74 protein-coding genes and 2 pseudogenes are annotated in these 53,884 nt (G+C 34.8%); 58 read left to right on the top strand and 18 right to left on the bottom strand.

The window, feature by feature from the left end; all coding sequences use genetic code 11:
* Positions 1–92: 92 nt before the first annotated feature.
* On the bottom strand, positions 93–593 hold the full coding sequence (locus tag DM800_RS21100) for a hypothetical protein (RefSeq protein WP_147787543.1): 501 nt from the start codon (positions 591–593) through the stop codon (positions 93–95).
* Positions 594–794: 201 nt separating this feature from the next.
* Positions 795–1,685 (bottom strand): helix-turn-helix domain-containing protein, encoded by an 891-nt coding sequence (locus DM800_RS21095; RefSeq protein WP_147787542.1) that lies wholly within the window; start codon positions 1,683–1,685, stop codon positions 795–797.
* Positions 1,686–2,004: 319 nt separating this feature from the next.
* On the opposite strand from DM800_RS21095, the gene DM800_RS21090 reads away from it, so the two are divergent.
* The 3 genes from DM800_RS21090 (at position 2,005) to DM800_RS21080 (ending at position 2,750) form a co-directional block, all read left to right on the top strand.
* Positions 2,005–2,205: a hypothetical protein gene (locus DM800_RS21090; RefSeq protein ID WP_147787541.1), complete on the top strand. Its 201-nt coding sequence runs from the start codon at positions 2,005–2,007 to the stop codon at positions 2,203–2,205.
* Between the two features lie 85 nt (positions 2,206–2,290).
* Positions 2,291–2,479 carry a hypothetical protein gene (locus DM800_RS21085; RefSeq protein WP_147787540.1) on the top strand — a complete coding sequence of 63 codons (189 nt, stop codon included), beginning with the start codon at positions 2,291–2,293 and terminating at the stop codon, positions 2,477–2,479.
* Positions 2,480–2,549: 70 nt separating this feature from the next.
* On the top strand, positions 2,550–2,750 hold the full coding sequence (locus DM800_RS21080; protein WP_000565399.1) for a hypothetical protein: 201 nt from the start codon (positions 2,550–2,552) through the stop codon (positions 2,748–2,750).
* 379 nt (positions 2,751–3,129) lie between these two features.
* On the opposite strand, the gene DM800_RS21075 is transcribed toward DM800_RS21080, so the two are convergent.
* Positions 3,130–3,699 carry a hypothetical protein gene (locus tag DM800_RS21075; RefSeq protein WP_147787539.1) on the bottom strand — a complete coding sequence of 190 codons (570 nt, stop codon included), beginning with the start codon at positions 3,697–3,699 and terminating at the stop codon, positions 3,130–3,132.
* 444 nt (positions 3,700–4,143) lie between these two features.
* Here DM800_RS21075 and DM800_RS29360 point away from each other — a divergent pair, with 444 nt between their 5' ends.
* Positions 4,144–4,281 carry a hypothetical protein gene (locus DM800_RS29360; RefSeq protein ID WP_179955705.1) on the top strand — a complete coding sequence of 46 codons (138 nt, stop codon included), beginning with the start codon at positions 4,144–4,146 and terminating at the stop codon, positions 4,279–4,281.
* 5 nt (positions 4,282–4,286) lie between these two features.
* Here DM800_RS29360 and DM800_RS21070 read toward each other — a convergent pair whose 3' ends face one another.
* The gene (locus DM800_RS21070) at positions 4,287–4,637 is read right to left on the bottom strand and encodes a helix-turn-helix domain-containing protein (RefSeq protein WP_147787538.1); all 351 of its coding nucleotides are present in this window, start codon (positions 4,635–4,637) and stop codon (positions 4,287–4,289) included.
* Positions 4,638–4,846: 209 nt separating this feature from the next.
* On the opposite strand from DM800_RS21070, the gene DM800_RS21065 reads away from it, so the two are divergent.
* The 18 genes and pseudogenes from DM800_RS21065 to dut all read left to right on the top strand — a co-directional run bounded on the left by DM800_RS21065 (position 4,847) and on the right by dut (position 11,948).
* The gene (locus DM800_RS21065) at positions 4,847–5,047 is read left to right on the top strand and encodes a helix-turn-helix domain-containing protein (protein ID WP_147787537.1); all 201 of its coding nucleotides are present in this window, start codon (positions 4,847–4,849) and stop codon (positions 5,045–5,047) included.
* A gap of 64 nt (positions 5,048–5,111) precedes the next feature.
* A pseudogene (locus DM800_RS21060) lies at positions 5,112–5,882 on the top strand (BRO family protein).
* Positions 5,798–5,983: a hypothetical protein gene (locus DM800_RS29355; RefSeq protein WP_179955701.1), complete on the top strand. Its 186-nt coding sequence runs from the start codon at positions 5,798–5,800 to the stop codon at positions 5,981–5,983. Before DM800_RS21060 ends, DM800_RS29355 begins: the two are co-directional and overlap by 85 nt.
* Positions 5,984–5,988: 5 nt before the next feature.
* A complete protein-coding gene (locus DM800_RS29715; RefSeq protein ID WP_255447026.1) occupies positions 5,989–6,123 on the top strand; it encodes a hypothetical protein in 135 nt (44 codons plus the stop codon).
* A 426-nt stretch (positions 6,124–6,549) separates the two neighbouring features.
* The gene (locus DM800_RS21055) at positions 6,550–6,750 is read left to right on the top strand and encodes a hypothetical protein (RefSeq protein ID WP_098210949.1); all 201 of its coding nucleotides are present in this window, start codon (positions 6,550–6,552) and stop codon (positions 6,748–6,750) included.
* A gap of 1 nt (position 6,751) precedes the next feature.
* The gene (locus DM800_RS29350; protein WP_179955704.1) at positions 6,752–6,928 is read left to right on the top strand and encodes a hypothetical protein; all 177 of its coding nucleotides are present in this window, start codon (positions 6,752–6,754) and stop codon (positions 6,926–6,928) included.
* Between the two features lie 17 nt (positions 6,929–6,945).
* Positions 6,946–7,578 (top strand): Sak single strand annealing protein, encoded by a 633-nt coding sequence (locus DM800_RS21050; protein ID WP_147787536.1) that lies wholly within the window; start codon positions 6,946–6,948, stop codon positions 7,576–7,578.
* Between the two features lie 15 nt (positions 7,579–7,593).
* Positions 7,594–7,770 (top strand): hypothetical protein, encoded by a 177-nt coding sequence (locus DM800_RS29345; protein WP_179955703.1) that lies wholly within the window; start codon positions 7,594–7,596, stop codon positions 7,768–7,770.
* The gene (locus tag DM800_RS21045; RefSeq protein ID WP_147787535.1) at positions 7,770–7,991 is read left to right on the top strand and encodes a hypothetical protein; all 222 of its coding nucleotides are present in this window, start codon (positions 7,770–7,772) and stop codon (positions 7,989–7,991) included. Before DM800_RS29345 ends, DM800_RS21045 begins: the two co-directional genes overlap by 1 nt.
* Entirely contained in the window at positions 7,992–8,813 is an 822-nt protein-coding gene (locus DM800_RS21040; RefSeq protein ID WP_147787534.1) for a phage replisome organizer N-terminal domain-containing protein, read from the top strand.
* On the top strand, positions 8,764–9,645 hold the full coding sequence (locus DM800_RS21035) for an AAA family ATPase (RefSeq protein ID WP_147787546.1): 882 nt from the start codon (positions 8,764–8,766) through the stop codon (positions 9,643–9,645). The genes DM800_RS21040 and DM800_RS21035 overlap by 50 nt, the downstream gene beginning before the upstream one ends.
* Before the next feature lie 13 nt (positions 9,646–9,658).
* Positions 9,659–10,204, top strand: coding sequence for a hypothetical protein (locus DM800_RS21030; protein WP_147787533.1), 546 nt, complete (start codon positions 9,659–9,661; stop codon positions 10,202–10,204).
* A gap of 89 nt (positions 10,205–10,293) precedes the next feature.
* On the top strand, positions 10,294–10,491 hold the full coding sequence (locus DM800_RS21025; RefSeq protein ID WP_255447025.1) for a hypothetical protein: 198 nt from the start codon (positions 10,294–10,296) through the stop codon (positions 10,489–10,491).
* Positions 10,448–10,693, top strand: coding sequence for a helix-turn-helix domain containing protein (locus tag DM800_RS21020; protein WP_147787545.1), 246 nt, complete (start codon positions 10,448–10,450; stop codon positions 10,691–10,693). The genes DM800_RS21025 and DM800_RS21020 overlap by 44 nt, the downstream gene beginning before the upstream one ends.
* On the top strand, positions 10,690–10,953 hold the full coding sequence (locus DM800_RS21015; protein WP_147787532.1) for a hypothetical protein: 264 nt from the start codon (positions 10,690–10,692) through the stop codon (positions 10,951–10,953). The genes DM800_RS21020 and DM800_RS21015 overlap by 4 nt, the downstream gene beginning before the upstream one ends.
* Positions 10,954–10,963: 10 nt before the next feature.
* Positions 10,964–11,362: a hypothetical protein gene (locus DM800_RS21010; protein ID WP_147787531.1), complete on the top strand. Its 399-nt coding sequence runs from the start codon at positions 10,964–10,966 to the stop codon at positions 11,360–11,362.
* Between the two features lie 8 nt (positions 11,363–11,370).
* Entirely contained in the window at positions 11,371–11,505 is a 135-nt protein-coding gene (gene fbpA, locus DM800_RS21005) for a Fur-regulated basic protein FbpA (RefSeq protein WP_147787530.1), read from the top strand.
* The gene (gene dut, locus DM800_RS21000) at positions 11,502–11,948 is read left to right on the top strand and encodes a dUTP diphosphatase (protein ID WP_147787529.1); all 447 of its coding nucleotides are present in this window, start codon (positions 11,502–11,504) and stop codon (positions 11,946–11,948) included. The genes fbpA and dut overlap by 4 nt, the downstream gene beginning before the upstream one ends.
* Before the next feature lie 2,572 nt (positions 11,949–14,520).
* On the opposite strand, the gene DM800_RS20995 is transcribed toward dut, so the two are convergent.
* Positions 14,521–14,910, bottom strand: coding sequence for a hypothetical protein (locus DM800_RS20995; protein ID WP_147787528.1), 390 nt, complete (start codon positions 14,908–14,910; stop codon positions 14,521–14,523).
* A 204-nt stretch (positions 14,911–15,114) separates the two neighbouring features.
* Here DM800_RS20995 and DM800_RS29340 point away from each other — a divergent pair, with 204 nt between their 5' ends.
* The 4 genes from DM800_RS29340 (at position 15,115) to DM800_RS20980 (ending at position 17,609) form a co-directional block, all read left to right on the top strand.
* Positions 15,115–15,291, top strand: a complete 177-nt coding sequence (locus tag DM800_RS29340; protein WP_175545679.1) for a hypothetical protein — start codon at positions 15,115–15,117, stop codon at positions 15,289–15,291.
* A gap of 2 nt (positions 15,292–15,293) precedes the next feature.
* The gene (gene recU, locus DM800_RS20990; RefSeq protein ID WP_147787527.1) at positions 15,294–15,923 is read left to right on the top strand and encodes a Holliday junction resolvase RecU; all 630 of its coding nucleotides are present in this window, start codon (positions 15,294–15,296) and stop codon (positions 15,921–15,923) included.
* A 137-nt stretch (positions 15,924–16,060) separates the two neighbouring features.
* Positions 16,061–16,432: an ArpU family phage packaging/lysis transcriptional regulator gene (locus DM800_RS20985; protein ID WP_000441079.1), complete on the top strand. Its 372-nt coding sequence runs from the start codon at positions 16,061–16,063 to the stop codon at positions 16,430–16,432.
* Positions 16,433–17,276: 844 nt separating this feature from the next.
* Entirely contained in the window at positions 17,277–17,609 is a 333-nt protein-coding gene (locus DM800_RS20980) for a hypothetical protein (RefSeq protein ID WP_147787526.1), read from the top strand.
* Between the two features lie 155 nt (positions 17,610–17,764).
* Here DM800_RS20980 and DM800_RS20975 read toward each other — a convergent pair whose 3' ends face one another.
* Complete coding sequence (locus tag DM800_RS20975) at positions 17,765–17,902, bottom strand: DUF3956 domain-containing protein (RefSeq protein WP_000376554.1); 138 nt, start codon at positions 17,900–17,902, stop codon at positions 17,765–17,767.
* Between the two features lie 304 nt (positions 17,903–18,206).
* Here DM800_RS20975 and DM800_RS20970 point away from each other — a divergent pair, with 304 nt between their 5' ends.
* A complete protein-coding gene (locus DM800_RS20970; RefSeq protein ID WP_147787525.1) occupies positions 18,207–18,770 on the top strand; it encodes a recombinase family protein in 564 nt (187 codons plus the stop codon).
* 52 nt (positions 18,771–18,822) lie between these two features.
* Here DM800_RS20970 and DM800_RS20965 read toward each other — a convergent pair whose 3' ends face one another.
* A complete protein-coding gene (locus DM800_RS20965) occupies positions 18,823–19,029 on the bottom strand; it encodes a hypothetical protein (protein WP_147787524.1) in 207 nt (68 codons plus the stop codon).
* Between the two features lie 244 nt (positions 19,030–19,273).
* On the opposite strand from DM800_RS20965, the gene DM800_RS20960 reads away from it, so the two are divergent.
* Positions 19,274–19,531, top strand: coding sequence for a hypothetical protein (locus tag DM800_RS20960; RefSeq protein ID WP_098299283.1), 258 nt, complete (start codon positions 19,274–19,276; stop codon positions 19,529–19,531).
* 80 nt (positions 19,532–19,611) lie between these two features.
* Here DM800_RS20960 and DM800_RS20955 read toward each other — a convergent pair whose 3' ends face one another.
* A complete protein-coding gene (locus DM800_RS20955; protein WP_088081221.1) occupies positions 19,612–19,833 on the bottom strand; it encodes a hypothetical protein in 222 nt (73 codons plus the stop codon).
* An 18-nt stretch (positions 19,834–19,851) separates the two neighbouring features.
* Positions 19,852–20,049 (bottom strand): hypothetical protein, encoded by a 198-nt coding sequence (locus DM800_RS29710; RefSeq protein WP_025967175.1) that lies wholly within the window; start codon positions 20,047–20,049, stop codon positions 19,852–19,854.
* A gap of 267 nt (positions 20,050–20,316) precedes the next feature.
* On the opposite strand from DM800_RS29710, the gene terS reads away from it, so the two are divergent.
* The 20 genes from terS (at position 20,317) to DM800_RS20850 (ending at position 39,255) form a co-directional block, all read left to right on the top strand.
* Positions 20,317–21,111, top strand: a complete 795-nt coding sequence (gene terS, locus DM800_RS20945; RefSeq protein ID WP_147787523.1) for a phage terminase small subunit — start codon at positions 20,317–20,319, stop codon at positions 21,109–21,111.
* Positions 21,083–22,399, top strand: a complete 1,317-nt coding sequence (locus tag DM800_RS20940; RefSeq protein ID WP_147787522.1) for a PBSX family phage terminase large subunit — start codon at positions 21,083–21,085, stop codon at positions 22,397–22,399. The genes terS and DM800_RS20940 overlap by 29 nt, the downstream gene beginning before the upstream one ends.
* Positions 22,399–23,937 carry a phage portal protein gene (locus DM800_RS20935; protein WP_147787521.1) on the top strand — a complete coding sequence of 513 codons (1,539 nt, stop codon included), beginning with the start codon at positions 22,399–22,401 and terminating at the stop codon, positions 23,935–23,937. Before DM800_RS20940 ends, DM800_RS20935 begins: the two co-directional genes overlap by 1 nt.
* Positions 23,924–24,850: a phage minor head protein gene (locus tag DM800_RS20930; protein ID WP_147787520.1), complete on the top strand. Its 927-nt coding sequence runs from the start codon at positions 23,924–23,926 to the stop codon at positions 24,848–24,850. The genes DM800_RS20935 and DM800_RS20930 overlap by 14 nt, the downstream gene beginning before the upstream one ends.
* Positions 24,851–24,896: 46 nt before the next feature.
* Positions 24,897–26,123 (top strand): XkdF-like putative serine protease domain-containing protein, encoded by a 1,227-nt coding sequence (locus DM800_RS20925; RefSeq protein ID WP_147787519.1) that lies wholly within the window; start codon positions 24,897–24,899, stop codon positions 26,121–26,123.
* 21 nt (positions 26,124–26,144) lie between these two features.
* Positions 26,145–27,074, top strand: a complete 930-nt coding sequence (locus DM800_RS20920) for a phage major capsid protein (protein ID WP_147787518.1) — start codon at positions 26,145–26,147, stop codon at positions 27,072–27,074.
* Positions 27,075–27,080: 6 nt separating this feature from the next.
* Entirely contained in the window at positions 27,081–27,401 is a 321-nt protein-coding gene (locus DM800_RS20915) for a YqbF domain-containing protein (RefSeq protein WP_147787517.1), read from the top strand.
* Positions 27,402–27,406: 5 nt separating this feature from the next.
* Complete coding sequence (locus tag DM800_RS20910; protein ID WP_147787516.1) at positions 27,407–27,637, top strand: hypothetical protein; 231 nt, start codon at positions 27,407–27,409, stop codon at positions 27,635–27,637.
* Positions 27,638–27,650: 13 nt separating this feature from the next.
* Positions 27,651–28,040 carry a protein YqbG gene (yqbG, locus tag DM800_RS20905; RefSeq protein ID WP_147787515.1) on the top strand — a complete coding sequence of 130 codons (390 nt, stop codon included), beginning with the start codon at positions 27,651–27,653 and terminating at the stop codon, positions 28,038–28,040.
* Positions 28,040–28,432 (top strand): DUF3599 family protein, encoded by a 393-nt coding sequence (locus DM800_RS20900; RefSeq protein ID WP_147787514.1) that lies wholly within the window; start codon positions 28,040–28,042, stop codon positions 28,430–28,432. The genes yqbG and DM800_RS20900 overlap by 1 nt, the downstream gene beginning before the upstream one ends.
* Complete coding sequence (locus tag DM800_RS20895; protein WP_147787513.1) at positions 28,417–28,902, top strand: HK97 gp10 family phage protein; 486 nt, start codon at positions 28,417–28,419, stop codon at positions 28,900–28,902. Before DM800_RS20900 ends, DM800_RS20895 begins: the two co-directional genes overlap by 16 nt.
* Before the next feature lie 3 nt (positions 28,903–28,905).
* The gene (locus DM800_RS20890; RefSeq protein ID WP_147787512.1) at positions 28,906–29,307 is read left to right on the top strand and encodes a hypothetical protein; all 402 of its coding nucleotides are present in this window, start codon (positions 28,906–28,908) and stop codon (positions 29,305–29,307) included.
* A 15-nt stretch (positions 29,308–29,322) separates the two neighbouring features.
* Positions 29,323–29,799, top strand: a complete 477-nt coding sequence (locus tag DM800_RS20885; RefSeq protein ID WP_098597716.1) for a phage major tail protein, TP901-1 family — start codon at positions 29,323–29,325, stop codon at positions 29,797–29,799.
* Positions 29,800–29,864: 65 nt separating this feature from the next.
* Entirely contained in the window at positions 29,865–30,287 is a 423-nt protein-coding gene (locus tag DM800_RS20880) for a tail assembly chaperone (RefSeq protein ID WP_147787511.1), read from the top strand.
* 53 nt (positions 30,288–30,340) lie between these two features.
* Positions 30,341–30,601, top strand: a complete 261-nt coding sequence (locus DM800_RS20875; RefSeq protein ID WP_042333042.1) for a hypothetical protein — start codon at positions 30,341–30,343, stop codon at positions 30,599–30,601.
* A 19-nt stretch (positions 30,602–30,620) separates the two neighbouring features.
* Positions 30,621–34,328 carry a phage tail protein gene (locus DM800_RS20870; protein ID WP_147787510.1) on the top strand — a complete coding sequence of 1,236 codons (3,708 nt, stop codon included), beginning with the start codon at positions 30,621–30,623 and terminating at the stop codon, positions 34,326–34,328.
* Between the two features lie 4 nt (positions 34,329–34,332).
* Positions 34,333–35,172 carry a phage tail family protein gene (locus tag DM800_RS20865; protein ID WP_147787509.1) on the top strand — a complete coding sequence of 280 codons (840 nt, stop codon included), beginning with the start codon at positions 34,333–34,335 and terminating at the stop codon, positions 35,170–35,172.
* Positions 35,173–35,180: 8 nt separating this feature from the next.
* Positions 35,181–36,803: a phage tail protein gene (locus tag DM800_RS20860; RefSeq protein WP_147787508.1), complete on the top strand. Its 1,623-nt coding sequence runs from the start codon at positions 35,181–35,183 to the stop codon at positions 36,801–36,803.
* Positions 36,804–36,849: 46 nt separating this feature from the next.
* Complete coding sequence (locus DM800_RS20855) at positions 36,850–37,155, top strand: hypothetical protein (protein WP_098733348.1); 306 nt, start codon at positions 36,850–36,852, stop codon at positions 37,153–37,155.
* 81 nt (positions 37,156–37,236) lie between these two features.
* Positions 37,237–39,255, top strand: a complete 2,019-nt coding sequence (locus DM800_RS20850; RefSeq protein WP_147787507.1) for a polysaccharide deacetylase family protein — start codon at positions 37,237–37,239, stop codon at positions 39,253–39,255.
* 224 nt (positions 39,256–39,479) lie between these two features.
* On the opposite strand, the gene DM800_RS20845 is transcribed toward DM800_RS20850, so the two are convergent.
* A complete protein-coding gene (locus DM800_RS20845; protein ID WP_147787506.1) occupies positions 39,480–39,797 on the bottom strand; it encodes a DUF4834 family protein in 318 nt (105 codons plus the stop codon).
* A gap of 168 nt (positions 39,798–39,965) precedes the next feature.
* Between DM800_RS20845 and DM800_RS20840 the strand changes: the two genes are divergently transcribed.
* A complete protein-coding gene (locus tag DM800_RS20840) occupies positions 39,966–40,391 on the top strand; it encodes a phage holin family protein (protein ID WP_147787505.1) in 426 nt (141 codons plus the stop codon).
* Positions 40,391–41,158, top strand: coding sequence for an N-acetylmuramoyl-L-alanine amidase (locus tag DM800_RS20835; protein ID WP_147787504.1), 768 nt, complete (start codon positions 40,391–40,393; stop codon positions 41,156–41,158). The genes DM800_RS20840 and DM800_RS20835 overlap by 1 nt, the downstream gene beginning before the upstream one ends.
* Positions 41,159–41,370: 212 nt before the next feature.
* Here the strand turns inward: DM800_RS20835 and DM800_RS20830 are convergent, their stop codons facing one another.
* The 3 genes from DM800_RS20830 to DM800_RS29465 are packed head-to-tail and all read right to left on the bottom strand — an operon-like array spanning position 41,371 to position 43,222.
* Positions 41,371–41,703 (bottom strand): DUF2185 domain-containing protein, encoded by a 333-nt coding sequence (locus tag DM800_RS20830; RefSeq protein ID WP_147787503.1) that lies wholly within the window; start codon positions 41,701–41,703, stop codon positions 41,371–41,373.
* Positions 41,681–42,214, bottom strand: coding sequence for an ankyrin repeat domain-containing protein (locus tag DM800_RS20825; RefSeq protein ID WP_147787502.1), 534 nt, complete (start codon positions 42,212–42,214; stop codon positions 41,681–41,683). Before DM800_RS20825 ends, DM800_RS20830 begins: the two co-directional genes overlap by 23 nt.
* Positions 42,215–42,223: 9 nt before the next feature.
* Entirely contained in the window at positions 42,224–43,222 is a 999-nt protein-coding gene (locus DM800_RS29465; RefSeq protein WP_147787544.1) for a WXG100 family type VII secretion target, read from the bottom strand.
* Positions 43,223–43,683: 461 nt separating this feature from the next.
* Here DM800_RS29465 and DM800_RS20815 point away from each other — a divergent pair, with 461 nt between their 5' ends.
* The 5 genes and pseudogenes from DM800_RS20815 (at position 43,684) to DM800_RS20800 (ending at position 46,864) form a co-directional block, all read left to right on the top strand.
* On the top strand, positions 43,684–44,364 hold the full coding sequence (locus tag DM800_RS20815; protein ID WP_147787501.1) for an S-layer homology domain-containing protein: 681 nt from the start codon (positions 43,684–43,686) through the stop codon (positions 44,362–44,364).
* Positions 44,365–44,461: 97 nt separating this feature from the next.
* Positions 44,462–45,052, top strand: coding sequence for a DUF3967 domain-containing protein (locus tag DM800_RS20810; RefSeq protein ID WP_147787500.1), 591 nt, complete (start codon positions 44,462–44,464; stop codon positions 45,050–45,052).
* Between the two features lie 259 nt (positions 45,053–45,311).
* The gene (locus DM800_RS20805; RefSeq protein WP_147787499.1) at positions 45,312–45,677 is read left to right on the top strand and encodes a hypothetical protein; all 366 of its coding nucleotides are present in this window, start codon (positions 45,312–45,314) and stop codon (positions 45,675–45,677) included.
* Positions 45,678–45,948: 271 nt separating this feature from the next.
* Positions 45,949–46,029 (top strand): annotated as a pseudogene (locus tag DM800_RS30075) (DUF3967 domain-containing protein); the annotation flags it as partial.
* Positions 46,030–46,297: 268 nt separating this feature from the next.
* Positions 46,298–46,864 (top strand): hypothetical protein, encoded by a 567-nt coding sequence (locus DM800_RS20800; RefSeq protein ID WP_147787498.1) that lies wholly within the window; start codon positions 46,298–46,300, stop codon positions 46,862–46,864.
* Positions 46,865–47,201: 337 nt separating this feature from the next.
* Here DM800_RS20800 and DM800_RS20795 read toward each other — a convergent pair whose 3' ends face one another.
* Positions 47,202–47,672, bottom strand: a complete 471-nt coding sequence (locus DM800_RS20795) for a DUF3278 domain-containing protein (RefSeq protein ID WP_012260149.1) — start codon at positions 47,670–47,672, stop codon at positions 47,202–47,204.
* A gap of 1 nt (position 47,673) precedes the next feature.
* Complete coding sequence (locus DM800_RS20790; RefSeq protein ID WP_076542722.1) at positions 47,674–47,868, bottom strand: helix-turn-helix transcriptional regulator; 195 nt, start codon at positions 47,866–47,868, stop codon at positions 47,674–47,676.
* Positions 47,869–48,194: 326 nt separating this feature from the next.
* Here DM800_RS20790 and DM800_RS20785 point away from each other — a divergent pair, with 326 nt between their 5' ends.
* A complete protein-coding gene (locus tag DM800_RS20785) occupies positions 48,195–48,497 on the top strand; it encodes an antibiotic biosynthesis monooxygenase family protein (protein WP_097994670.1) in 303 nt (100 codons plus the stop codon).
* A gap of 135 nt (positions 48,498–48,632) precedes the next feature.
* On the opposite strand, the gene DM800_RS20780 is transcribed toward DM800_RS20785, so the two are convergent.
* The 3 genes from DM800_RS20780 to DM800_RS20770 form a co-directional block, all read right to left on the bottom strand.
* Positions 48,633–48,983 (bottom strand): hypothetical protein, encoded by a 351-nt coding sequence (locus tag DM800_RS20780; protein ID WP_147787496.1) that lies wholly within the window; start codon positions 48,981–48,983, stop codon positions 48,633–48,635.
* A 94-nt stretch (positions 48,984–49,077) separates the two neighbouring features.
* Complete coding sequence (locus DM800_RS20775; protein ID WP_147787495.1) at positions 49,078–49,452, bottom strand: hypothetical protein; 375 nt, start codon at positions 49,450–49,452, stop codon at positions 49,078–49,080.
* Between the two features lies 1 nt (position 49,453).
* A complete protein-coding gene (locus DM800_RS20770) occupies positions 49,454–50,275 on the bottom strand; it encodes a ParA family protein (RefSeq protein ID WP_001018640.1) in 822 nt (273 codons plus the stop codon).
* Between the two features lie 1,775 nt (positions 50,276–52,050).
* Here DM800_RS20770 and DM800_RS20765 point away from each other — a divergent pair.
* Both DM800_RS20765 and DM800_RS20760 read left to right on the top strand, forming a co-directional pair.
* The gene (locus tag DM800_RS20765) at positions 52,051–52,344 is read left to right on the top strand and encodes a hypothetical protein (protein WP_147787494.1); all 294 of its coding nucleotides are present in this window, start codon (positions 52,051–52,053) and stop codon (positions 52,342–52,344) included.
* Positions 52,345–52,667: 323 nt separating this feature from the next.
* Positions 52,668–52,868, top strand: a complete 201-nt coding sequence (locus DM800_RS20760; RefSeq protein ID WP_088094677.1) for a cold-shock protein — start codon at positions 52,668–52,670, stop codon at positions 52,866–52,868.
* Positions 52,869–53,884: the final 1,016 nt, after the last annotated feature.

The raw sequence follows: 53,884 nt of genomic DNA, 5'->3' as shown, positions 1-53,884 counted from the left end.
GTATCTCGGCTGTACCCCAAATATATCTGGGTTCCCACCCAACTTTATTTTACTACATCTATTTATAAAGTTTAATTAATTTATGAGTGAGATTACACCCATTTATACATTTCAAATACCAAATCGTCTAACTTACTTGTCCATCTTAATCCAGAAATTTCAGGGAGAAGAGATCTATAATTACCCCAGTTTAAGATATGAATATCCTGAACTTCTAACTCCTTTAGCGATGATATACCCTGAGAATTATATGCAGGTTTATGAACATAAATTAACAATCTTTCAGCTAATTTAATTTCTACTGACCATTCAGTTTGAGTTGGGTTTTTAGAACCGTGAAACCTTCCAACATATATTTTAGTATTGTTAGAATCGTTAGTGTCCTGCCAATTTTCTTGGTAAATTCTTTGCCCTATAGTCTGAAAATCTGCTTTTCCAATATATAAAAGAACGTCATTACCATACACAGGGTGATTCCCATAAATCTGATAAATTCCATAATCGATTTCTTCATTTTTTAGTTTTACGAGGTCTGTGATACTGTATGGTCCATCCCAAAGGATTTGAATTAAACTCGTTTTTGTAGTTTCCATAATAAAAACATCCTTAATTTTTTATATGAATTTTACCATAAAAATAATCGTGTTTTTTCGAAATGCTGGCGGTATCCAATAAAAAAAGACACCCTAAGGTGCCTTCTCCCGACTTGAACTACTTTAATTTTAATAATATAGTTCTAATTTAAAAAACTATAAGGATTGTTCCTGTGGGCTTTGTAAGTAGTTTTTACGAAATTATGAGTGGTTATATTTTTTTTCGAAATATTCTTTTTTAATTATTTTTAATTTATTTTCGTTTTTTGTTAATTCAAATATAAATAACGCTGTTTTCATGTTATTAGCAACATTTTCGTCATTAGATTGTTTAAGCTTTAATAAGTTTGAACCTTTTCCATAGTATAGCTCACCCAATAAGTATAAAGTATTTAGATTAATAGCTAATTGGATGCCCTTATCAATGTATTTTAGTGCCTCTTCGTATTGACATGTGTAATTTAAGCATTTGGATAAATTATAAATGATTTTTAATTTAATTTCTTTATCTCTAGGAAAATCTAAGTTGTTAAAATTATTTAAACATCTTTTTAATATATTAATACTTTTTTTGTACTCTTTATTTTCCCCATGAAATATAGCCATTGTCTGCATAATATCTATTTCTCTTTCTGATAAACAATCAACATTCGTTACAGTTAGTTTTAATGCATTATTTAAAAGAGTTAAAGCAGTTTTTGTTGATCTATTCACCTCATATATAGCAATTGCTTCATGCCATAGTAGAAATTGTTTATCTTCTTTTGTTTGAAAATTATTTAAGTTTTTTTCTTTTGTTACTATTTCATAAAGCTCTGTATATTGATGTTGTCTTATGCAATCCTTTATTACATATTTTACATTTTCTATATATTTTAATTTTTTATTTTGAGTTAGTGCAAATATATTATTTGGATCAACACCAAGTCTTTCAGATAATTGATATAACAATATGCTAGATGGATAAATCACACCTTTTTCGATCTTGCTAATTTGGCTTTGTGAACATATTTCATGACATAATTCGGATTGAGATATATTTTTTTTAATTCGAAGTTCTTTAATGGTAATACCCAAATCGTTAAATTCCATTTTCTCCACCTACTATTTAGCGCTTTATTAGTATAATATTCTCTAAACTTAATGTAATGTAAAATTAATATAGTTGCAATTAGTATTTGTTGTAAAGGCCTTATCCTTTCTATAGGAAGATGAGGCTTTTTATGCATAAAGAAAAGACACCCTAAGGTGCCTTCCTCCGTCTTGAACTATCCTGTATTAATGCCGTTCCTATTAATAAATTAAATTATAAAAATAATTTGTTATACTTCCATGTACCCTAGCTGATATAATGTATAAGGCAATTATTGGTTAATTAATAGCGAACATATATTAGGGAGGTACATAAGTCATGGAGCTAATAATTTCTTCATTTGTATTAGTGGTAATATTCTTTATTCTTTCGATATCTTTAAGTGGTAAAGGTCAGCGAATAGCAAAAGAAGTTTTAAAAGAGCTTATTAATGGTCCTGAGGGAAAAATGTTGGTAGGTTTCTTTGGAACTGGAGCAGTTATGGGAGTAATTTTTGTCATTTGGCTTTTATTGAACTAAGCATTCCAGTTACTCAGGCTGATACAAGGTGCAAGAAAATTACTGGATAATTAAAGGTACATATATATTAGGAGGTACATAAACCATGATAGAGTTAGTTACGGCATTTTTCTTACTAATTCTCCATTCCATTGTTTATCTCCTTTCAAGTGGAGAAACTAAGCAAATAGCAAAAAAACATATAAAAGAAATTCTTAATAGTCCTGATGGAATAATAATATTAGTCTTTGCTGCGGCACTTTTAATCGGGGGGATATATTTATTAACATTATGATTTCAGATATCTTAGCTTAAAAGGTATAAGGAAATTAATAGCGCACATATATTAGGGAGGTACATAAGTAATGATAGATATAATATTCTCATTCTTCTTAGTGGTTACTTATTTCATTATTTATCTTTTTTCAAGTGGAGAAAAGAAACAACAAGCAAAAGAAAATCTAAAAGAAGTTATTACAGGTGCGGATGGTAAACTCCTATTAGTTACTGTTATGGGAATTCTAATCATGGTAATCTGGTTATATTTTTATGGTTTAGGTTTATGAATATAAACTAAAATCATATCCAAGTATACGAGATAATGGTTCACCTGGGAAGTATGCGTATTATGGTGGAGAATAGGACACTGGTGGTCTTTTTGGAGAAGCTAAATGTGTTATGAAACTGATGAATCGGATAATAGGTAGTATATAAAGGCCTTATCTTTTTATAGGAAGATAAGGCTTTTTTATGCATAAAGAAAAGACACCCTAGGATGCCTTTCGACTTGAACCAATTTAATTTTAATAATATGTATTGGACTCCCATCCAAATGTTTTATTACCGTACTTATCCATATTTTTAATTAGGAAAGAATGCACAACATAGTATCTTATTGTTGCTTATCCATATTTTTAATTAGGAAAGAATGCACAACATAGTATCTTATTGTTGCTTATTCATAGCTTTTATCTGTTCTTCATACACATATTTAGTAGTCATGAAGTCATTAGGGAAGTCGTTGATCACTTTCTTCATAACGTTTAGTTCTTCCTGAGATTTGAGTTCAATACCATTTAAATGATCAAACGCCTTAGATTGTTCATCTACTACGAAGTTCTGTGTTATGTAATCATCTGGGAAGTCTCTTTTTGCTTTTTCTTTGATGGCATTCATAGCAGTTGTTTTATCGATATTTTTTATAGGATTTGTAAATCCCGATGCAGATTGTTGAACATCTTGTTTAGGTTGTTCCTTCTTTTCTGGTTGAGCTTGAACATCTTGTTTAGGTTGTTCCTTCTTTTCTGGTTGAGCTTGAACATCTTGTTTAGGTTGTTCCTTCTTTTCTGGTTGAGCTTGAATATCTTGTTTGGGTTGTTCTTGTTTTATCTCTTTTTTGGGTTCGGTTGGAGTTGTTGTAGCTTCTTCTTTGTTGTTTTTTCCGCCAACAACAACAATTACGACAATGGCAATGATAAACCAAAACCACCACTTTGCATAAAATGAGTTTTGCATAATTCGTTTCCTCCGATTATAGGGAATGTAGAATTTCTCATCCAAGCATAACAAATCTAGTTACAGCTATTTTGTTGTATCATGTCGAAAGAAAATAAAAAAAGAGAGTCTCCGCTCTCACTAGTAGGGATGGTAAAATTATGATTGTTTTATTGCCTATATTCCATTTCTTAAAGTTTTTTGTAATTAATTTTTAAAAACCTAGCACGTTTGGGAAAAAATCGAAAGACTTGTTTATAATAATAGTATAGGATAAAAATTTAAAAATATATCGTAAGATTCAGAACGTATGTTCTTTTTGGTGGTATAATATGGACATAAAAAAGAAGACACATTTGTTTTCGTATTTTCTGTGGAAGTTCTGTATTTTTCAAAATAAGGTTTTATAGAAGTATTATAAATTAATTTCACAAACTATTATGAAGCTATCGGAGGATGTTGGGGATGGAACAAAATACAATCGAAAAAGAGTTAATTGAAATTGAAAGTAATATACAAGGAATCTTTAATGCGGCTCATAATGGGGATGTTGAGTCTTATGAGATTCTTTTGAAAATAAAAGAGGCGATCGGTAGCATTTGACGCTATCAATCGCCTGATATTTTAACTAGTTGTTTTATCATTTCGATAAGTTCTTTTTGTTTATTTGGATCCTTAGAACGGATATCTATCATTACTTGTTCTAAGTCATCCTTAGCTGTTAATTCAGGGTTCTTCTCATCTGATTCACCTAATACATAAGAAACGGACACATTAGCGAGTTTAGCTATATCTAAAGACGTTTTTCTCGATGGACATTTCTCTATTTCTTCGTTCTCCCACATAGAAACAGCAGATTTGCTTTTTAGTCCTAGTGCGTTAATGAATTCAGATTGACTCATTTTGAGTATTTCAGTTCTGATCTCTTTAACCCTTTTGCTAATCAATTGATGATTCATCAGTTTTCTCCCCTTTATAGAAGTCCCGTATACTATTATCTTTTACTTTTTATTCATTAACTATAGTCAATATATATATATAAAATTTAACAGAAAAGTTCACTCAAAGACAACCTTTTTAAGTTTTTGAAGAAAATTAAATTTTGTAGTTCGCAAAAAGTGAACGGCATGTTATTATCGAATTAACGAAACAAACAAAGGTGATAAACATGAAACTAAATATCGAAAAGACCAAAGCATTACGTAAAAAACGTGGTTATAGTCAGGCTTATGTAGGTGATTATCTTGGTTACTCAACAAAATCAGCGTATTCACAACTTGAATCTGGCAAGAGACAACCAAGTATATACAGATTGGGTTTGCTATCTAAATTGTTTGATGTTACGGTTGATGAATTGGTAGAAGGTTAACGAAAAGTTAACTATTATTTTTAACTAATCGTTCACTTTTTGTGAACGTTGAGGAGGAAAGAAAATGAATCAATTACAAGTTTTCAATAATGAAGAGTTCGGACAGGTTCGAACGGTAGTACAAGGTGAAGATGTTTGGTTTGTAGCTAAAGATGTGTGCGATGTATTAGAAATTGTAAATGCAACTAGATCGTTAAGTCGCTTAGATGAAGATGAGCTTCACAGTATGAAGGTCATTGATTCGCTGGGAAGACCGCAAGAAACAAACATAATTAACGAAAGTGGTCTTTATTCACTAATCATGACAAGTCGCAAAACACAAGCGAGAACATTCAAAAAATGGGTAACAAGTGAAGTGCTTCCTTCTATTAGAAAACACGGGGCATACATGACAGATCAAGTCCTGGAACAAGCGGTAACTAATCCAGACTTTGCAATCGGTCTTCTCACTAAATTAAAAGAAGAGAAAGAAAAGCTTGCAGCAGCAGAACAACAAATTGTACAGCAACAACCATTAGTAACATTCGCTGAAGCGTGTATGCAGTCGAACGAATCGCTAAAAGTGAGTGAAGTCGCTAAATTAGCAGCAAAACACAATATCAAGATTGGGTAACGTCAGTTATTCGCAAAACTTAGAGAATGGAATCTACTATTCAAGCGATCCACTGAACCAACTCAATCAGCTGTTGAAAAAGGTTACTTCGAAATTGCACAAGGTGTTAAACAGAAACCAAGTGGAGAGCCTTTCACATGGACAACAACATACGTAACACCAAAAGGACAAGCCTATATCATAGACCGACTGAAGAAAGAACAAGAACAGAAGGCGGTGTAAACAATGGAAGAAAGCACATACTCATATTTCATGGTATTGGTTGTATTTCTCATCTTTGTAGGATTGAACTACAAAAGCATAAAGCAGTTGATAAAGGATGAAATTGATGGATAGACAGCAGCGGGACACAGAAGAGAAAGCAAACATTATCAAAATGGTACGAGATTTAAAAGCTAGAGGGATACATAACAGCGCAGATAAGGTTGAGGAAACATACAAGTATATCACTCTAGCTAAATAAGAAAAAACCCTACAGGGGATGCAGGGTAATAACTAAGGGTATTGAGTTGTCGACTCCATAAGGACTTCTTGGAATGTACAAAGTGTAACACATAATTTATAAAAACTTTATATATAGATGTTACGAAATTATGAACATAGACAAGCCTTATATTGTCTGAATATTCAGTAATCTAATGTTATTCCCCGCCTAGCAAATAGGTTCCTGGATATTCCGATGCTCAAAAGCATCAAAAAAGCCCGTACAGAAGCACAGGCCGGTTGATACACATATCGGTAACTAAATATTAACAGAAATGCTCAGTAAGTACTATTGAAAAAATAAAAACCGCCTTACCCCTAAGACGGTCTGGAGAAAACACATATAATAACACACTTATATTATACCAAATGTTTTCTCCTACAGTAAATAAGGAGGAATGTGGAAATGATTGAAAATCCAATGTTAATTGGCAATCATCATGATTCATCAGCCAATGATTCTATCGGAAATTGCGAAGGGTGTTCTCAAGAGATTTATTTAGGTGAAGAGTATTTGGACTTTGATGGAGATTACATACATAACTCAACGGAATGCGTTGAAGAGTATGTAGTTGATCATTCAGTTATGAAAGTGGCAGGTGAATAAGATGAGCCTGCAAAGCAAAATTGAAGCTGAAATTCAAGTTATGAAGAGTTTAGTTGAACGATATAAGCAAAGTAAAGAACCTAACGCTGCATCGATGGTTGTAGCTTATGAATACGGATTACAGGCACTTACGGAAGTATATGAAGTTAGTAAACAAGCGGAATTATCACCATTTTAAAGGAGAGGAAGATTCATATGACAACTGAAAATTACTTTTCTAAATTGGCTCAAATAGATTGTTCGGAACATGTTGAAAAGAAAGGGCGTTTTAACTACTTATCATGGGCGTGGGCAGTTAAAAAACTTCGTGAGGTAGATCCAACAGCAACATGGGAAGTAAAACGATTTGATGGAGCGCCTTACCTCAAAACAGATTGTGGTTACTTTGTAGAGGTTGAAGTAACTGTACAAGGAATACCACTAAGTCAGATTCATCCGATACTTAACAATCAGAACAAGCCGATTGCAGAGCCTAACAGCTTTGATATTAATACGAGTATTCAGCGTTGCTTAGTAAAAGCAATTGCACTTCACGGATTAGGCTTGTATATCTACGCAGGTGAAGATTTACCAGAGATCCAAGAGGAAATGATTACTGCTCAACAAGTCGGTGCAATCAAATTAAACATAAAAAAATTAGCTACTCTTCGAAAAGTGGATGAAAACACGATTAAAGGACACTTAAGCATTAAAGAAGTTGGCGAATTGACATTAAAACAAGCCGAGGAAGTGCTTAAGAAATCAACAAAGTGGGTTAAACAGGCTGAAAAAGAAACTTCTGAAATCGAAGAACAAGAACAGGTTGAAAAAATAGAACAAACAAACTAAGGAGATGTTAAGCCTATGTTAGACAAAAATCAATCTAAAGTCGTCCTTCTGAAATGGGTGTGGAAGGGCGCACGGCATGAAAAAGAAGCAAGAGTAAAGGCGATTGAGTACATTACTCCCGATCGCTATCCAGGATACAAAGTAATTAAGGTTCAAGGTGACATAGCGGTATGCGAAAGGGCGAATGCGTGATGTTTCAAGTGCCAGTAAGACGTGGATCAATGAAAGAAATGTTAAAAGCGGTTCGTGATTTAGAAAAACGAGGTTACGACTATGTAACTCCTATTAGGAGAGTGTACAGGGCAGAAAAAACATTCTATAACGATGGGAAATTCAAAGGGAAAGACAAGATTAGGTTTACAGGCATGGACGATCATGTCAGTTACGAATGTTGGATGAAGAAGGTGAATTAAATGGCAGATGTTAAATGGATAAAGTTAACTACTAATATGTTTGAAGATGAAAAGATTCGATTGATTGAAAGTATGCCAGAAGCGGATACATTGCTAATTATCTGGATCAAATTGCTTGCTCAAGCTGGGAAAACAAATGCCAATGGTTACATTTTCTTAAATGAAAACATTCCATATACCGAAGATATGCTAGCGACAATCTTTAATAGACCGATAGCAGTTGTTCGACTTGCTCTACAAACCTTTAAACAGTTTGGAATGATTGAAGTTGATGGCAATCAGTTTATCAGTGTCTCGAATTGGGGGAAACATCAGAGTTTAAATGGGCTAGATAAGATTCGTGAAGACACAAAAAAACGAGTAGCAGCGTACCGTGAACGAAAAAAACTTAGTCTTTCAAACGAAAGTAACGGATGTAACGTTACAGGTAACGCAAATGAAACGGACAAAGAAGAAGAAAAAGAATTAGAACTAGAAAGAGATAAAGATATTAATAAACATATAGTCGAGATAGTTACCTACCTCAACGACACATGTTCCACTTCTTATCGTACATCAACAAAGAAAACAAAATCCTTAATTAAAGCTAGATTTAATCAAGGATTTACTATAGAAGATTTTAAGAAAGTGATTGATATAAAGGCCTCTCATTGGTTAACAGATGAAGAATATAACCAATATTTAAGACCATCAACATTATTTGGAACGAAATTTGAAGAATACCTAAATCAACAACTAAAAAAAGGAGCGGATAAAAATGTCGGTAACAGCAATGCAACGGGCAGCAAAATCCCTGGATTTAAAGGTGAACTTCCATTCTGATAAATGCATGAAACATTCTTACGGAACTGGTGACAAAAAAGTTATTAAACCAATTCAAATGATTGAATTCAAAGGGCAAGTTGTCTGCCCACGATGTGTTGTTGAGGAAAACGACAGAGTGTTAAAAGAACAGGCTAACAATCATTACAAAAAAATCAAAAGATCTAAGAAATTCAACATGCTTACTAAGCACAGCATCATTAGTAACGAGGAGATACTTAACGCTACGCTTTCTAATTATAGAACGGCATGTAAAGAGACTAGAACAAATAAAAAGCTTGTAGAGGGAATTGTAGAGAGCCTAAAAGCAGGAGAGGTAAAAAACGTATTTATTGTAGGTGTGCAGGGGGCAGGTAAAAGTCATTTAGCCTATTCAATCCTAAGGGAATTAAGAAGCCATTTTTATGAAATTTCAGATGGTGACAAGGATAATGATGAACTAACTTATTCGAAAATGAAAAGTTGCTTGTATGTAGAGATTGAACAATTGATGAGACTTATCAAGGATTCATTTAACAACAAAGATTCTAAGTACACGGAAGAGTATTGCGTGGATCTTCTAACAAGCGTGGATTTCCTGGCACTTGATGATTTAGGTGCAGAAAGCGGATCGATGAACAGAACGGACGAAGCGAGCAACTTTATCCAACGTGTACTATATGCGGTTACGAACGGAAGACAAGGAAAAGTCACTATTACAACAACTAATCTATCAAGCGGTGACATATTCAAGAAATACGACAAGAAGTTAGGGAGTCGAATTTTAAATAAAGCTGAAGCGATTGTATTTAAGGAAACGTCAGATAAACGTATTGAACATTTAGGATTCTAAGGGGGAAACAGAAATGAACAAGGATATTCAATTTTTAAAAGAGTTGCAGCAGGAGTTAAAAGCACAAGAAACTGATGGGAACGAATCACCACGGTTTTGGGTGATCAAGGATTATAGATTTGTTCCAGGAAACGAGAAATATGACAGTGGGCATGAGGAACATTTCTTTAACGATGGTGACTATGTTAAATTCTCTAAGTTTAGCGACTTAAAAGATTTTTTGGAAGAGTACTTTGAAGAGAAAGTTGATGAAGATGAAGAATTACAAAAGTTTATCAGTGATAAAAGCGAGAACTTTGATGAGCTGTGGGAGTATGTAGAAGACAATTTAAATAGTAATGGCTTTTTCGATACAGTTTTTGTTAAAAAAGAAGGGTTTATTGTACCTGATACTATGTTCCTAACGAAAGAAGAAGCGAAACGCCATTTGGAACTTAATAAACATCATTACACTTTAAAAGCTCATACATACGCTATGACGGCATGGCGGGCGCCAAAAGTGGAACGGTTGTTGAATATATTAGAAACATTTGATTGGGAATCAATCAGTACAAAGTAACCATTTTAAAAGGGGGAATTAAGATGTGTGCATGTAATGGAACGGGAGTAATTCAGAACGACATTGGAACGGGGATGTATTAGTTTGGATTGTGTGTTTGCGAAGCAGGGAATCGCAGTCCTGAAGAAGTGGATAGAAGGCGTCATGCTGTTATGGCGGAGCTAAGAGAAATTCATCAATTACAACTGGAGGGTAAATGGGATGCCGAGACTTGGAACGGATTTGGAAAAGGAAAATTACACAATGGCGTTGCAGCAGAGAAAGTACATGAAGAAATCGCGTCGTAACTTGTATATCGCTTTAGAAGAGTTAGACCTGGTATTTGATGAAAGTGAAGTTACTAGATTGCAAGAAATGTGGAAGGAAAACAAAGGAATCCTTGAAATTGCAAAAGAGTTAGGAAGACATCAAGTAGAAATCGCTGCTTTGATTATGGATCAGGCTTATAAGAACAAAATTAAATCTCGTTCAATGGGGTTAGGAGCATGAAGCAACTAACACTGGAGGATGTAGTCGGAAGTTTTGATTACACAGCAACAAGCACGGCTGATAGGTTCTTACAGCATAGCGTCATAACGTATGAAGTTCACTTTTATGACCAGGACGAGCGACAAAAAATAGATTGGTTCGATGTTGAAACAGAAGACGAAGCATGGAGCATGGCGGTGAAAGAACATGGTAAAGGTGTTCAGAAGATTAGGATAACTATTTCTAATCGTACACGAGACGAAATTATGTCACTGGATTAGGAGGGAGCAAATGGAGAAGCCAACATTAAAAGATTATGCAAAGGCTGCTCAAATTGGCGTTAGCAAGAAGAATGTAGATCAACGAATGGAGGGACTGAATTGGAGCTTGGAACGTGCTATAACGACACCAGTTGGTACGAGCTGGGAAGGAAATGAAAAGAATAAAAAGTTACTGAAATTAGCTGAGAAAAATGGGATTAGTGAATCCACCTTTTACAGACGAAAACGTAACGGCATGACGCCATACGAAGCAGCTATTACGGCAAAAGGATTTGAAAAGTACATTCCTTTAGCGGAATCGAATGGGATTAGTAATAAGACTTTTTACCAGAGTGTTAAAAGAAAGATGGATCCATACGAAGCGGCTACAAAGCCACCACGGAAATATAAGAAGAAACAAATCAGCTAGGAGGCAAGATGGATAGGAAACAAATTTACATCGATGTGTTACTACATAAAGGGATTTATAAGGAAGAAGATACAGGACGACAACTCTATGAAATGAGTGAGCAGGAGTTATTCGAATTGATAAAAGGAGTAGATAAAGAGTGAATTTACGAGTGAATATTAAGAGATTAAAAGATGTGGATTTACCAAAGTACGCTAAACCTGGCGATAGTGGCTTTGATCTTGTAGCAGCAGAGGACACGATTATATGGCCGGGCGAAACAAAGGTTGTACAAACTGGATTGGCTTTTGAGATTCCACCAGGATATGAGCTTCAGGTGAGACCGCATAGCGGTGTGACGCGTAATACAAAGCTAAGAGTTGTACTTGGCACGGTGGATAGTGGATACTGCGGAGAAGTTGGAGTACTAGTCGATAACATCGAAATACCTAAAGCAGCAAACATGCAAGCTAGTGTAATTGAAAAGGGTACTCGTATTGCTCAAGGTGTCATAGCGCCAGTGGAAACAGCTAATTTCGTTGAGGTGGACGAGCTGTCTGAGAGCAAAAGAGGAAGCTGTGGCTTCGGATCAACGGGGATTAAATAAAAAAGGCTCAATTCTCAAAAGGGAGAGAGTTGAGCCTGTGGATGTAATTACTAAGTTCTCGGGTTGATGAAAACTAGTAATTAAATAAAATCGCCCTAGGATTAGGGGGTCTAGGGTTTCAAGTCTGAGTATATCTCACACGATAATATAAAAAGAATAGAACGTATTGAAGATAACACATGAATGTTTCGTAAATGTATCAAAAAAGTGAACAAAAAGTGATTTTGTAAATTAAGGTAGTCAGCACAGTTCACTAACGGCTTGTAAAAAAAAGAAGCCCTGCAGAAAATGTTACAGGACTTCATAAAATTGAGCTATGTCGTACTCACAAGAGATTTTAACATGGATTTAGTGGTGAATATATTAGTAAATGTGTCCAATTGATCTAGAGGTGTTATCTTAAACAAAAACGCTATTTTAGTTATAGTTTAACAAAAAGGACCCGCTATAAATAGCAGGCCCTTTCCTAAAATGGAAAAGAGTAACTCTTACCTTACTCTTCTACTATAGAATACATCACATTTGATTATTTTTGTATAAAAATGTCTAAATATGCAATATTTCATATCGATATAAGAACACGAAGAAATGAGACCGATAATTGAATGAAAACGCTATTTTAGATAAGGGGCATATTTAAAAATAAAATATGCCCTAGTAATCAATGCTAGGGCATAAAAGTTAGTTAGTAAATATCTTCCTAATAATACTACCATATTTTAAGGTTTGAATGTTAGGTATTATAAATGTTGAAAAGGTTATTTAAAAACTTAATCAAAATTTCATTTTGTATGTATTTTAAATACGAAAAGAGCACCTAATAAAGTGCTCTTGTGACGAGATCATCCGCTTGTAAAGACTAAATTATTTTATATAGAAAGGAACACAGAATATTATATGCGTTTCTTGGTAATTGAGTGCTTTTTTACAAACAAAGAGCAGTTAGTAAAAACTAACTGCTCAATACAAGGAGATACAGAGAAAACTAAATGGATTTTGGCATACAGCCTATCAACATTATGGACATAATATTGATTTTTATTCGAAGGAATTCATGTTTTACAAATTAGATTATGATAGTTGATATTCTCCAAATTGACCAGAAAAGAACCAAGAATTCTAGGAATATTCCAAGTGTTCTTTTCCTCGTTTTTTGAAATTCTTTTACTAAATAGCCAACAGCACAAATTGCTAGAAGAATGAAAAGAATAAGTTCTAGTATAACTGGCATTTGATCTACTCCTAATACATTGATTAATTTAGTATATAACAATTATAAGATGTTTTTGTGGTTAATGGTGAAAAATTAAACAAAACTATCTCTATATGAAAAAAGGCCCCGTTGTCTCCAACAGGACCTTTCCTAAAATGGCAAAGAGTAACTCTTACCTTACTCTTTGTTCATATACTACAAGATTGTTAACGAAAATCCAAGGCTCTTTATATTGAGAAATAAAGAAGAATCATTATAAAGAATTTTATATTTTTTCATAAATAAAAGAGCAGCTAGCAAAAACTAACTGCTCGGCTGTTTCTCCAAGGGGGAAAGGAGAAAGGTTAGGGACTTCATTAAATAAGTTATGGCCATCGCCTATCTATATTATTGACGGAATATTGAGTTTTATTCAGTCGATTACGTTAAATGTTTGACGATATAGTCTTTTATTAGTAAAAAAGCTGCAAGGAGAAACATTACGTCAATTGAGAACCAAAACATATCTTTTTGAGGTTTCTTAAACTCTGATATTATCGAAAACATTAAAAATAAGGCAACGGCTATTACAATACAGAGTTTAATCATATCAGACATTTATAGCACTCCTAACATTTAATCTTTTTTATTATATAGCTATTTCCAATGTTGAGGAATTTAAAAAGTGTTTTATGAGAATTCAAACAAAATAATCCTTTTACGAAAAAAGGCCCCGTTGTCTCCAACAGGACCTTTCCTAAAATGGTAAAGAGTAACTCTTACCTTACTCTTCTGCTATATAATACACCGTATTTGATTATTTTTGTATAAAAATGTCCAAATATGCAATATTTCATATCGATATAAGAACACGAAGAAATGAGACCGATAATTGAATGAAAACGCTATTTTAGATAAGGGGCAGATTATATATTTAAAAATAAAATATGCCCTAGTAATCAATGCTAGGGCATAAAAGTTAGTTAGTAAACATCTTCCTAATAATACTACCATATTTTAAGTTTTGAATGTTAAGTATTATAAATGTTAAAAAGGTTATTTAAAAACTTAATCAAAATTTCATTTTGTAGAAAAGGGGAATGGATATGGCGTCTGGTTGTATCATAGCTGAATGTCCTATTTGTGAGGATTGTGTATTTGCAAGTTCATTATATAACGTTTATCGGGTAGATAGGTTGGACCACAGCAATCTTTACGCAGATTTTACACGATATTGAAGTTTTTGATAAAGATAAAATTTGAATTCTGTAAAGAAAAAGAAGCATAAATGAGCTTTGGAAAAGGTATTGGACGCCGGTGAAGTTGTATGTTGTGGTGAGGATATATAAAAAGGCACTTTCACAAGTGCCTTTTGACAGATTATCGAGTTACAGTTATGTAGTTTGTAAGTTCTCTACGATATTTACGATCTCCCCAGCCACCAGTTGCTACAACGTCATATTGACCTGATGTAAGTCCTCTTGTTAGAAATTTAACTGTCTTACGTCCGCCGTTAATGCCAAAAAGGGCATCTTCTCTTGCAACAGGGTTGTTATTACCTTTTTTGTATAACTCAACAACAACATTTCTAGCAGTAGTTGACACTGTAACATCAATTGAAGTTGCTCCTCTACCATAACTATTATAATCAGTAGATAGAGTTAGATTACTGTTGCCTTTTGACCCCATTGCAAAGGCATCAGATGTACCAAAAAGAAGTCCACTTGATAAAATAACTGCTGTTAAAATTGTTTGCCATAATTTTTTCATTTTTATTTCCTCCCTTGTAATTTATAAATGTTATATACAAATAACAATATAAAACATTAAATGATTTTATTCAATAAAAAAAGGGTAAAATGTATAATATTTCTATAATTGTTAATGTTTTTTATCATTGAAAAATAATCTCATACAAAGTAACGAGATTAAAGTCTAAAAGGTAAATAATCCTTTTAAAGCGAGGTTATGAGAATGGAAGGTAACGTAAAGCTATTAGGTATAGACGGAATGTGTGGAATGGAGTTCACAGGGGATAAGGTTAATGTTTATAACGATGAAGGATATGTAATAGAGAGTATGACTACAAGGGAGCATGTTCAGGAAGTTATTGATTTTCTTGAAGATTGTAAGAAAGAAATGGAGGAATAAAAATGGGACAAGGTAACCGTGGGATGGCTTTCGAAAAGCTTATCAATCTATCGAATGAAATGTATCAACGCGAGGGAGTGGCGCTTATAAACAAGCGTGCAACTCCTGTGAAGGTGTTAAAAATGGTTTATGGACGTGTGAAAGATGGTTATTACGAATCTAAAAGTACAGTAGATTATGATGGCGTGTATAAAGGACGAGCTGTAGCATTTGAAGCAAAGTCTACAAATAAAATAAATCGATTTGATTTAAAGAACATTGCGCAGCACCAATTGGATTACCTGGAGAAAGCAGAGAATATGGGAGCAATTTGTTTCTTTCTTATTGGATTTACTAAGGATCAGTCAACATTCGCAATACCACTATCAGTCATTCAATCTTACGTAAGGATGTCTCAACAACCAAAGGGCAAGAAGTCTATACCAAGAACAGATTTTGATATTTATGGATATTTAGTAGAACAGACGGAACGAGCGCCAGTTGATTATTTGCAATACATTGATGAAACAGTAGCACCAGCTATGTTTGATGGAGTGATTCAATTTGATCAGGACCATAAGAAAGTAGCAAATAACATTGAAGCAGCAAAAGAGAAAATGGCTAACAAGAAACACAAATTATTAAAGGCTTAGTGGATAACGGAACCATGCAGAGTGGATGGTGGGGGCTACTCGCTATGCATGTTTCCCTTATTCAATAAAAAGATAGTAAAATTTCACGTACCTGATGTGAATGTAAAAACCAAAATTCGAAATAGGGGGATTCCTTCATGGAGAGACAATTAACTTTATTACCGGCTATTGATGATAAGAAAGTACAAAAGGAAGTAGTAAGCGTATTAAAGGAATACAGAGCACTCAAGATGCGATTCAGCAATGATGTGGAACAGGAAGGAATTAGTTTATTCCCTGAGTTACGTGATTCGAGGAATACGAGTAAATGGAAGGTGCAGCAGGTAGAGAAGGCGCTTAACAATTTATTAGATGAAGATGAGCGTAAAATCGTTGAGCGTAAGTTCCTGACAAACGAGAGAGTAAAAGATTCAGATGTTTATCATGATCTACTACTTAAGAAGACATATTTCTATGAGAAGAAGCAGAGTGCCGTTAAATTGATTGCTACAGCGCTTGGAATCATCTAAAAATAGCGAACAAAACGCGAACTTTTTGGGGGACTAAATAAAACCATGAAAATTATAAGCTATTCCTATAAACAGTTCTTTGAAAAGAGAATACGTTTTGGGGATAGCGTTCCCATTATAATAACGTTACTCGGTGACGCGGAGGCTAGAGGGGATAAGAGCTTCCCGAAATTATTTATATTTTACTTCTCATTGAGTGTATAAGCGTACCGCCTTTCGTTTGTAGGCTCATAGGTAGTAAAAACACATCTGTCATGTGATTTTTTGTTTTCTTTGTTTGAACTAGATCGTTTTACCGGTGGGATGATGGTTCGTTCGATTGAATGAACTGAATGCTATAAAAGAAGTTTCAATTGATTTATACGGAGTTGCTCACGACAATTACTAATGTAAGTCAAGGTTCTTCTTTTAAACAACAAAACGAGCAGAGAGCTTCCGCTCTTTGTTTGAGCCAATATAGACAGTCTACTGTCCTCCTTGTATATTGGTTCAAACAAGGCGTCGGAAGAAACACATACGTCTTGATAGAAATTAAAAAACCTTTATAAGAGAGTTACACCATAGCTCTCATTCGACAAGCTCTACGGAGTATAAACGAGAAGATTCTTATTCTTCTCCCAGTCACCGAACGTAAAGCGCGTAGCTAATAAGAGCTAAAACATTACATGACGCGGTGGCTTGGAGAAGGTTGAGAGTATCTAGAATACCAGTAACCTTTAAATTGATTCATTTCGAAATTCCCCTTTCGTGAATGTTTCTCCATCCCCTTGAAAGAAAGCTGTCACTTCGGTGATGGCTTATTTTTTGATATAATTAATATATAAAATTATAAGGGGGAATGAATGTGGAGAAATTTGATTTAAGACCGCATATGGAAACTTGGAAAAAAGGATTACAAGAGGAACAAACTGAAAGGGAACGTTCTTTACAAGATAATAAAGAAATGTTAGAGATTTATAATGCTAGATTATATTGCATTAGAGAGGTTATGGGAGCAATCAGTGAAGATGATAATGATCAGCTAGCGGAACTCCTAAAAATGCAAGCTGAAGTTAAAGAGCATGTAGAGGACTTAACAGAAGAAATTGAAGAGTTAGAGAAAGAGATAAATATTCACGCTAGGCTCAATTTACGATTATTTGTTACTATTGATGAAAACTCAAAACAAACTAATTAAAACTAAAAGCATCCATAACGGGTGCTTTTTTCTTTGTTATATAGAAATTACACATTAAACGTGAAGTTGAACAGATTGATTGTTGTTAAGGAAAGATAAGGGAAGGGGGAAATAAAAACAAGAGAGCTAATGCCCTCTTGTTTGGGATGTGGTAATTAATCGCAGATTGGTATTCCGAGAACTCTTAGAGCTAATGCTACTTGAAGAGAAATCTCTAATCTAGCAATTTCAATACCAGCTACTGAGAGAACTAAAAAAGGTTGTCCATTTACAAACACAACGCAACTATCCATGGTTACGCCTCCTTTCTAGTAATCTAATATAGTATATGGATTAAACGTTAATATGTAATAGTTATATTAATTGATTTAATAGAATTGATAGATTAGCCTGTTTAAACAAAACAAACGAACACAACGGAAAAGAAAAGCGAGAATCAAATGATTCCTGCTTCTCCGTCTAAAAGTTGACCCTTTTGTACAATTAAAATTTATAGGATAAAAACTTTGTAAACATATAGTTGTTAATGTCTAAAAGATAGTCTAAAATGAAAGTATATAATTCTTTAGACTTTTAGACTATTTTGAGGTGATTTGGATGGCCATCGTTGGTTATGCAAGGGTAAGTACAAAAGATCAAAACTTAGATGCGCAAATTGAAAGGTTAACAGAATATGGATGTGATAAAATATATTCTGAAAAGTACAGTGGGGCTAATAGTGATCGAGAAGAATTGCAAAAGGCATTAGAGTATATGAGAGAAGGAGATAAATTTGTTGTTTGTAAAATAGACCGTTTAGCTAGATCAATATTTGATTTGCATAAGATTGTAAATCAATTAGCTGATCAAGGAATAGCGGTGGTATTTCTTAAAGAACAGATTGATTTCTCTACACCTGCAGGTAAATTAATGTTCACTATGCTAGGAGCTATTGCTGAGTTTGAAAGAGATTTAATTAATGAAAGAACAGCTGAAGGCAGAGAAAGAGCTAAAGCGATGGGCAAACATATGGGACGTAAAGGGCAGGATGGAAAACAAGTGAAACAAGCCATGAACTTATTTTTTAATAGAAAAGAAAATGGTTTAAGTGTAAATGATATTTTTAAAATGACTGGTGTCCCACGCTCTACTATTTATGCTAAAGCTAAAGAATTAAAGTAGCGAATCCGCTACTTTTTTATTTTGCATAGAAAAAGGAACCATAATAGGCTCCTTAATTCGATTCAGAAGTTGTGTAGTTCTTCTTGATGATATCTTTTATGTTAATAATTAAAGATATAAGGAATCCAGCAGCTAGGATACCGTTTACCGAGTAATATGTATTCCCTGATGAAAATTTGTTATAAAAGGAATCGACATTATAATATAATAAGCCTGCTGAAATGACGGTAGAGATTACTAACGTACTAAAACTTTTCATATTTTTCACTCCATTTCTGAAAAATGAGATTCTTACAAAAATTATACAGCGAAATTTATAGATTTAAAATGAAATATAAAGGAATTACCGTGAGTTGGGGGAATATGCTAGGCAGCGAATCCGCTGCTTTTTTATTTTATAAAGAAGCATTTTAAACATTTCTTATAGTGTTGAATACTTATGTAAATATGGAAAACAGATTTGGTTCTTGGAATGAGGGATCGATGTGGATATAACACAAATTATGGCGAGGATAGTGGTTAATGGGAAAGATCTTCCGTTTACTTCAGTTAGGACAACTGCATGGATTAATGGACCTGCGAATGATTTAATTGTTACGACTAAGCAAAGGGTGGATGAGCTTTATCGGTTTATGTGGTCACGGGTGCCAGTTATGCTAACAATGTATTTCCTTCAGGGTGCTGACTTGATGAGATTTGCTAGAGTTGCAGGGGTTGATGAAAGTATAACGGGAGAATATATATATCATTTTATTTGGTGATAAGCCAAACTTTAAGTAGCCTAACAGCTGCTTTTTTATTTTGCATAGAAAAAAGGAAAACATAAAGGATCCCTTTTACATTACACTGTCTTATAATTCTTATTTTTAATCCTATTCTTAGTATCCATAAATGCGGCGAAGGTCGCTATAGCACCACCTAAATAATAGACTTGGAATTTGTGGTCAAAAGCTAATCCTGTAATGAAATTGTAGCTGTACATAAAACATGTAATACCGAATAACCATAACATGAACTTTAAATCTTTTAAGCTCAATCTATAATTCTTAATTTTTTTCCACATATGTATCAACTCCTATTGTTATGAGGTTCTGTAGTTTTTCTTTTTAAAATCGCGCATGTTGAGGATAAAGAATAGAAGGAAGATAACAGCTCCGATGCCATTAATCCAGTAATATGTGCGCCCTGTTGTGAATCCGTTATAGAATTCATAGGCATTCCAAATTACAAGAAGTACTGAACAGACAGTGGAGATCATTAATGAGCCAAAACTTCTCATGATTTTCACCTCAATTTAAAATGTTAGAACTTATTTACAATTTTACATTTAAATAAATAGATTTACAAGAAGAGGAATAAAAAAGAACCCGCTGGAGTTCGGGTCCTTTCAGAAGTGATGATGTATTCTCGGCTTGGGAACTGAGAAAAACACAAAAATATAATACATCGAGTTTTAGATAATTTCAATACTAAATTTGGGATTACCATGAAGGGGAGTTATAACGAGTTTCTTCCTATTAATATAGAAGGTGGTGGGTGATATGAAGTGAAACAAAAACACGAGTTAGCTCAAGAAGATTACATGCAAGGTATGAAGTACAAGGAATTGGCTGAGAAATATGAGGTTAGTGTAAATACCGTAAAGTCATGGAAGACCAGATACAAATGGGATAGAAAAAGTGTGCATACAAAAGATGAAAAAGTGCGCACACAAAAGAAAACAGGTGCACCCATTGGTAATAAGAATGCAGTGGGGAATTCAGGAAACAAGACCCCTAAATGGGGTAATAAGAATACTGTAGGTCATGGTCCGCCAAAAGGAAACCATAACGCTATGACGCATGGATTATTTAGAAAGATAATCCCTAATGATGATCCACATGCTATGGAATTACTCGATGAAATACAAAACCATACGGAATTAGATATGCTGTTTAATTCTATCCAGTTGCAATACTTCAACATCCTTAATTCGCAACGCATCATGCATGTTCGTGATAAAGACGATATGTCGAAGGAAATTATTAGCGAGTCTGAAGGTGGAGAAGCTTACATGATTCAGTTTGCGTGGGATAAGCAAGCCAACTTACTTACTGCTTACTCACGAGCAATGACATCATTATCTGCTATGATTGAGCGATTCGATAAGTTAGCTAATGTAGACGATGAAAGAAGATTAAAATTAACTCAAATGAAAACTAACATCGAGAAAACTAAAGCTGACACTGCTCGTATTAAGGGTGAAGATGGTGATGAGTACGAAGACGACGGTTTCAAAGAAGCGCTAGAAGGTAAGGTAGAGGAAGTGTGGGATGACCATGACGACGATTCCGAAGCGTAAAAAGAAACCCGCTCCATTCAAATTTAAGCCATTCTCCAAGAAGCAGCTGAAGGTATTAACCTGGTGGAAGCCTAACAGTCCCGTTAAAAATTATGACGGGATTATTTGTGATGGTTCCATTCGTGCTGGCAAGACAGTATCAATGGCTCTTTCCTATGTAATGTGGGCAATGGAATCATTTGAAGGTGAGAACTTCGGAATGTGTGGTAAAACGATTGGTTCACACCGTCGTAACGTTATAACGCCACTTAAAAAGATGCTAAAATCTCGTGGATATAAGGTTAAAGATCATCGTAGTGAGAATATGCTTACCATTACTAAAGATGGCGTAACAAATTTCTTTTATATCTTTGGTGGTAAAGATGAAGCGTCACAGGATCTTATTCAAGGTATTACTTTAGCGGGATGTTTCTTTGATGAAGTAGTGCTTATGGTACGTTCATTTGTTAACCAAGCAACAGGGCGTTGCTCTGTAGAAGGTTCAAAAGTCTGGTTTAACTGTAACCCTGGCGGTCCATATCATTGGTTTAAAACAGAATGGTTAGATAAGGCTAAAGAAAAGAACTTGCTACACATTCGTTTTACGATGGATGATAACTTATCCTTGTCCGAAAAAGTAAAACAGCGTTATTACAAGATGTACAGCGGAGTCTTCTTCAAACGATACATTTTAGGGCTTTGGGCAGCTGCTTCCGGGCTCATATTCGATATGTTTGATGAGGATAAACACAAGGTTCCTACAATTGAAAGAGAATATGTTGAATACTTTGTCTCTTGTGACTATGGTACGCAGAATGCTATGGTTTACGGTTTGTGGGGTAAGTGCATCGAAAAAGGTGAAGAAGTATGGTACAAGGTGAAGGAGTACCGTTATAGCGGTAGAGAAACAGAAAAGCAGAAAACAGACCAAGAATACTACGAGGACTTTGAAAAGTTTGTAGGAGATTTGCCAATCCGTGGCACTGTAGTTGATCCATCCGCTGCTTCTTTTATAGCTTTGCTAGTAAGGAACAAACGAAAAGTATATAAGGCCCGAAATAATGTTAAAGAGGGTATTGGTAATGTCGGTGTTGCGCTAAACACAGGCATTATTTATTTTAACGACTGCTGTAATGAAACATTTAAAGAATTCGCTTCTTATATATGGGATGAGAAATCTGTAGAACGTGGCGAAGATAAGCCGCTAAAAGAGAATGATCACCATATGGACGAAACGAGATACTTTGTTAATACAGTTATTTATGGATTACGTAAAAAGAAGAAAAAGAAAAGAGGTGAAGCAGCTTAATGACGAATAAAAGGAAAGTTAGTGCAAAGGTAATTAAGGCGGCAGGGACAAACACTCAGGTGCTATCCCGTCAGCAAGAGGGTGAAGATGAGAAGTATGCCATTAATGATATTATCGAACCGCCTTACAGAATAGAAGACCTACAGCAAATCAGAGAAAATAGTACGATTCTTGGTCAATGTATTGATGCGTACAAACGTAATATAGCTGGGTTTGGTCATGAAATGAAATATAAGCTAGAGGATGACAAGGAAACTCCTGAGATGAAAGCGGAGTGGACTTTAGTTGATACAGAAATCATCCCGCTATTTAGTTTTGAAAAACCATTCAAGGAGATTCTTGAAACAGGTATTGATGATAAAGAGACAACTGGCAATGGTTATATTGAAGTGATTCGTAATTTAGAGGGTAAACCTACTGAATTGATAAATATGTTACCGCAGTATATGCGAGTGACACGTAAAGATGAAGAACCTCAAGAAGTAACATACTTAATTAACGGAAAAGAAATCAAACGCAAGAAGAGGTTTCGTCGCTATGTACAACGGGTAGGAACAGTGGATACTTACTTCAAAGAGTTTGGTGATCCACGTTTCTTGAATAAAGAGACTGGTAAGTTTTCTGATGTTTCGTTAGGAGAAAAAAACGCCACTGAGGTTCTGCATTTGAAGATTGGTAATGGACCATATGGCATTCCGCGTTGGGTATCACATGTTGTTCATATGGTTGGTGCAAGGAAAGCGGAAGAATTAAACCTGCGTTATTTCAAACAAGGGCGTCACATTCCGATGGTCATATTGCTAAAGAACGGCATCTTATCAGAAGAAAGTGAAGCAGCTCTAACGGATTACGTTTCAAATGTCGAAGGCGAAGATAATCAACATAAATATTTAGTGCTGCAAGCGGAAAGTGATGAGGAAGGTATAGTTGGAGAGGCGCGGCCAAACATCGATATCGAGTTGAAATCACTAGCAGATATTCTGCAAAAAGACGCTCTATTTCTTGAGTACGATGAGAAATCACGTCAAAAGGTACAGTCAGCATTCCGCTTACCAGACGTGTATGTAGGTTATATCCGTGACTTTAACAGAGCAACTGCTGAATCGGTAAGAGAGATTACAGAAGAGCAGGTGTTTGAGCCGGAGCGTAACAACTTAGAGTTCATTATTAATAATGTCCTGCTGCTTCCGTATGGTTTAAAACACGTATATGTGAACCTACGTAAGTCAGAAATCAGTAACACTGAAGATATGGTTAAAACTATTGAGGTACTTGCTGATAAAGGTGGATTAACATTCCAAGATGTACGTAATATCGCTAGTAATATGTTGAACAAAGAGTTCTCTGATTATGATATTCCAGAAATGAATGAGCCAGTTGCTTTAGTGTTAGAAAGACATCGTAAGGTAAGTGGTTGGCAAAAAGGACTAGGAGAAACATTACAAAAGTCAGCTGATGGTAATTCGAATGAGGATTTAGTCAATGTAATGAAAGACCTACGTGACTTACTGGAGTCGATGCAAGATGCAGAAGATTGATAAGTTACTGGATTCATTAAATGAGTGGATTGAAAAGGCTGAAACTGACGATTTTACTGCTTCATTACCTGCTGATTTAGAAGTATTGGATATGTTACCAGGATATGTTGAGGAATTCGAAAAAGAAATAGCTAAACTACTTCGGAAGCAGAAGAAGTACTTTATCGACGGAATTAAGAACTATACGAAAAAGGACGCTGTGGAGAAGGGTATCAAGATAAAGGATATTATTAACTTTGTCACTGGTAGTCTATTTGGAGCGGATACCTTCGCTAAAAGCTTGAGTAAAGCGGCTAGGAAGTTTCTTAATTACACGATGAAGGACATGACAAAAGCGTTCATGGATGCGATTGACCCGGATATACAGTTTAATATCTTCTCAAAACGTACTACAAAGTGGATTGATAGTTGGTCTGATGAATTAGGTAATATTATGAAGATTAACTCTCATAAAGCAGTTGAGCGTATTTTAAACGAAGGATTAGAAAAAGGGAAAGGCATTCGTGAAATAGCGAGAGAGCTTGCGAAACTTCCGGAATTCGACCGTAAAAGAGCGAAGACAACAGCGCAGACCGAAGTCCTCGCAGCATGCTCTGTCTCTCAATTTGAGTCATATCGCCAATCGCCTGCTGTTACTGGTAAGAAGTGGCGTCATAGCGGTACGAAGAATAACCAACCGCGTGACAATCATGTGGCGTATGACGGTACAACGGTGCCAGTAGAGGAAGAGTTTGAACTACCTGGATCTGGTGAGAAATGTATGTTTCCTCGCGATAGTACTCTATATGCTAAAGAAAGAGTTAATTGTAAGTGCGTTATGTCTCCTTCGGTAGATAACGATATATTAGGTCTATCTGAAGAAGAGAAGCAGAAGATTAGGGAAGAGACTTTGAAGGAGTTGAACAAGAAATGAAGACTTCTAAAACTAAAATGATTCGTATTTGAAAGGAGGTGAATAAATGCCAAGAAAACTAAAAAATGTAGATGTTAGCTTTGTTTCAATAGTAGATAAAGCTGCAAACAAAAAGAAATTCTTCTTAACGAAAAGTGAGCAAGAGCCAACATTCGAAAAAGAAGTTAAAATCATTAAAGGTGAAGATGAAGACCAAAAGCTTGTTTATGGGATTGTATACTCTCCTGGTAGTGCGGAAGATTCAAGTACACATGATGCACATGGGGACTTCATGACTGCTGAGGATATAGAAAAATCTGCTCATAACTTCATTGCTAAGTATCGTAACATTGATGCTCAACATGATTTCAATGCAGGAGCAGGTGAAGTGGTAGAAAGCTATGTAGCTCCTGTTGATATGGAAATTAACGGTGAAACAATCACTAAAGGTACATGGGTACTAGTGACAAAAGCCACCGATGAGATATGGAAAGATATTAAAGACGGCAAGATGACGGGGTATTCCCTTGCAGGAGTCGCTGAAACAGAAGTGATTGAGGAAGAAGTAACTAAAACTGAAGAGAAACAATTTAAGTCCTTCTTCCAATTGATGAAGGGCTTTTTTAGTGGAGAAAACGTTCAAAAAGGTGAGGTTAGGGATAAATTCAACCAGAACAAACATCGTCGTGACGTTAATGCCTCTTTCTCTGCATTAGAAGATACTTTCTATCAATCGTTATGGAATGCCCCAACTGCTAGTGACATCGATTTAGATCGTATTGAAGCAGCAGCACTCGAATTTATTGAGATTATCAATGAATTGAAGGGAACAGAAGCAGTTGTGAAGGCATGGGAAAACAAACCTGCTATATCTCTTGCTGAAGAAGTAGAAAAAGCAGGAAAGAAAATTAGCGCACCAAACATGGCTGATATTGATACAGCTATCGAATCATTAACAAACCTAAAAACACGCGTCACACCTTCACCGGAAGGCGCAGGAAGTGAGGAAGACACTATGAATCAAGAACAATTAGAAAAAACATTAGCTTCAGCAGTGGAAAAAGCTGTAGGTCCTATTAAAGAAGAACTAGCATCTGTAAAAAAACACCTTAATATTGATGAGGAAAAAACAGAAGAAGATATCAGAGTAGAAAAAGCTGTTGAAACCGCTACTGCTCCACTACGCGAAGAGATTGAAACATTAAAAAAATCTCAAGGCATTAGCAACCAACAAGATACTGATGTTGTTCAAAAATCAGATGTACAAAAAAACGTATGGAAAGGCTTACTGTAAGCCTAAAGGAGGATTTTATATATGACACTTAATAACAAAACTATTATTGAAAAAGCGGACGTAACTCTTGCCACATTAGCTAGTGGCGGTTTAATGAACCCTGAACAAGCTGATACATTCTTACGTATGGTACAAAGCGCTCCTACAATTTTAAAAGATTCTCGCTTTGTTCAAATGGCTTCAGACACTCGTAAAATTGAAAAAATGGGATTCGGTAATCGTATTCTTCGCCCTGGTGTGGAAGGTAAAGTATTAGCGGATGCAGATCGTTCTGCTCCATCAACAAGCACAGTTACTTTAAATGCGAAAGAAGTAATTGCTGAAGTGCATATCACTTACGATACATTAGAAAACAACATCGAAGGTGATAATCTCCAAAATACTATCATGCAGGTGATTGCTGAACGTGCAGCGTTAGATATCGAAGAATTAATCGTGAATGGTGATAAAACATCTACTGATCCTTATTTAGCTTTATTTGATGGTTTACGCAAACAAGCAACTTCTCATGTAGTGGACCATGCTGCAGGCGCGTTTACTAAAGATGTATTTAAGAAAGCTTACAAAGCGGTCCCTGCTAAATACCTTCGTAATCCTAAAGATTGGAAGTTCTACACATCTCATGGGTTAGAAGTTGAATGGAAAGACCAAGTAGCAGGACGACAAACGAACCTAGGTGATTTCTCATTACAAGGTGGACTTGCTTCTGCTTATGGTGTTCCTGTCGGTGGAATTGCTATGCTACAACCGTATACTGATTCAACAAAAACTGTATCAGATATTTTATTAACTCATCCTAAAAATATCGTAACAGGTATGAGCCGAAACATCCGAATTGAGGTAGATAAAGATATCCGTGCTCGTAAATTTATTATTGTATTAACAGCTAAGGTGGATGCTAAATTTGAAGAAGAAGATGCAGTTGCTAAAGTCATCAAAGTTGCGGAGTGATGATTTATGTATTTCGCTAAGTTGATAGGTGGTAAAACTTATGAGGTTTTGGATCATTCGTTTGTAGATGGCGTTGAACAAGAAGTATCAAACCCTGTCTATGACTACTTAAAGGAGAATCCATTATTTGAAACTTGGGAAGCTGACGAAACGAAAACAGCCTCTTTTTTTAATGGAGAAAAATATACCGAAGCAGCTCTCAAGGGATTAAAAAAGTCTCAACAAGAAGAAATTATTCGTTCTCTTACTAAAGGTGACTTTATTCGAGATACGAAAAACGAACAAGAACGTGTCGCTTTAATCCTAGAGTTGCAGGAAGAGGAGTGATATAAATGCCTAAGATCCCTAAAGGTATCGGAACTGGCGGGGCTTATCTCAATTCAGATTTAGGCCCATTGCTAGAATCAATTGTTACGGATTTAAATTCATTAAAATCGCAGCAAGATGATTTGAAATCGAAATACAACCAACATATCAATGATGGTAAACATCGTGTAGCTACCGTTGTAGACACAGCTGCTCCTAACTCGACAGTAAGTTCTACCATTACAACAACTAAATAAGGGAGTGATAAGTATGGCGCTTATTACTGCTCAAGAATTAATTGATTACACTGTATTACCAGAAGTAAAAAAACGTCCTGTTCCTTTGTTGGAGCAGGACATACTTGAAGCAGATACAGAGATTTATAATCTCTCTAAAATAGATTTTACTGATAAGACGAAGTATCCTGAGGTTCCGGCAGAAGTGAAGTTAGCGTGTAAGAAATTAGCTCAGTATTATGCGTATACAAATGCTGATACTACTGCAATGAAGGGGATTAAGTCTGAAAGTGTTGGTGGTGGAGATTATTCTTATACAAAGGATAGTTCCAGTATTACAAAGCCTTCAGTGTTATATTTACTAAAAAAATTCATGATAGATACAGGTAAGAAAAAAATAACCTTCAAAATGAGGGCTATATAATGTCACTGCAAGGGATGATGGTCCACGAATGTGATATTTATCATTTGCAGAAGGAAACAAAGCCCGGTAAGTATGGGCAACCAGGAGAAGAGGTTTATTCCTATAGTGAAACTCCTGATATAGCAGAACAAAGCTGCTACTTTGCAGAGAATGTAGCAATCGCTAGACCTACTGCAATACAATCTGCACCAAACCAATTAAATGAACAGCATACACGAGTATTGTTCATGCCTGGTACAGATATAAAACACAATGACAAGGTAATCAAAAAGAATACTGATGTCGTTTACTATATACGCAATCCTTTTCCAGTGGTTCATCCACTAACTGGTGAGGTTTATCATATAAAGACCACTGCAGAGAGGAAGAGTGAACCATGGCTAGCCAAATAACGACTAGAGGATTCCGTGAATTCAGCGCCAAGTTGAATCGTATGGCAAATGGTTTAGATCAGAATGTTGCCTTATGGCTTGAAGCTAGCGGATTTCAGTTTTTAGAAGAGGTTCAGAATCAAATCATTTCACTAGCAGTTGTCGATACTCGTCTTCTTTTAAATTCATTCACAAAAGGAGATGGAGAGAACTTATGGCGCTCTTCTGATGGTGGGTTAACGCTTGATGTGGGAACTTCAGTCTCTTACGCTAAAGTCGTGAACGATGGTCACCAACAAGTGAGACGATTCGTCCCAGGGAGATGGGAAGGTCATAGTTTCGAATATGATCCACATGCACCTACTGGAATGATGCTTACTGCTAAATTCATAGAAGGTCGTCCTTACTGGGATAATGCAATAGCAATCTATGAGCGCATGTTCCAAACTGCATTTGACCGCCAGTTCCGACAATGGGTACATGGAGGTTAGAGTATGTACGCACAGATACACGGTTCTATGAAGGCTTTTGTCTTCGATAACTTGCCACCAGGTACATTTGCTTATCACGAGCAGGTTCCAGAAGAAATACGGATACCTTCTGTGTACTTTCCACACTTATCAACGAATGATTTGAAAAATACAAAGGATACATTCACCTTACTGTACACCATGACAGTGAGGTTTTTTAATGCAACGACAGAAGAAGCTATGGAGCTATCTGACAGAATTGCAAACTTAATTAGACGCAGCGGTTACACATTGAGACTTCGGAATGAGGACGGAAGTGAATCGACTGACACTGTCTATTTTAGAAGAGTGACTACCGCTCCAGTTGGGGTAGGTACAGCTCAGTTAACAATGATTTTTGAATACCAACAGACTTATATAAATTAAGGAGCGTGAACATATATGACTGAAGTTACTGAAACACCTGCTACTTCAAATAAAATGTACCGTGGTGACGAGTTTATTTATGCAGTAGTAATCCCTGACCCTACTGATCCATTAAAAACGAAATTGATTCGTCCGTTTGACCAAACCGATTCCTCTCACTCAATTGAAGCAGATGAGATTGAAGCAGAATCAAAGGATAGAACAATTTCTGATTACGGAAAGGTAACAGAAACTCGTTCTTTCGAAGGGATTGTTTCTGAGGGAGACCCATTTGTAGACGCTGCAAAGAAAAAGCTACGTAATAAGGAATATATTGAAATCTATGAAATTAATAAACGTACATTAAAAGCTGAAAAAGGAACATATATGATGACTTCCTTTGAAAAATCAGCATCTACTGGTGAATTTGCGACTTATTCTCTAGAAGCTAAACTTTCTGGAACTGTAAGCGAAGAAACATTAACTGAAATCCCTGCTGGGGCTAATGCATAAGAGTGGTTTTATACCGCTCTTTTTAAAATTGAAAATAACATCCAATTAAAAGGAGATTGATATATATGCGTTTTGAAATCGAAGGAAAAGAACATGAATTAAAACTTACTTACAAAACAATTGCTGAGCTAAATAAGAAACATGAAGGCGGAGCGAATCAAGTTATTGCTTCATGCTTACAAGGTGACTTAGAACTATTTGAAGATGCGGTTTACTTTGGATTGATGCATACAGAAGAAGGATTTACAAGAGCTAAAGTTACAGCCGCTATCGAAAAGTTATTTGAAGAAGAGAAAATCTCACAACAGTATATTGAAGATGTTTTAAATGAAGTAGTAGCAGATAATTTTTTCTACAAAGCGAAGACGAAGCAGTACAAAAACCGAATGAAGAAACAGTTACTAGCGAAGAATCCGGAATTCAAGGAGATCGCGGAGGAAATGTACGGGACGGACGACGAACCGCAGACTTCTCTAGAGAAGAAATAGACAAGGTGCAGCAAGATGGATTCAGGTACTTAGGTTTGTTGCCAAATGAGGTAATGAACCTGACTCCTCGGGAATTTCAAAACATGATGACAGGGAGAAATGAACAGTATCTGGATGAATTGCAAACATACAGTATATTTGCTCTCATGATGCGTGCGGTTTATCACAGTAATCCTAAAAAGAGTATGAAACCAAAAGATTTATTTGATAGATCTAAAATGGTTACTGATGAACAGAAGAAAAAATCTATTGAAAATCGTGCGAAGCAAGCTGAGGAAGATATGCAATTCTTACAAAATCTCAACTTCGGTTGACTGAAAGGTAGGTGAGATTTTGGCGACACAAGAAGAATTAGTAGTTCAGTTTCGGGCTGAGACAGACCAAATCCAAAGAGAATTAGCCGCTATGCAACGAGAGATGAACGAGTTTGTAAATGCAACTTCTCGTTCATCTCGATATTACCACCGAAGCCTCGAGAGCATGGGGGATGCAAACAGCGAATACAGCCGACGTTTGCGTCAAATGAAATATGAGCAACGAGAAGCAATGAGACCTCATATTGAAGAGTTAAAAAGAACAAAACTAGCGTATTTAGATGCTGCAATGGGAATGGCAACATACACCGGAAGTGCTCAAGATTTAATTGCTCAAGTTAACGAGATTGGTAAGGCTGAGAAGGCTGCGAATGATGAAATAATGAAGTTAGATAGAATGAAGCAGGCTAGTATATTACAAACAATAGGTATGCTGAACAATATGTCTACGACTTCTAGTAAACTACAAGGTAATTTACAACGTATGGGCAATCCGTTGTATAACGTCTCTAGAGGAGCTTTGATGGCAACAAATGCAATGGAGCGACTAGCGAATAGAAGTAGTGCTGCTCAGTTAGCTTTAGAGTTCCTGGGTCCTAATGCAAATATGAAAGAACTTAACGATCAGATTCGTATTATTAACCAATCTGTTATGGGTATGGGACAAGCTTTCTTAGTAGTTGGTATTGGTGCTGTAATGTTTTACAACAAACTGCATCAAGCTAATATGGAAATGAATCCAAAATATGCAGAAGCTTATAAGAATATGATGGAATCAATAACTGAAGCTTTAAAGCCAATGAGGGATGCTTTCGCTGCTCTTATGATACCGATATACAATTTCGTAAATGCCATAGCGAAAATGGTGATAGCGTTTAATGAGGCGCATCCAGCTTTAGCTAGGTTTATTCAAGGAACAATGATGCTCGTTCCAGCCTTAACACTCCTATTGCTACCCTTAGGGGCAGGAATGGGATTACTAAAAGGATATAGAGCTGCTTTTGCTGCTTTGTGGATGATTATCAAGCCTGCTGTATTGGTGCTAGCTATGGCAAGTCCTGTTGCTTGGGCGTTGGCAGCTGCGATAACCGGATTGGCGGTAGGATTTGCTTACGCCTATAAGAATATAGAACCTTTCCACAACGCTATAAATAATGTTCTAAAAGCATTTAAAGGTTTTTGGAAGGTGCTTTCAGGTAAAAAAGACGCTGGCGAAGAACTTCTTAAAGCGGCTGGATTATCTGATGAAACAATTTCTAAACTAACAGGTGCCGTAGATAAAGTGCATTATGTTCTTAATGGGACAAAAATGTTATTCCAAGCCTTTTGGCAAGAATTAAAGAGTCGTGGTAGTGCAGATAAAGACTTATTACGTGCTGCAGGGCTATCTGATAGTGCTATTAATGCATTTACTGGTGCTGGAGCTAAAATCGGACACAATTTGAGTGCTATTAGTATGCTTATTGGGGCGTTTGGTAAAGAAGTAAAACAACAAGGAAGCGCAGATGTAGATTTATTAAAGGCTGCCGGAATATCAGATAATGCCATTAACGCTTTTACAAAAGCAGGAGCGAAGGTTAATCACAATCTAAATTCAATTAAATTATTGTTAAAAGCATTCGGACAAGAAGTGAAAGCTGGTGGTACAGCTGATATTGACTTACTTGTTGCTGCCGGAATCCCTGTAGGTGCAATCGAAAAGGTTGTCTCTTTTGGTCGTGCTCTTAATAGCGCTTTAAATACAGTAAAAGCAGTCGTTAAAGGTTTTGTAGCGTCATTGGCTGGCAATAGCGATAGTGGCGCAGAAATTATGAAAGCTATGGGGCTTAATGATAGTTTAATCACAATGATCTTAAACTTTGGTGAAAGGTTAAGAGAGACTTTCGCTAGCATTAAAGAGGCTGTAGTTAGTGCTTTCCACGGAGACTTTACGCAAATAACGGATTTGTTCGCTAAATTAATACCTAGTATCATCGCCATCTTACTCGGTGGAGTTCCTGGATTAGTAATTGGGATTTCGACGTTATTTGCTCATATGGCAGATGCGTTTGGAGTAAGTGGAGAAGTGTTGATCCAAAAGTTCGGAGAGATAATGAATACTCTTGTTTCGACGTTTACAACATTTGTCTCTACTCAATTGCCAGTGTTTTTAGAGCAAGGCGTGAAAATGATAGTAAGTATTGTGCAGGGCATTACACAAGCTCTTCCTCAAGTGGTAATGGTAATTTCTCAGATCATCACAACATTTGTTACAACCTTAACAACATTATTACCGCAAATAATAATTATTGGGATTTCATTAATCCAAACATTAATATCTGCAATGATTCAAGCGTTGCCTCAAATGATTAATGCATCGATTCAAATTATAAATGCATTAGTCCAAGGGATAACGCAGACGTTACCATTAATTATTGACGCTGGAATTCAAATCATAACAACATTAGTACAAACTATAATCCCATTAATCCCGCAATTAATTGATGCAGGTATTCAAATTTTAATGGCTCTTGTAAATGGGATAATTCAGATATTACCGCAACTAATAGATGCGGCAATTCAAATTATAACAACGCTGATGAATGCTATTGTCGAGAATTTACCTTTAATTATAGATGCTGGAATGCAAATTCTAAATTCAGTGATTCAAGGTATAATTCAGGTTTTCCCGCAGTTGATAGATGCGGCGTTACAAATTATTACGCAATTAACAGATGCTATCGTTCAAAATTTACCGCAAATTATAGAATCAGGGATACAGATTTTAACTAAACTTATTGAAGGTATTATTCAGGTTCTTCCACAAATTGTTGATGCAGTTATAAAAATAATCGACAAATTCACAGAAGTTATTGTCCAGAACCTCCCGCAGATTATAGATGCAGGTGTTCAAATTTTGACAAAATTAATCGATGGGATTATTCAGGTGCTACCTCAATTAGTTTCTGCTGCGATACGACTAATGGCGGAATTATTAAAAGCAATTATAGAACATTTACCAGAATTACTTGATGCAGGTGTACAATTAATCGGCGCTTTGATTGACGGGATTTTGAGTTTGCTCGGTGAAGTATTCGGTTCCGGTGTCGAAATAGGTGGGCAACTTTTAGATTCTTTAGGAGATGTTGACCTTTTTGATATTGGAGTTAATATTGTTCAAGGATTAATAAACGGTATTGGTTCGATGGCTGGCGAAGCCTTATCAGCAGCTCAAGAAATTGGTAGTAGCATTGCTGGAACTGTAAAAGGAGTCTTAGGTATACATTCTCCATCTCGTGTGATGAGAGACTTAGGGATTTATACCGGGCAAGGGTTAGTAAAAGGTATTGGTTCCATGGAAAATCCAGTATATAGAGCAGCTAAGACAATGGCTACAACTGTAAAAGATGCATTTGATTCATTATCAGAAGGAATATCTCTTGGCGATGTTTCAATGGGTACTGTATCAGGACCTGCAATTCCTATGGTTTCAGCAGGTTACAAAACACCTTCTAGTATTTCAAATGTATCTTCTACTTCAGGATTTGGCGGACAAACTTTAAGTAAGTCAACAAACGAATCTAAAGTTCCAAATAACGTTCAAAATGCCACTCCTGCTGTTATTGAGAATGTAATTGTTATTGATAGCACAGAAGTAGCTAGAGCAATCGGAGATACGATTGACGTAGATCAAGGGAAACGAATTGTAAATCAATCATTCGTTATGGGACAAAAGGGAGGATGGTGATGAAATGGCTGAAGTAATTACATTAGGAACGACAGTACAAACATTAAGCGGTCAGAAGTATGTGTTAGAAGAACTAGGCATCATGACAAGAGACTTTAACCCTCAGTCACCATCGCCTGTTCATAACTTCGAAACAGTTGAAAATAGACATGGAACAATTGATAGAGGAACAGTTTATGGTCAACGTACTATAAACTGTTCTTTTTATTTTAAAGCAGTTGATATGTGGGATTATGCGTTACTGCGAGATGAGGTATTTCGTATATTTGATAGTAGAGAAGCTTTTTATATTATAGATCAACGAAATCCAGGTAAAAGATGGCTTGTGAAGTATAGCTCACCTTACAATATCGAGCAAAATTGGAAATATGGATTCTTTGAAATTGATTTTATAACTGTAAAACTGCCATTTGCAGAATCAATTGGAACTACAATGGATCCTTTTGATTTTGATTCGGATCTTTGGCAACTCGGACAAGGATTAGTGGCTGAGGATACAATGTATGTACACAATACTACGTCTTTCCGAATTTATAATGCGGGAGATGTATTAATAGATCCTAAGAGTATGCCATTAAAAATAAAGTATAAAGGTAAGTCTAATAATCTAAATATAAAAAACGTTACTACAGGTGACCTTTGGAGTTACACAGGTAGTACGACAACAGAGCGCGATGTTATTACTCTAGATGGAGTCAAAGCGTATCGAAATGTGCTAGGAAGTATTTTTAAAAATACGAATTGGGGATTAATTACGTTAAAGCCTGGATGGAATGACTTTGTGATAACCGGTGCAACAGGTGACTTTAAAGTCGAATTTGATTTCCGATTTTATAATTTGTAGGTGAAGTTATGTTACTAGTTACAGGGATAAGTGGGCAAACAGAGATGCTTTGTGATTATAAAGAAGTAAGAAGAAAGCGGAGAGTTAATGGAGAACACTCGCTTAATTTCTATCAACTTAACACCTCAGAAGCAGCGCATGCTTATAAATTGTTAGATAAACGATCTAGAATAACCATTCCTGAGACAAGTGATGAATACATTGTTCTTGGGATATCAAAAGTAGGTCATTACGGTAAACGAATAAATGCTATGCATGTGTTTCTTGATGAATTTATTAATCAGCATAAATATGAATTACTGAACGGAACTATTAACTTTAAACAATTCTGCGATTTCTTATTTACTGGTAGTGGATGGACATATGTTAATAACGGGGCATTCGCTCCACAACTATTCGAAAACTTTGGTCGAGATTCTAAACTAGCGCTGCTACAGAAGGGGCTAGATAGATACAAAGCAGAGTTTTCAATCGATAACAAAAACAAAGTAATTACATTTAAAAATGAGATTGGTAAAGTGACAGATTCTCAATTCCGGAATGGTCATAACCTAAAGACTTTTAACGAAGAAACGGATATGTCTAATTTTTGTACTGTTATCCGGGGATTTGGCAAAAAAGATGACGGCACCGAGTTTTCTGTTGAATATAAATCTCCATTAGTTAGTGTATATGGTGAAATACATCAAAAATCAATTGATGATGATCGTTATAAGTATGAAAATTCATTGTTAGAGGCGTGCAAAAACAATATAAATGACATACCTCAAACGAAGTTTAATGTTTCCGTTGTTGATTTATATGAAAATGGATTAAAGATGCATCCATATGATTATGGCGATTATGTATATATGCTATATGAGGAGGCAGATATCACCGTTCAAATAAGAATCATAGAGGTTATTGATGATCCAGTTAATAACAGTATTTCACCAACGTTTGAATTATCAACTTTCAAGACATTACGAACTGCAAGCGCAATTCAAGCGCAATTCCAACAAACTCAGAGAGATATTCAACAGTTGATGGATGATGAAGGTAATTTAAGCTTAGCGTTGAAACGCTTGTACATGACCACAGAAACATTTGCGGATAACACTGGAGTCTGGTATATAGATCCTAATGATAAAAATAGATACGTCCATATTGGTGCAGGAGGCCTCGATGTTCATCGCGGTCTTATTCGTGTTGAGCGTGATGATGGTTTTGCAACCATTATCGGTGGCGCTATACAGTATGGTTTTGATATTGCAGGTCACTATCCGCCATTCCGTGGAATTAACATAGTAGAAGATGGCTGGTGGTTAACATCTACATCGGACGTCTTGGACAGTTGCCAATTTTACACTTTTGAACATAAAACAAGATATGTGAAATTAAAGGCGCAGATTTTCACAGAAGCAGGAGGAGAGGTTGAACTTGCAATGGTTTCTTCTGATAGCGGTCAGCAAATCATGAGTAAGATTTCATCCACACAGACTTCTCCACCGCCACAAAATGATGATGTGGAGCTTGTGTATGATTTAGGCGTTCCGAATGGGGAACTAAAAAGTTTTTATTTAAGAATGAGAAACAAGGTAGCGGGTAAGAAAGCGTATGCTCGTGTGTTTCGCGTGTGGCTAGAAGGTTAATAGAAAACGAATTTTATATAAAAACAAACTTTAGGAGGAATTATTTATGAAATCAGTTCAAATTTACTTAGGGAAACCTCAAACAAACAAATTAGTGGTATGTGATGTGCAACAAAATCAGCAAGTTACTGTAAAACAATTCATCTTCAACAATTCATTAGAAACTGAACAAACAGTAACATTAACACTGAATACTATCGATATTATGACTGTTAAAGTGAAACCTGGTGACAATGTACGTGATACATTTATCGTTCTAAATTCTGGAGATAAACTGTTAATTCAACAAGAGACAGAAAATGCAGTAAACGTAATGATTAACGGAACCTCTGAAACTACTATCCAATATTAAACAGGGAGCCCACGGGGCTCTCTTTTCTTTTTATAAAAACCATGCCGAACAACAATGTTAAAGAAAAGATAGGTGATGTAAATGCCAATGAATTTAGATCGATGGGGCAATGATTTGTATGACAGACTACTACGTAATGGAACCAATAATAATTGGGATAAAATTGAAGGTTCCTACAACAATATCGAAAAAATCAGTAGCAAAGCAACATTGGATGCCACGGCAGCAATAACAAAAGTAAATACAGCTGAAGAATTATCTAAAAGTGTACAAGAACAATTAAATAAAGCAGTAATACAAGGAGATTCTTCCGTAGAAGCAGCTCAAGCGCGCATTTCCTTGGATGGAACACCTTTTAACGTTTTGAATGACAGATTGAATTACATGGAGGCGAGTAATCCCGAAACAGGAATTATTGCTTTTACGTTTGATGATGGTTTTTTTGAAGATCGATTAACATATAGTATTTTTAAAGAATATGGTTTTCCTTGTACATTTGCGCCAATAAAAGATAGGATATTTACTTATAATTACATTGATAATTATCGTAAGTACCAGCAAGATGGTTTTACTATAATGTCTCATTCATGTACACATCAAGATATGTCTACAGAATCCATGTCTTTACAAGAAGCTGAGTATGAAATTGCCAATAGCGCTAACAGCTTTGCTAAGTACGGATTAAGTGTAAATGGATGGGTAACACCTAATAGCACATTAAACGATAAGTATTTAGATTTAATTAAAGCAAACTATGATTTTGCGGTGACACGTCATAATGGTTTTTTAAATGATGATGCAGTTGGACATGTATCGAAAGCACATGATCCGTACAAACTTTATCGATATAGTTTGACTTGGAATAGCATCGATAAAATTAAAAAAGCTATTGATAATTGCATAAAAGAAAGAGGATTATTATTATTTTATGATCATCGTACTGGCGCAGGTGAAGGTCATGTAGATGAATCGAAATTAAGAGCAATTCTAGCTTATGCAAAATCAAAAATAGAAACCAATCAGTGTCGTGTGCTGAATATGAATGATGCTGTATCATCTTTCTTCGGAAAACAATTAGTTGATAAGAAACAAGAATTGGTTACAGTTAATGTTTCTCCTAGTTTATTCGATATTACGATGGCTGGATTAATAGAGAAAAAGTGGTTTTTTTCAAAACATTTAAGCAACATAGGAGAGGTGTATAAAACAACCATATTAAATAAAGAAGAAATTGGTGTTATTGAATATCCAGGGAACATTCCATCTGGTAAGGCAAATAGTATGCAAACAAAAGTCCCTTTAAGAAATTTAAATATGAATAATATAGAGAACCAAAATATATATTTCGCACAAGATATATGGGGCGATGGGGATATTCATAAGGTAAAGTTTTCTTTAGAATTACGTTATGTAAAGGCAGATGGGAGTTATGACGGCACACATGTGAATGAAATTAAAGTAAGTAATAAACGAATGAGATTCGAATCTATATCTACACCTTTCAAGCTCATGGATTTTGACCATGCAATGATATATCTTCGTATTGAAGCATTAGACAATATTGCAGCACCATTAAAAGTCTTTTTAGGTAAACCAGTTATTTCTTTCGGTGTACCCAAAGCAGATTTAACCCCAATTCAGGAAACTGTAAATAGAGACAGTGGAGAAATAAGAGTAAGTCTAGACGCTGTTGTTCCTTTAGGAGAATCTTGGCCGTTAAAAACTTGGATTAATTATACTTTAAATGCATTTGAAAATGCCTATATCAAAAACTCAAATAATGCTACTTTTGAAGTGAAAGTAGGTGGATACTACAGTATAAATTTCAACAGTCATTTTGATGTTAAAGGAAGTGGTTCACCATCAGCATTCGGTAGGCTTGTTGTAGATATTGGTAAAACAGGATTTGCAGCAAACACTGCTGAAAGGAATATTTGCTACTATCGACCACCAGATGATCGATTTTCTATGCAAGCGAGTCATCTATTGTACCTTGAAAAAGGGGAGAAAATCTATATTCGAGGGTTCTATGACGATAATCAAGGCACTCTTACAGAATATAGAGAAAAGGCATCAATTCGCGTAACGTATGTACGTTAGGAATGATTTGAACAAAATACGGCTTTTACAACAAAACTAAGCGCGCTTATAGCATGCTTAGTTTTAGAAAAGGCGACTGTAAGTGTAATGTATATGGGTTCTAAATATTAACGAACGTATTTGGTGTGGAGTAAGTTATCTTTGTAAAAGAACTAAGGATTAAGATTAATAAAAAGTGATTTAAAAAACGTTACTCTTAATGTCAATTAAATCACTAAGTTAAATTAATCCTGTGAATCCACGTCGTCATGATTATTACCGTCTGAATGATCATGAGCGCTTTTTATAGATGCTGTAATAAATGCGGTTGTCATCACGGCATTCGTCCAATTTGCTTCAGCATCATTAGCATTTGTTCCTGGATCGTTCTGATTACTATTTTCTTGTGTTGAGGAATGATTTTTTAATTCTTTTTCAATAGATTTGTTAGGTTTTTTCTTCCTGCCAAAAATCTTCATGAATACTTGTAATATAAAACATGCAATGAAGACAATTAGAAGGAAGAAAAAGAAAATTAATAATAAATCAATTATCTCTTTCATATGAATACCTGCTTTCTACTTAACACGATAACAAAGAATACAGTATAATAAAACATTTCGGTGAAAATAAATAATAATAAAATCATTCTGAATAAAATACAGCTTTTACAACAATCCAAAGTGTGCTTATAGCATACTTTTTTTATTTTTTAGAAAAGGAGTGAAAAGATGGATCGTATTGATGTATTAATGAAAACATTTATAGCTACCTTCGGGGCTTTTTGTGGGTACTTTTTGGGAGGATGGGATACAACATTGAAAGTTCTAGTTATCATGGCAGCTATCGACTATATCACAGGAGTATTCGCAGCAGGTTATAACGGAGAGTTGAAAAGTAAAGTCGGTTTCAAAGGCATCGCCAAAAAGGTGGTGCTTTTTCTTTTGGTTGGAGTGGCAGCACAGTTAGATTCAGCGTTTGGAAGTAATAGCGCTATTCGTGAAGCGACAATCTTCTTCTTTATCGGGAATGAGTTGCTATCTCTTTTAGAAAATGCGGGGCGTATGGGAATCCCTTTACCTTCAGCATTAACAAATGCAATTGAAATTTTAGGTGGTAAGCAAAAACAAGTAGAAAGAAAAGGAGAGGTTGAATAATGGGTAAATTTGCAGGTTCAGGTGGTCATAACAAAATTGTGCCAGGTGCAAATAGTCAATTCGGAATCGAACATGTGGAAGATAGAAAATTCTTAGATGCCGTTGCTAATTATGTACAATTAGCAGGGTGGGAATATGTTAACTGTTCTGATGAAGTAGGAACGACGAAATATGATGTTTGGAATAATGCGGCCAATAATCATTTGCGTGTTAAAGAAAGTACAGTAGATTGTCAGTTTCATTTAAACGCTACTCCAGGAGGTACAGGATGTGAAGTTTGGTTACATCCTTCATATGGAAATAGAGAACTAGCAGCAAAGATTTCGAAAGCAATGGCTGATGCTTTTGGATTAAGAGATAGAGGAATTAAATTTTCTACTGATTTAGGATGGATTAATAAAACTAAAACTGGACTATTACCAGAGATTTGCTTTAATGATAATGAAACAGATATGCAAAAGTACCGTGCTAATTTCGATAAAGCAGCTAAAGCAGTAGCTGAAGTAATTGTAGGTAGATCCATTCAATCATCCGGTACAAATCAACCTACTACGCCATCTAAACAAAATATCATCCAATCAGGTGCCTTTTCTCCTTACGAAACTCCTGATGTTACAGGGGCGTTAACATCCTTAAAAATGACCGCTAAATTCATTTTGCAACCTGATGGATTAACATATTTCATTTCCGATCCAACATCAGATGCACAATTAAAAGCACTGAAAGAATATCTTGACCGTAAAGGTTGGTGGTATGAAGTTAAGTAAAATATACTATATTATAGCAAGTGAAGCCTATGTGTATGTGAAGTAAGGAAAAGAGCCGTTTCCTGTAGTGGAATCGGCTCTTTTTTATGAAAATACATTTTCCAAATTTTTTCTGGTGATTCAGATGGAAGATATTTAATGAACTCACACTTGGTAAATTTAAATCTCCTCCAACCATTTTACCTTGTTGTCTTTAGATTTTCGTATTCTCATCAAACTTCTTTACCAGTTAAATTATCAAAAAATCTTATTTTTCCATTTTCAGAAACTAATTGTAAATCACTACCTATTGGTAGTTCGTATATTCCCAGAATGGCCGGTTCAATATTTGCTACAGTATTAAAATCACATACTACTAAATTATCAGGATTATTAATGTAATCATCATCATCAATTTCTGAAAAAAATCTCCAACCATTATCTACCGCATCTATTGATTGCTCTCTCAATATCCATTTCAATTTTCCTGTTTCATTTATTATATTTTTTGAAACAATACAGGCCCCAGCTTTTTCAATAAATTCAATAGGCTCTTTTTGATTCATATTTTTCCATCCTTTCGATTAAACTTGATCTATATGGGAATTTTCTAGCGTATTCAATAGCTGAAAATCCTGTACTATCTTTAGAAGTTAAATCTAAGTTTGGTTGAGAAAACCACAAATTATATAACTTTTCTAATTCTTCATCTGATTTGTTCAATCGAATTATATAAATTAGTGCAACTTGACCCTTTCCATCTTTTTCATTAATATTAACACCTTTTTCTATGAGTCTTTCACATAATCTATAAGTTTTTTCAATATCATTTTTTCGTTGCCCTAATAAAACATGCAATACGGTCTCATCTTCCCTATTTTTACATAATACATCAATATTTTTATCTAATAAGAAATTACTGATTTCATAGCGTGAAGATAAGTCAGTATTTGACAACGAAAAGAATATCAAACTTTTTCCATCAAATACATTTTTTTCATCACCATCTTTGTATACTTTCATAAATTCACTTGTATTTTTTAATTTTGCAATTAAATCAATTTTTATTGTCAACACCCCTTTTAATTATTCTAATTTATGGCTTCTATTAGTACTAGGTAATTCAGGACGATAGTTATCTGGATTATTGAACCAATCCCTGAACTCTTTTGGTGTTAACTCACCGTTTAAATATCTCTTATGCATATCAGAATATTTGTGTTCTGGAAGGTGCCCCATGTCCCAAACATTTTTTCTAGGTTGACCAGGTTTCCACTCAATTATTTTTTCTGGATAGAGTGGATCTCGCACCAATCCATCTGGCCCTTTTGCATTCTCAAAAGTTACTTCTGGTACTTTCTTTCTAAAGGATGGTCTATTTTTAGGTTCTAAATAAGGTCTATTATCTATAACTTCAGTAATATCCCCTTCACCTTTAATAGTAACAGATCCATCTTTTGCAATGACCTTTTTGGCAACATCTTTATCCGTACCCTTAACTACATTGGCTCCTCCAACAGGTACTTTTTTAGCTGTATTTACAGCCTCAGTAGCCTTAGCAGTCATTTTAACTCCTTTTCCTACTTTAGCTATCTTTCCAAAGGGTGTAAGGCCGGCTACAGCCATGACACCTGCCCCAGCGCGTTCCCACCCCGAAAGTTTTTCGCCAGTAGATGGATCAATACCATCCCAAACACGACGAACATCATACTCACCACTTATTTCACCCGCTATATCCCTAGCTAATTTTTTACCATCAAATCCTTTTTCCTCCGAAGAAGGCTTACCACACATTGCACCTTCTTCCATTGTAACATCTTGATCATCCGCATTACGGAATTTTTCGGCAATTCGTTTCAAATCCTCTTCCACTTTTATAATCGAATTGATAGATGTAAAAGCTTTTGGTCTCGCATCGTTGAACATTTGAACGAATTGTTGATTAGAGGCACCAATCCATTGAAAACATAAACGATCTATTTCATTACATAGATTATTATGTATAGATTCTAATGCGATTCTGGTATTATTTGCACGATTAGCGACGTCTTCTAGCATTTCAGGTGTTACTTTGATTTGAACCATTTTTTTCCTCCCTTTCCCCAATTAAAATTATGAGATAAAAAGAAAAAAATGTAAATACAGAAACTTTAGATTAGTATAATAATATTTATGTGAAATAAATAAAATCCTCCCTATTAGGTGATTTTTTATTTTACACCAATAATATCGATAAATTTCAACGTCATATTATTATAAAATGCATCCGTTGTAGCGTTATGCGGTGAGCTATTTATTATGGTTGGTAGCCAGGAACGGGGATTTTCCCTCATTTCAAGGGCAGGGATTGGTTATATTGTAGTCCAAATGATTCCGTTATTTATGAGGTTGCTTGTTGAGATTGCTAAGGCTATTTAATTCTATTAACGGATTTATTATTGGAATAAAAATCAAAAAAATTCCTTCTTTTACTAATTTAAAAATAGTTATATAATGATTCTTGGAATGATATTATTGACGTTTAAAATTAAGGGGAGAGAATAGTAATGAAAAAAATAATAATTTCTGGTGTATGTGCAGCGGTATTTGGTACAACTTTTTTTGCGAATAACTCTATGGCTGAGACATCAGGTACTATCACAAATCAGGGAATACAAGCAGCGAGTGCTCAAACTAGTAAATTTATAGATGTGCCCGATTGGCATTGGGCATATAATGAAATTAACTACATGGTTGACCACAATATAATGTTGGGATACCACAATGGTTATTTTGGAGCTGTAGAAAAAATAACGCGTGAAGAATTAGCGGCATTCTTATATAGAACGGTAGAAATTCCCGATTATGATATGTCACAGCCGCTTCCTTTCAATGATATAAATGATTCAATGTTTAAAAAGGAAATTGCAGCAGGATATAAAAGTGGAATTTTCTCTTACGAATTTAATGGTCATTTTAATCCAAAAAGAATCGTAACCCGAGCAGAACTTGCTCAAACTTTCGTAAACGCTTTTTGGTTAAACAAGAAGTTTGATCATCAATTTAATGATATGCAAGGACACTGGGCTAATGAAGCCGTAGAAATTTTATATAGTAATGGTATTACTGGTGGTGTAGGTAATAATAACTTTAATCCAGACGGTACAATTACGCGTGAACAATTAGCAGCATTTCTATATAGAACTATTCCAATGTCCATCAAAGATCTACGAGATAATGCTAAGTAAAAAATAATTAAAAGACTGACTCTTATGAGTCGGTTTTTTATTTGCAGGAATTTATAAAACATCATGGAATACTGTCACTAGGAGGTGTTGTGACGTTATGACGGACGAAATTGTTTATTCTGCTAGTGAAGTATACAAACGACTAGGAATATCCGATAGCACCCTTAGAAAGTACATGGAAGTATTATCACGTGAAGGATTTGCAGTAAAGAAAGATAATCGCGGCAGACGCCAATACACAGAGCATGACGTTATGGTGATTGAGAAATTAATTGAGATTAGTAAGCATGACGGTATGACGCTAGAAAAGGCAGCGAAGATAATAGCACAGCAAATAGAAAAGGTTAATCCAGGTTTAATTAAAGAAGAGCCAAAGGAAATAGACCTAATACCATTCCACATTCAAGAACAACTTCAGCAGCAGTACGGTGTTATGGCGCAAGAAATGAAACAGGGTATGTTGGCAATGGAGAAGCGATTAAGTGAGCAGGCGAAGCAAAGTAACGAGGTAATCAAAGCGAGTGTAGAAGCGCATAATGAGCGAGTGGAAAAACGATTGGAAGCGCGGGATGAGACGCTTATGAAAACGCTGCGTGAGATGCAGGAAACGAAGAGGTTGATGCAGGAATTTCGGGATGAGGTTGCTGCTGCGAAAGAGAAGCAAAAGCCGTGGTGGAAGTTCTGGTGAGAGCAGGAAGATGCACGGCAAAATAGAGTTATAGAAAAAAGTGGATCCCTAGTTAGAGTAGGGATCCACTTTTTTGATATTAATAATTAGGCAATAGTGTGTTAGAAGGAATCATAGAAACGTTTTTTTACTATTTTCATGTATTTTTTTGCTTTATTCAACTTTACTACGTTATATATTAATACTAAAATGTAATAGATGGCAAACAAAATATGGTAAAAAATGAATTAAATATTAAAAAGTGAATGGAGAAAACATGTTGAATAAGAAAATTTGGAAGGCAATTGGATTTTTTTTTGTAATTGGTTTCGTATTTAAAACGATATTAGGATTATTTGGAGGCGAATTCCAGGAGATTGAAAGTGATGCGAAGAAGCAGGCTAAACAATCATTAGAACAGGAAATTAAAAAAGAGACAATAGTTAGTTATAAAATTGAGGGAGTTCAGGTTATATCTGATAGTAAGCTGGATTCACCTGATAGTGATGTGAGGACTGTCGAATTGAGAGTTTTAACTAATTCCAAAACAAGTGATGGTAATGAAGTACCTTATCCTTTTAACTTTACATATTATCAAAAAAAGGGGAGTCACGATTGGAAATCCGTAAATAGGTATAAAGAATAATTTGTTTTTTATATCTTTTCAGCTTAAATAGATAATAAAATTGCCGTTTTTTTGCTTAGCGTGGTTTTTTTCAAAAATGCTGGTGGGTACCCCATGCCCATCAACTTAAGGATTTTATAGCGTTCTCAAAACGAAAAAACGAGAAGCCCTACAAAAAAGTAGGGCTTATTTTCTGTCAGAAACTATGTCAGTTAGAATGTTCTGCTCATGTGCATTCACTTTATTAGCAATGTAGTAATCTAATATTTCATCAATAAGCTCATAATTTTTAACAAAGATAATGATGCAGGGATTTCGGGATGAGGTTGCTGCTGCAAAAGAGAAGAAGAAACCGTGGTGGAGGTTTTGGTAGCAACGATGTATAAGTACTTTGTTTATGAAATAAAAGGGAGAAGCGATATATAATGCTTTTCCCTTTTATTTTTTTCATGGTATATATGAAGGTAATTTTATAAGTTGAATTTAAAGTAATTTAAATATTAAGAATATTGAGAAGAAACTTTATCAATAACATAACTTTGGATTATATGTTAAATTTTAACTGTCAAACATTCTAATATTCTATTCCAAAAAATCTAAAATATTAGAATTTTATAAAACGATTCTAGGGGGAAAAGACGTTGAAAAAAACTAAGAAAATTTTATCTGGAGCTTTAGCAACGATGTTATTAGTAGGTGGTATTTCAAGTACTTCATTTGCAGCTGAATCTATTAATCCGGTAGAAGTTAATCAAGAATCTGCTGAAATGAAACAATTAGCAGCAGATATTCAATTTGTATTTGAAGAAGCATCTACTATTGAAAATGGGAAGTATGTAGTAGATGAAAAGAAAATAGCTGATAAATTTGGTCAAGAAAATGTATTAGCTATCACTACTTTTGTTAACTTTGCTAATGGAGAAGAAGTATCCACAAATAATTTACGTGGGCTTCCAAATTCACCAACAGGAAAAATCGATAAAGGTGGTATTCAATATTCTTGGTCTTCTTGTGTAGGTAATAAAATTATTGATGCTACAGGAATTGGATTTATTAGTGGTGGAATGTGGAAGCTTATTGAAAGACAAGCTTGGCAACAATTAGCTATTGAATTAGCTAAAGTAGTAGGGAAAAACGCAATTAAAGGTGGAATTGTAGGCTTTGCAGCTAGTCTAGCTTGGTACGGAACTTCATGTATCGGAAAATAAAAAATGTGAGGTTTTAACTTGAGATGAAAAGGAACAGTATTTTTTATATTTTTCCTATTGCTCTGTTATTGCAATATATATATTACAGAGGAATTAAAGTAGATGCAGATGTAACTTTTATAGACATGTTGGGAGTCTCTGTATTAATGACATTGTTTATGTTTATCGTTAATAAATTTTTATCGAAAAAGTAATAATTTCATAAGATTATTACTAGATTAGAACAAAAAACTCTTCTAAATAAGAAGAGTTTTTTGTTCTAATCTAGTAAATCTTTATTCTTTTTATATGATTGTTTTTAGGATAGAACAAAAAACTCTTCTAAATAATTTTTGTTCTAATCTAGTAAATCTTTATTCTTTTTATATGATCGTCTTAAGGATACATATCCTAATGAAAACATGAAAATTCCACTTAGTAATATAAGGATAACAAGGTCAATCCATTGTGATTGTGTTTTTGGGATACCAATTATGAGTGAGTATGCTATAAAAAATACTAAAATAAATTTTAATGAATTTAAACTAATACGATTTTTCTCTTTTTTAAATTCCTGTTCTGTTGTGATATTTGTATATTCAATTCCCGAAAGTATATATCTAGTGAATATATATATCACAAAAATAGAAATACTCATTCCTATAGATATTTCAGGATTAGGTTCTAAATTAGGGAAAATTCGGTGGATACTGAATAAAATTATAAGAGTAATGAACAGAATTATTGAGGCTTCAGCTAAAAAGTAAAGTGTTTTTTGTTTTTTATATTCATCCTTTGGTAATAAAATAGATAACCATGATTTTATCACGTTATTCAACCTCCCAGAATAAATCATTTAATGTTTTGTCTAACGCTTTAGCAATTGCTAAACAGAGTTGTAAACTTGGATTATATTTACCTTTTTCAATTAAACCGATTGTTTGTCTAGCTACTTTAACTTGAAGAGCTAATTGTTCCTGTGTTAAGGATTTTTCAATTCGTGCCAATTTTATCTTGTTTTTCATTAAACCACCTTCCTTAGAAATATATATGTAACTAAATGTTATTTATATATTTCTTTTTGTTAGTTATATATTACATTTAATTTTTTAATAAGTCAATTACATTCTATTTGGACATCAGGTATATATATCGTTTACTATAAAATGAATTTGAAAAAGAGTGCATAGAGACTATGCTGTTAGAGTGATTAAAAATTGGATTAAACTAATAGATTAAAAGAAAAAGAATGATATTAATGAAGGAGCACCATTCAGAGACTACAGCTGCGAAAGAGAAGAAAAAGCCGTGGTGGCGGTTCTGGTGACGATAAGAAGAGGAGGACTTTAAAATGATTTTAGAAGCAGTCATGTTGCAAATAAAAGACGGTATGGAGACGGAGTATGAATCAGTATTTAAGCAAGCATCCTCAATCATCTCTTCCATGCAAGGATACATAAATCATGAATTACAACGTTGTATGGAGCAGAAAGGAAAATATTTGCTCATTGTGCAATGGGAAACTTTAGAAGACCACACAATAGGATTTCGTCAATCTGAACAATATCAAGAGTGGAAAGCATTATTGCATCACTTTTATGATCCATTTCCAACAGTTGAACACTTTGAGCGTGTGGAGTTATCACAAAACTGAACTTGACCGTCTATTAATACTTGAAAAGTAGCTTCCAATAACGAAAAGTATGTAAATAAGCTAATGGTGGTTCTTGTAAGAGGTGGCATAAAAAAGAAGTATCCTTAGTGAGAAATAGGGATACTTCTTTTTTCTTTATTTATTTTCTAACGTCTCGTAAAGGCGTTTGTACATATCTTTATATGCTTTAGAATGTCGGTTGACTAGTTGGGAATCTACATAATGCTCAACTAGCATGTCAATGATGTTGTTAATTGATGTTTTATCCATACCTTCTTGTTCCTGTATAAATGGTTTAAGAGTATTTAGCTTTAGCAAAACAGCAGGTGAAAGTTTTGCTGTTTTAGATGGGACTAAACGTTTATCTGGTGTCTCTGGTGTCTGTATTTCCTTTTTTGTGTTAGTCTGATCACTTTGAATAGTTAAAGATGAACTATCGGTAATAGGTGTCACAGTTACTAAAAAAGATTTACTTTCATTTTCCAAAGGTACCACTCCTATTTAGTTTTTTCTTAAACTGTTAAAACTTTTTTGCTTGCTACATAAAGAGAATATAGAAATATCCCTATTTCTATATTTTTCACATCTCTGTTAAGAGCTTGAATTTCCTTTTCTGCTCAGGTGTCAGCTCGTTTTCTACATAACGATCTATAAGTAAGTCGATGATTTCATAAGTGAATTTTGTATTTGTAAGTTTCATTAATACTTCAAGTTCTTCTTTTGATTGATTAGAAATTTTAATACTACCTTGCTGATTTTTAAATTTCTTTTTTGGTTCAGTTTTTTCGTTTCTTTTTTCTTTTCGAGTTACTTGTTTTTCTTCAGTCTTAGGTTGAGAAGGAGTAGCTGGAACCTCGTTATTTTCCACTACAGCTTGTCCTTGCTCTGGTACATAGGGTTCAGTAGGTTCAAAGTTGCTTTTCTTTCTACCTAGCAAACCAGGAGTTCTAGCCATTTTACACACCAACCTTCATTTTTTCGAACATATCAATACGTGACAATAATTCATCACTAATCGTTTCGTATAGTTCAATTACATTCATATCATGTCTATCTTTTTCAGTGATACCATTCACATCAAATCTTTTAATACGTTCCATTTGAGGGACGATGTTTTTAAATAGGTTTTCTTCTCCAAATATTTCACGAGCATTTTCCATGATGTATTCGTCCACTTTACCGTTGTTTTTTAATAGGACAGGAAGAACGCCAACTACTTCAATATCAAGATCATATTGTTCTTTTAACTTGATAAGTTCATTAATATAGTTCTCGGCACCAGTAAGAGAACGTTCTTGTGTTTGCAAAGCAATTAGAACATAATCAGAAGCTACAACTGCATTTTTTGTAACTTCTAGCGACATAGGAGGTACGTCGATAAATATGTAGTCGTATTTATGCTTTATCTTTTCAAGTAATCCCTTAAAGTAATGATCTTCTTCAGCTTCCGAAGAACAATTTTTATAAAGGAATTTGGCGAAGTCCTGAAAATCAACATAAGAAGGTAGTAAATGTAAATTCTCCATAATTTCCACTTCTAAGCCGTCTAGGTTTCCCTCTTGTATTCCTTTCATTAATGTTTTTTCAACAGTAACAATTTCATCAGGATTAAGAATGGATTTTGTTAGCATCAGAGATTTTGTTGCGTTACTTTGTGGATCAAGGTCAACAAGTAATGTACGCTTGCCCTTTTTAGCAAATTCATAAGAGTTCAATACAGCATTTGTGGTTTTACCGACTCCACCTTTGTAATTACCTACCGTAATTGTAATAGCCATTTTTAACACTCCAGTTATAGTTTTTGAAATTTCCCTATATCCCTTTATAGAAATAGGGAAAAATAGAAATAGGGAAATAGGGATATTTCTAACTATAGAAATAGGGATATTTCTATATCTTTAAAGAAATTATAACAATGATATTTGGGTTATGCAATAGAATCATAGAGTTAGTAATTAATAACAAAAAACGTTGGTATCAAAAGATTCTTTTAATGTATGAGGTAGAGAGAATTAAGAAATAAATATGTAATTTCGTAGAGAAGTTAGTAGACGCAAAAACAAAGAAAATAGGGAAATATAGATATAGGGAAAAGGGGAAATATCCCTATATCTATAAGTGGAAATAGGGAAATAGGGAAATAGGGATATTATTAAAAAAGTAAGCAAATTCGCTGTTTACAAAGGATAATGCTTGTTGTAACGTAGTACACAACAAGCAACATTCTACAAAACAAAACACAATTTGATATTTTACATAAATGAAGATCATGAAGATTGATGAGATAAATTAAAAACAATTGAATATGAACACAAAACAAAAAGCCACTCCCATATGCTAACGGCTACCAACCTTTAGCGGGAATGACTCAGTTCTAGTAATTGCTACCAACACTTACTAGAATGAACTGTATTAACCCACAGTATTAACGTTTAAGTAGTGCACCAACACTATCCTTAAACAACTATGCCTTTTCACGAGGCTTCTTTGATATACCCATTTTATCATTGTTTGGATAAATATCAACTAGTAAATACTAGTTTTGATTATTTAATAATCCAAAAGATATAAATAGGGCATCTCTAAACCTAGAAGTCTTGTGAATGTACAGGCCATTTAGGATTTGGAGGTGCCTTTTTGTTTTGGTTCGCGTGGAATTGCCTGAAACCACGTAAATAAAAACTGATAAGCCGTAATTCCGTGCTGCTATACATATAGGAGGAACGTATTACGGCGTGGCTAGCTGTTGGTCGTGCAGGGGGTACAGAGTATACGCCTACAAAAACAGCACCCCTCATTGGAATCCTGTTCTTCTGGTGAGGGAGGGCGAGAACTTGCCCAGGGACGATTCTCTAAAAGGTTCGGGTGGTTATCGTTAGCATTACGGTGCTAGGGAGTACATTCAGTTTGTCGTGTAGGGACGATATTACAAGGACAAGCCATAGTAAAAGGATGTATGCGGTGAAGATCGCTGAGTGAACAGGGTCTATACATACGGATACCTTATAAGTGACCGCATGGCGAAAACAAGACACTTATCCATCTATTTTGATTGATTACTTTTTTTGTAGTTTTTCAAAGTAGGGGATAAATCTGCCTTCCAGCCGTTTTCCTTAATCGTTCCTACATGATAAAAACCCTCAAAACCTTCAGTCAAGCTTAATTATGAAGAATAAATAAAAAATATGAGATTGTTTAAGACCTGGTGGAATTACTCACTAAGATAGAGGAATATATAAGAGATTTATTACTTACTTGGTTAGAGGATAAGGGGACAGATGATGGAATAGGCCTTATTACTGAATTAGGTTTTATCAATCAGATATAGTACGTGAAATTTTAGTTTTTACAGTATGAAATAAGTTTATAAAAAGGGCTTTAAAATAGGCATTTAAACTTTTGTCCTAATGTACCAACGAAGAATTTGAGGTCATAGTCTAAATTATGTTGTAAAAAAGGAGTGATAAAAATGTATAATGAAAATCCTTTTTATTATTATAATGACTATAGACCTCATCATCCTAGTCAAATGACTCCGGGTGGTAGTGTATTAATGGGGCAGATTTCAATACTTGCTATTCAAAATCAAATAAATTTAGGTAGAGCAGGCCATTGTTTTAAATCGTATTGGGGAGGAAGAGATCATATTTTTCAACTAATTTCTGTTACAGGTACGGGTGAGGTTAGTATATTGGAGAATGGTCAGCCTGGTATAGTTTCATTTCTTGATATGGTAGGTCTAGAATATTTAGGTGTAACGTGTCCTAGTTCTTGGTCGTCTCCTGGATCAACTACAAATCCGACAACTGGATGGCCACCAAAATGTGGTTTTGTTATGACTCCTTAAGCTGTCCATATGGACAGCTTAAGTCTAATTTTATCAGTTGTCGAATGTCTGAAAAAAATCAAACTAATGATATTGTCGAGATCCTTTGGCAACTTCTTGCTGTGATGACTATCATAGTGACTTTTTCTCCAGCAACCACTATTAGTGGCTAATTACCATAAGGACTTATTTTTGAAATTTGCTATTTTTTAGAAAGTATGTTAATTTAAGAAAGACCTATTTTTGTTCGGTTTGAGATTAAGAATAAATTTTGTTTTTCGTCTAAGGTATTTGAGCAAGGGTAGTAACATATGTGTGGGTATCCACACTAGGAGGCAACAATTATGGAACAAGGTAAAGTAAAATGGTTTAATGCAGACAAAGGTTTTGGATTCATCGAGCGTGAAGGTGGAGAAGACGTATTCGTACATTTCTCAGCTATCCAAATCGACGGTTTCAAATCTTTAGACGAAGGACAAAGTGTAACGTTTGAAGTAGAACAAGGACAACGTGGCCTACAAGCTACTAATGTTCAAAAAGCTTAATATTAGCTGATGAAAGACCCTCTTGTAGGGTCTTTTTTTGATTTTGTTCCAATATTCCGAATACAACTTTTTTAAGGGGATTTGGGGTGCTTAACTTTTAATAAAAAAAGAAGATGTTAGAAATCATAATTTTAGCATTATGGGCTTTTTCTTTTAGTTATCTTACAATTATATTAGGAATACCAAAAAACGGATTATATATAGTCGTAGGATTTCCAATCTTATTTGTTGGCGGACTTTTGATTGTGCATCTATTTCAAAATAAGAATGAAAATGGAAAATAACTTTGATTGTATATCTCATACAAATCTAGTTCACATAACACACAATCATCGGTAGCAAGGAAAAGGGGGAATCCTATTCTCACAAGGGAACCTTCTTTTTTTGTTCTATGGATCTATGTATTTTTTTATACATTCCTATCCTGGTGCGATTTGAGGGTTATTGTTTGTTATCGGATTAGCCAAAAAACTGTATAAAATCTTGCTTACTCTTAGCTTGGTAAATCTGCATTTTCATAATTCTACTCCATAAAAAAAGACACCTTAAGGTGCCTTCCTCCGACTTGAACCACGTTCATTTAGTATAAACCTATCCGTATTCCCCTTTGTTATACGTGTAAACACATCCTATAAAACAGAATCGTCTATATACACCAGATTGTTAGTTAACAAAGTACAAGAGATTTAAGATTAGTATTAGAGTGACGCCACACCTTCTATAATGCTCGATATGTTACGCCTTTCAAAAGAATCTGCTTTATAGAATGTATCCACATTTTTTATTTTACTATATGTAATATTTATTTGGTGTATTTTTTACAGATATGTATAATTGCATAAAGTTTATAAAAAAATGAGAGTATAATTCGGTATTGTGTAATAAAGATAAGGCCCACCTACGGAAATAGGTGGGGTTTTTAACGCATAAGGAAAAGACACCCAAAGGTGCCTCCCACTACTTGATCTACATAAAACTTTTCTTATAGCACAAATAGGGGTACAGCCGAGATACGT

Source organism: Bacillus sp. AY18-3 (assembly GCF_008042305.1).
GTDB classification, from domain to species: Bacteria; Bacillota; Bacilli; order Bacillales; family Bacillaceae_G; genus Bacillus_A; species Bacillus_A wiedmannii.
Note: the sequence above shows the minus strand (reverse complement) of the source record. Positions and strands in the feature narration are given on the sequence as shown.

Bases quoted from the DNA above. Each gene is read 5' to 3' on its own strand.
- DM800_RS21100 (WP_147787543.1), bottom strand. From the start codon at position 593: ATGGAAACTACAAAAACGAGTTTAATTCAAATCCTTTGGGATGGACCA.
- DM800_RS21095 (WP_147787542.1), bottom strand. From the start codon at position 1,685: ATGGAATTTAACGATTTGGGTATTACCATTAAAGAACTTCGAATTAAA.
- DM800_RS21090 (WP_147787541.1), top strand. From the start codon at position 2,005: ATGGAGCTAATAATTTCTTCATTTGTATTAGTGGTAATATTCTTTATT.
- DM800_RS21085 (WP_147787540.1), top strand. From the start codon at position 2,291: ATGATAGAGTTAGTTACGGCATTTTTCTTACTAATTCTCCATTCCATT.
- DM800_RS21080 (WP_000565399.1), top strand. From the start codon at position 2,550: ATGATAGATATAATATTCTCATTCTTCTTAGTGGTTACTTATTTCATT.
- DM800_RS21075 (WP_147787539.1), bottom strand. From the start codon at position 3,699: ATGCAAAACTCATTTTATGCAAAGTGGTGGTTTTGGTTTATCATTGCC.
- DM800_RS29360 (WP_179955705.1), top strand. From the start codon at position 4,144: ATGGAACAAAATACAATCGAAAAAGAGTTAATTGAAATTGAAAGTAAT.
- DM800_RS21070 (WP_147787538.1), bottom strand. From the start codon at position 4,637: ATGAATCATCAATTGATTAGCAAAAGGGTTAAAGAGATCAGAACTGAA.
- DM800_RS21065 (WP_147787537.1), top strand. From the start codon at position 4,847: ATGAAACTAAATATCGAAAAGACCAAAGCATTACGTAAAAAACGTGGT.
- DM800_RS29355 (WP_179955701.1), top strand. From the start codon at position 5,798: ATGGACAACAACATACGTAACACCAAAAGGACAAGCCTATATCATAGA.
- DM800_RS29715 (WP_255447026.1), top strand. From the start codon at position 5,989: ATGGATAGACAGCAGCGGGACACAGAAGAGAAAGCAAACATTATCAAA.
- DM800_RS21055 (WP_098210949.1), top strand. From the start codon at position 6,550: ATGATTGAAAATCCAATGTTAATTGGCAATCATCATGATTCATCAGCC.
- DM800_RS29350 (WP_179955704.1), top strand. From the start codon at position 6,752: ATGAGCCTGCAAAGCAAAATTGAAGCTGAAATTCAAGTTATGAAGAGT.
- DM800_RS21050 (WP_147787536.1), top strand. From the start codon at position 6,946: ATGACAACTGAAAATTACTTTTCTAAATTGGCTCAAATAGATTGTTCG.
- DM800_RS29345 (WP_179955703.1), top strand. From the start codon at position 7,594: ATGTTAGACAAAAATCAATCTAAAGTCGTCCTTCTGAAATGGGTGTGG.
- DM800_RS21045 (WP_147787535.1), top strand. From the start codon at position 7,770: ATGTTTCAAGTGCCAGTAAGACGTGGATCAATGAAAGAAATGTTAAAA.
- DM800_RS21040 (WP_147787534.1), top strand. From the start codon at position 7,992: ATGGCAGATGTTAAATGGATAAAGTTAACTACTAATATGTTTGAAGAT.
- DM800_RS21035 (WP_147787546.1), top strand. From the start codon at position 8,764: ATGCAACGGGCAGCAAAATCCCTGGATTTAAAGGTGAACTTCCATTCT.
- DM800_RS21030 (WP_147787533.1), top strand. From the start codon at position 9,659: ATGAACAAGGATATTCAATTTTTAAAAGAGTTGCAGCAGGAGTTAAAA.
- DM800_RS21020 (WP_147787545.1), top strand. From the start codon at position 10,448: ATGGCGTTGCAGCAGAGAAAGTACATGAAGAAATCGCGTCGTAACTTG.
- DM800_RS21015 (WP_147787532.1), top strand. From the start codon at position 10,690: ATGAAGCAACTAACACTGGAGGATGTAGTCGGAAGTTTTGATTACACA.
- DM800_RS21010 (WP_147787531.1), top strand. From the start codon at position 10,964: ATGGAGAAGCCAACATTAAAAGATTATGCAAAGGCTGCTCAAATTGGC.
- fbpA (WP_147787530.1), top strand. From the start codon at position 11,371: ATGGATAGGAAACAAATTTACATCGATGTGTTACTACATAAAGGGATT.
- DM800_RS20995 (WP_147787528.1), bottom strand. From the start codon at position 14,910: ATGAAAAAATTATGGCAAACAATTTTAACAGCAGTTATTTTATCAAGT.
- DM800_RS29340 (WP_175545679.1), top strand. From the start codon at position 15,115: ATGGAAGGTAACGTAAAGCTATTAGGTATAGACGGAATGTGTGGAATG.
- recU (WP_147787527.1), top strand. From the start codon at position 15,294: ATGGGACAAGGTAACCGTGGGATGGCTTTCGAAAAGCTTATCAATCTA.
- DM800_RS20985 (WP_000441079.1), top strand. From the start codon at position 16,061: ATGGAGAGACAATTAACTTTATTACCGGCTATTGATGATAAGAAAGTA.
- DM800_RS20975 (WP_000376554.1), bottom strand. From the start codon at position 17,902: ATGGATAGTTGCGTTGTGTTTGTAAATGGACAACCTTTTTTAGTTCTC.
- DM800_RS20970 (WP_147787525.1), top strand. From the start codon at position 18,207: ATGGCCATCGTTGGTTATGCAAGGGTAAGTACAAAAGATCAAAACTTA.
- DM800_RS20965 (WP_147787524.1), bottom strand. From the start codon at position 19,029: ATGAAAAGTTTTAGTACGTTAGTAATCTCTACCGTCATTTCAGCAGGC.
- DM800_RS20960 (WP_098299283.1), top strand. From the start codon at position 19,274: ATGGCGAGGATAGTGGTTAATGGGAAAGATCTTCCGTTTACTTCAGTT.
- DM800_RS20955 (WP_088081221.1), bottom strand. From the start codon at position 19,833: ATGTGGAAAAAAATTAAGAATTATAGATTGAGCTTAAAAGATTTAAAG.
- DM800_RS29710 (WP_025967175.1), bottom strand. From the start codon at position 20,049: ATGAGAAGTTTTGGCTCATTAATGATCTCCACTGTCTGTTCAGTACTT.
- DM800_RS20940 (WP_147787522.1), top strand. From the start codon at position 21,083: ATGACCATGACGACGATTCCGAAGCGTAAAAAGAAACCCGCTCCATTC.
- DM800_RS20935 (WP_147787521.1), top strand. From the start codon at position 22,399: ATGACGAATAAAAGGAAAGTTAGTGCAAAGGTAATTAAGGCGGCAGGG.
- DM800_RS20930 (WP_147787520.1), top strand. From the start codon at position 23,924: ATGCAGAAGATTGATAAGTTACTGGATTCATTAAATGAGTGGATTGAA.
- DM800_RS20925 (WP_147787519.1), top strand. From the start codon at position 24,897: ATGCCAAGAAAACTAAAAAATGTAGATGTTAGCTTTGTTTCAATAGTA.
- DM800_RS20920 (WP_147787518.1), top strand. From the start codon at position 26,145: ATGACACTTAATAACAAAACTATTATTGAAAAAGCGGACGTAACTCTT.
- DM800_RS20915 (WP_147787517.1), top strand. From the start codon at position 27,081: ATGTATTTCGCTAAGTTGATAGGTGGTAAAACTTATGAGGTTTTGGAT.
- DM800_RS20910 (WP_147787516.1), top strand. From the start codon at position 27,407: ATGCCTAAGATCCCTAAAGGTATCGGAACTGGCGGGGCTTATCTCAAT.
- yqbG (WP_147787515.1), top strand. From the start codon at position 27,651: ATGGCGCTTATTACTGCTCAAGAATTAATTGATTACACTGTATTACCA.
- DM800_RS20900 (WP_147787514.1), top strand. From the start codon at position 28,040: ATGTCACTGCAAGGGATGATGGTCCACGAATGTGATATTTATCATTTG.
- DM800_RS20895 (WP_147787513.1), top strand. From the start codon at position 28,417: ATGGCTAGCCAAATAACGACTAGAGGATTCCGTGAATTCAGCGCCAAG.
- DM800_RS20890 (WP_147787512.1), top strand. From the start codon at position 28,906: ATGTACGCACAGATACACGGTTCTATGAAGGCTTTTGTCTTCGATAAC.
- DM800_RS20885 (WP_098597716.1), top strand. From the start codon at position 29,323: ATGACTGAAGTTACTGAAACACCTGCTACTTCAAATAAAATGTACCGT.
- DM800_RS20880 (WP_147787511.1), top strand. From the start codon at position 29,865: ATGCGTTTTGAAATCGAAGGAAAAGAACATGAATTAAAACTTACTTAC.
- DM800_RS20875 (WP_042333042.1), top strand. From the start codon at position 30,341: ATGAACCTGACTCCTCGGGAATTTCAAAACATGATGACAGGGAGAAAT.
- DM800_RS20865 (WP_147787509.1), top strand. From the start codon at position 34,333: ATGGCTGAAGTAATTACATTAGGAACGACAGTACAAACATTAAGCGGT.
- DM800_RS20860 (WP_147787508.1), top strand. From the start codon at position 35,181: ATGTTACTAGTTACAGGGATAAGTGGGCAAACAGAGATGCTTTGTGAT.
- DM800_RS20855 (WP_098733348.1), top strand. From the start codon at position 36,850: ATGAAATCAGTTCAAATTTACTTAGGGAAACCTCAAACAAACAAATTA.
- DM800_RS20850 (WP_147787507.1), top strand. From the start codon at position 37,237: ATGCCAATGAATTTAGATCGATGGGGCAATGATTTGTATGACAGACTA.
- DM800_RS20845 (WP_147787506.1), bottom strand. From the start codon at position 39,797: ATGAAAGAGATAATTGATTTATTATTAATTTTCTTTTTCTTCCTTCTA.
- DM800_RS20840 (WP_147787505.1), top strand. From the start codon at position 39,966: ATGGATCGTATTGATGTATTAATGAAAACATTTATAGCTACCTTCGGG.
- DM800_RS20835 (WP_147787504.1), top strand. From the start codon at position 40,391: ATGGGTAAATTTGCAGGTTCAGGTGGTCATAACAAAATTGTGCCAGGT.
- DM800_RS20830 (WP_147787503.1), bottom strand. From the start codon at position 41,703: ATGAATCAAAAAGAGCCTATTGAATTTATTGAAAAAGCTGGGGCCTGT.
- DM800_RS29465 (WP_147787544.1), bottom strand. From the start codon at position 43,222: ATGGTTCAAATCAAAGTAACACCTGAAATGCTAGAAGACGTCGCTAAT.
- DM800_RS20815 (WP_147787501.1), top strand. From the start codon at position 43,684: ATGAAAAAAATAATAATTTCTGGTGTATGTGCAGCGGTATTTGGTACA.
- DM800_RS20810 (WP_147787500.1), top strand. From the start codon at position 44,462: ATGACGGACGAAATTGTTTATTCTGCTAGTGAAGTATACAAACGACTA.
- DM800_RS20790 (WP_076542722.1), bottom strand. From the start codon at position 47,868: ATGAAAAACAAGATAAAATTGGCACGAATTGAAAAATCCTTAACACAG.
- DM800_RS20785 (WP_097994670.1), top strand. From the start codon at position 48,195: ATGATTTTAGAAGCAGTCATGTTGCAAATAAAAGACGGTATGGAGACG.
- DM800_RS20775 (WP_147787495.1), bottom strand. From the start codon at position 49,452: ATGGCTAGAACTCCTGGTTTGCTAGGTAGAAAGAAAAGCAACTTTGAA.
- DM800_RS20770 (WP_001018640.1), bottom strand. From the start codon at position 50,275: ATGGCTATTACAATTACGGTAGGTAATTACAAAGGTGGAGTCGGTAAA.
- DM800_RS20765 (WP_147787494.1), top strand. From the start codon at position 52,051: ATGGGGCAGATTTCAATACTTGCTATTCAAAATCAAATAAATTTAGGT.
- DM800_RS20760 (WP_088094677.1), top strand. From the start codon at position 52,668: ATGGAACAAGGTAAAGTAAAATGGTTTAATGCAGACAAAGGTTTTGGA.